Here is a 57671-nt window from a genome sequence, read left to right as displayed (position 1 = left end):
AATTATAGCACCTGTCCAGGGTCTCAAGACGCACGCTGATCCCTCAGGAGTCGGCCTTTCTCCGTTCCGGTACACTCTGATACTCTAAAAAATATTTATTGATAAGAACAGAAAAAAGCGTAAAGGACATTCCCCTTACGTTTTTTCTGTTCTGTCCTGACCTCTTTGTCTTCATATAGATTTCATTCATGTCGTCCGAAGTAAGAAAAGGGTTAACAAGTGTCGGAAAAGGTTATACTAATTTCTAATAGATATAGTAAATTAGCAGAAGATTTACAAGGTAGATTGCCTTTCGAGTATGCATACCAGTTCTCTTTTGCTACACTAGGCAAATCAATATATTTAGTGTGAAGGTGGATGTATATATGGAAGAAGCAGCACTAATTAGCATCGTGGCTATTTTGGCGCTCGGTATCTTCTCGCAGTGGCTAGCCTGGAAAATCCAATGGCCTTCAATTTTTATCATGTCGATTGCAGGTTTGTTGATTGGCCCGATTTTTGGCTGGGTGAATCCCGAAGTGGCGTTGGACGAGCTGTATAGTCCACTAATCTCACTGGCAGTTGCTATTATTTTATTTGAAGGAAGTTCCAACCTAGATTTTCGGGAGATAAAAGGCATTTCGAAGTCTGTTTTCCGAGTCGTTACATTGGGTGCGTTTTTAGCATGGATTTTAGGATCGATTACGGCACACTTCATTGCGGGGTTAACGTGGGAAGTGTCGTTTATCATTGGAGGTCTCTTCGTGGTGACGGGGCCGACGGTAATTATTCCATTGCTACGTAATGCAAAATTAAAAGCACGAACCGCCGCTGTCTTGAAATGGGAAGGAATTATCGTGGATCCTGCCGGTCCGTTACTTGCTTTATTTGCATATGAAGTGATTAAAGTAGTGACGAATGAACATTTATCGATAAATTATTTATTGAACTTCTTTGGCGGTGCAGCACTTGCTGCGCTACTCGGATTAGCTATGGGATTGTTGATTAGCGTGATGGCGAATAAAGGCCAGTTTCCTGAGTACTTGAAATCACCCGTCATTTTGGCCTTTGTACTGTTGTGCTTTACGATGGCGGAAATCATTATGCATGAAACAGGCATGCTTGCAGTGACTGTTATGGGACTAGTACTTGGCCGCACGAAGCGCTATGTTTCGTCCATCGGAAACGTCGGACATTTTGTTGAAAATGTGTCTGTCATGTTGACATCGACGGTCTTTATTTTATTGACAGCATCACTTGGGAGAGAAACTATCTCACAAATCTTTACATTGCCGATTATTGGATTTGTATTAGTTATGCTATTCGTTGTACGTCCACTGTCCATATGGATTTCGACGGTGGGTACTGAATTGGTCTGGAGAGAGAAGTTACTACTCGGCTGGATTGCGCCACGAGGTATTGTTGCATTAACCGTCGCAGGTTATTTTGCTGCGACGCTTGCAGAAGATGGGTACGAAGAGGCTACTTTGCTGACTGCACTGACCTTTGCTCTTGTCTTTATTACGGTAACTGCTCATGGATTTACACTTGGACCTCTAGCGAAAAAGCTGAACCTAGCGAGTAATGAACCACCGGGCGTATTAATTGTCGGAGCGAGCAGTTTTTCCATTGCGTTAGCTAGCCAATTAAAAGAAATGAAAATACCCGTACTGATCGTTGATCCTTCACAAGGACGTTTGCGCCCAGCGACTGAAGCAGGTATTGACACATTTACAGGGCAGATGTTATCAGAACGGTCACGTTTCTCTATCGATTTGGCACCGTATGATACAATTATATCGATGACTGGAGACGCGTCTTATAACGCATTGATCACACAATCATTTGCGCCTGAGTTTGGTTTTAGCAACACGTTCTCGTTGACGGCTGTATCTAACCATACGATGAGTAAGTCCGCGTTGCCGATTTCATTAAAAGCACATTTATTGTTCGAGGAGGAAGCTACGTTTCCTGAGTTAAACCGCAAGATCAATACGGATTATGAAATTGGTTTGTATGAGTGGGAAGGCACAGAGACGGATTTGGCGTTCAAGGAGATTATCCCGGAGACGGCGACTGCGTTGTTTGTGAAGAAGAAAAATGACACATTGGTATTTGCTACATTACAGAAGAAGATTTCGTTGGATGCCGGTGATCAGTTAGTCGTGATGAAATTGAAGCCTGGTGTTCCTGCAAATGTATAAATGAAAGAGGCTGTCAAAGTGTAGTACGAACTTTGACAGTCTTTTTTGAAGGGAGCGCGACTGATTGGTAGGGAATGCCTCCAACCATCCGACAAGTACTACACTACTAAATCAATTACTAACCACTACTTCCTGCCGCGACCTACACACCTGTTACAAAGTCTGAAATTCGAACTAGCCCCATTAGCTCTCACAAACTCTACCCTCAAGAACAGACCATCACGTTTTCGACTTCGTGTTCAACACTGTCAATTCCTCGCTATTCTTTAACAACTCAATAAATACTTGCAACGCCTTTGTTTGAAATGGCGAATTCGTCACGATCGAGAAGTGACGCTTGAATGGTGTGCCTTTGACCGACAGCGTTGTTAAATCACCATAACGTAGTTCCTTTTGGATGGCCCACTGTGACAATAGACTGACACCGAGTCCTGCTTCGACAGATTCTTTTATCGGCTGCGTACTGCTGAATTGCATGATGCGCTTTGGATAAAATCCAGACTGGGAGAAGAATAGTTCTGCTGCTTCGCGGGTGCCTGAACCCTCTTCGCGTAATAGCCAAATATCATTTTCTAATTCAGTAATGGATTGACGACCTTTTTTCTGTGAAAGCGGATGATCGATAGACGTTACGATGTACATTTCGTCTTCTGCAAAGTCTTCATTTTGAAGGGGAGCAGCTTCCTTGAAATGTCCTTCAATCAAACCGACGTCGAGCTGGTGAGTAATGACTAACTCCGCAATGTCTGCTGTATTGCCAATCGTTACTTGCGGTTCAATCGCTGGGTAGTCAGCAACGAGTTTAGACAGAACATGAGGTAAGACGTATTCACCGAATGTATAGCTAGCGCCAATAGTAAGAGAGCCACTAGCTTTATTGGCTAAGTCATCCACTAAGTTTTGCATTTTGGAGTACAGTCCGGCAATTTCTTTTGCGTGATGGTAGACGATTTCTCCAGCTTGATTTAGTCGTACGTATTTGTTGGTACGCTCAAGCAATCGTACCCCAATGGATTCTTCGAATGAACGAATGTATTGACTAACAGCGGGTTGTGTCATATGAAGTTCTTCCGCTGCTCTAGAGAAGTTCTTTTGCTCGGCTACTTCAATGAATACTTGTAGCTGCTGATCGATAGGGGACAACTCCTTTCCGTGTATACAGATTTACTTATCATACCTATTATAAATAGTTATTTCTCTTATAGCCATCTATTTTATATACTACTAGTAGGAGGTGTTGTTATCGTGGTTTCTTCCAATAGGTCTTCAGAACAGCATGGACCACAGCGCCCATCCAAATGGTTATCGTGGATCGGTGGAATAGCATTTACATTTTTTATTGCACTTTTAGGTTATGTATTAGCGAAAGTACCTGGATTCGATCATATCGGACAACTGGCTTGCGCAATCATTATCGCGGTGGCATACCGTCAATTCTTCGGCTATCCTGAAGTGATCCGAAGTGGAATTGCTTTCTCATCCAAGCGTTTACTGCGCGCAGCGATCATTTTATATGGTTTGAAATTAAATATAGACACAGTTTTGAGCGATGGGCTCGGCTTGCTTGCACGAGATGTAGGAGTCATCCTCTTTGCTATCTTCATGACGATCTGGCTTGCAAAAGTATTGAAGGCAGATAAAAATATTTCTATGCTTTTAGGGGTCGGAACAGGTGTCTGTGGTGCAGCAGCAATTGCGGCAGTAGCACCAATTATTAAAGCAAAGGATGAAGATACAGCAATAGGGGTAGGAATTATCGCGTTAATGGGGACAGTGTTTGCGATCGGTTACACGATTTTACGTCCGATTCTACCGCTCGATTCAATCGAGTATGGAATGTGGGCAGGTATCAGTTTACATGAAGTCGCGCACGTGGCGTTAGCTGGTGCACCGGCAGGAGAAGATGGTCTAGCGATTGCTTTACTCGCCAAACTCGGCCGTGTATTTCTATTAGTACCGCTCTGTTTCATTTTAATATTTATCATGAAACGTAAACATAAAGATACAGATGAAACAGGCGCTAAAATTGAATTTCCATGGTTCCTTGTAGGTTTTATCATCCTAAGTATTCTAGGAAGCTACGTATTCGGTCACTCCATTCCTGTTTCAGATCATGTAATGGAAGGCGTCTTCACACTGACTACATGGTTACTAACGGCAGCCATGGTCGGACTTGGACTCAACGTCAGCCTGCGAGACTTAAAAGACCGTGCCATGCGTCCACTAGCTGCGATGACTGTTACATCCGTACTATTATCGGTCATCGCGTACTTTATTATTTGATACCATTTAGCAATAAAAGCTGGCTTCAGAGAAATATCTCTAAAGCTAGCTTTTTTGTTTGACTTTATTTAGTCCACCCCCTAAACTATTAACTATTGGTTTAGGGGGTGGACTACTTTGAAAGATCAACTTCAAGAGGCAGTAGAACTATTTGAAGAAGTCATGATCTACGGCACGGAACACGTCGTGAAAAACTTGGACGTTCCTATCTGGAAAGACTACTCTCCAGAACAAATCCAAGTGCTGAAAATACTATCTGCCTATGGACACCTATCGAGCGGGCAACTAGCAGAGATGCAAGGCGTACATAAAAGTGCTATTTCGACACGCCTCAAGAAATTAGTCGAAAAAGATCTAGTACGGTCTGAAAGAGATTTGAATGATCAGCGGATCAATCGGATTTCATTGACTGTTAAAGGTCATGAAGTACTAGCTGTTTCAAATGCGGCTATAAATGAAAGTATTGAAAATCTATTCAAAGACCAAATCGATGAACAAGAGCTCGAGCAATTCATCAAGACATTCCGTAAACTTAAGTCGATATTAGTAATGAAGGAGAGATAATGCGTGAAAACGATATTGAAATTAAAATGGCCTATTGCAATTGGTATCGTAGTACTGACAGCCGTTTTATTTATGCTAGCACCTGATTTAGCGAAGCAGGCGGAAAAGGCAGGTTCCTTCCAATTGCTCGAATCAGCAGATTCACAAAAGGCGGCAAAGATGTTAGAGGATGCGGGAGAAGCAGATGAAACGATTTCGCTAGTCTACGATCTTAACGAACCAGCAGATCAAGCAAAGAAACAAGAAATCTCCAAGACTGCCAAAGAAATCAAGGGGGCCAGTAAGATTGTAACGGACGTTCTTGATCCATTTGAAAGTGCGGAAATGGAAGATCAGCTCGTTTCTGAAGATCAGAAAATTGTATTGCTTCCCATAACGGTAGACGGTACAGATGATCAAATCATTCAGTTGGCTGAAAAAATAGAAAAAGATATCGTATCTACAGAAGACAAAGTTTATATGACAGGCGAAGCCATCATCAATCATGATGTAAACGAAAGTGCGCAAGAAGGGTTGAAGAAAACAGAGATTATTACGGTTGTATTGATCTTTGCCTTATTACTTATTGTGTTCCGCTCGATCGTGACACCATTCGTTCCATTAGTTGCGGTAGGCATCACCTACTTGTTAAGTCAGTCATTCGTCGCATTCTTTATCGATTGGTTTGGGTTCCCAGTTTCGAACTATACTCAAATATTTTTAGTAGCGATTTTATTCGGTCTTGGAACAGATTACTGTATTCTGTTATTAAGTCGATATAAAGAAGAGTTACTAGCTGGACATGAAGTAGAAGAAGCCATTATCAACACGTATAAAACAGCAGGACGCACACTTTTCATCAGTGCACTTGCGGTATTTATCGGTTTCGCGGCAATCGGATTTGCGGATTTCCCTATATTTAAATCAGCAGTCGCAGTAGCGGTCGGAATTGCCGTGTTGATGCTCGTTCTATTCACTGTTGTTCCGTTGTTAATGTCTATTTTGAAAGACAAATTATTCTGGCCTGCAAAAAGCGCGGCTTCTCATAAGGATAGTAAATTGTGGATTGCATTCAGTAAATTATCTGTAATGCGCCCGTTACTTTCCATGTTAATCGTAGCGATCATCACCATCCCGCTACTACTGACGTATGACAATGATCTTTCATTCAATACAGTAGATGAAATTGATGGAAGTAAAGAGTCCGTAAAAGGATTAAATCTTATCTCTAAAGCTTTCGGTGAAGGAGATTCACTACCGGTACAAGTATTGTTAAAGAAAGATTCTCCAATTGTTAAAGAAGGAGATATCACTTATTTAGAAGCGATTTCACGAGACTTGGAGAAAGTAGAAGGAGTCAAGAGCGTTCGTACTGTTACACGACCAACGGGTGAATTGTTGGAAGATTTATATGTAGACCATCAGATCGGTTTGATGGCAGATGGTTTGAAGCAGGCGAATGACGGCATACATGAAATTCGCTTAGGATTAGCGACAGTACAATATAATTTACGCGATACAGCGAATCAATTGCCTTCAGGCGGTGCTGGCGGTGGTAGCGGATTAATTCAAGCCGCAAACGGTATTGAGCAAATCAATGGCCAGCTGGCACAGATTTCTGGTGGCCTACAACAAGGTCTTCCAGCCGCACAAGCAGCTGGAGGGTTGGATGCTCTAGGTAACGAATTAAGTAAGATTCGTGATGGCATTGCAGGGGCTGGATCTCAGATCAACCAAAGTGGTTCACAAATTGGCCAATTAAAAGGTGGTTTGAAGCAGCTAGGTAGTGGCGTTAAAGCCTCTAAGGACGGTTTAGCTGAAGTAACGACAGGACTTCAGGAAATTGCGGATATGCTCGATGATATGGCGGATACGAAAAGTGTGCGCGACACGGGTTTATTCATTCCAAAAGGAACGCTTGAAAATGAAGAGTTTACACCCGTTATCGATCGCTACACATTCGATGATGAAAAAGGGATTTTGATGGAAGTCATTTTGAAAGAGAACCCGTATTCACGTGAAGCGATTTCAACGGTACATGATATTAAAGATACGGTGAAGCGCGCGGTCATCGGTACGCCATTTGAAGATGCAGACTTAGCATTTAGTGGTATTTCGAGTATGAACTCGGACTTGAGTGATATTTCATCCGCGGACTTTACGCGTACTGTCACCATTATGTTAATAGGGTTATTCATTGTTCTTTTCGTCTTATTCCGTTCAGCGATCATGCCATTGTATATGATCGGTTCACTATTGCTGACATATTACACAGCGATATCTATTACGGAATTGATCTTCGTCAATGGTCTTGGGTATGACGGAGTCAGTTGGGCTGTTCCGTTCTTTGGATTTATTATGCTCATTGCACTTGGTGTAGATTACTCCATTTTCTTACTCGATCGTTTCCGCGAGGAGAGTATTAGGGGTATGAAGATCAAGGAAGCCTTGATGTATTCTATGGCGAAGATGGGTACGGTCATTATTACGGCAGCTATCATTTTGGCAGGGACATTCGGTGCGATGATGCCTTCAGGCGTCTTGAGCCTTATGCAAATTGCGACGATTGTTATTTCGGGATTACTACTCTATGGTTTAATTATTTTACCATTGTTAATTCCGGCTATTACGGTTTCATTTGGACGCGGAGTTTGGTGGCCGTTTAGAGGATAAAAGAGAAGGTGCTCAGCCATTGACTGAGCACCTTTTTTGTCTATGTTTATAGAGCTAAGTTTACAGGGTAAAGAAGTAAAAAGAATAGATAGGAGATCGCTCATGATGAAGTTACATACAGGGTCATTATATTGGGAGTCGACTTTTACAAAGGAAGGTTTTGCGAGAGTGCATCGTCAAGATGTATATGATGTCGCCATAGTAGGTGGCGGGATGTCGGGCGCATTGACTTCCTATGTATTAGCGAATGAAGGCTATTCGATCGCGTTGATTGAACAAGAAGAAGTAGGAGGGGGTAGTACCTCTGCAAATACGGGTCTACTGCAGTTCTCTAATGATATTATGCTACATGAATTGATCGAACAAATTGGTGAAAAGAAGGCAGTGGAATTTTATCAGTCATGTAAAGACGCAATGGAGAGTTTGCAAGACGTTGCGAAACATGCACCGTTCGATGTCCAATTTCATACACGCAAAAGTTTATATTATGCTAGCACAGAAGAAGATGTTGCCAGATTACGCAAGGAGTTTGAAGCACTACGAAAATACGGTTTTCCGGTAGCGTTTTGGGAATCTGAAGATATTGAAGCACATTTCCCGTTTTCACAACCTGCCGCCATCGTGACGGCGGGAGATGCAGAAGTGAATCCTTTACGTTTATGTATGGGTGCGATTCATCACGCATATGAGAAGGGTATGGACGTATTTGAACATACGGAAGTGCTTGAGATTCAAGATACAGAGGAACACGTTCTCATCAAAACGACGAATGGAGAATTTCAGGCAAAGTCGGTCGTTGTTACTACGGGTTATGCACCGACTCTTGATACGAAGATTCCTCAAAAAGATTTGAAAGTTACCTATGCAATCGCCACACAGCCAATAGACGATTTGTCATTCTGGCATGAACGGATGATGATCTGGGAAACAAAACGACCTTATTTATATATGCGGTTGACAGATGAAAATCGCATCGTGGCGGGTGGTTTGGATCAGGATATGGATACATTACCGAGATCACAAAAAGAATACGAAAAGAAATTCGATCAATTAAAGCAAGAGTTGCAAGAGCTGTTTCCTGATCAGAAGCTAGATTTTGAGTATGAGTGGACGGCACTATTTGGTGAATCGACAGATGAACTACCAGTCATCGGGCGCCATCCATTGGAACCACATATTTACTATCTAATTGGACTTGGCGGCAACGGAACGGTCTATAGTATGTTGGGTGCGTATTTACTACGTGATGAATTGGCGGGGAAGTCGAATCCTAATGAACCTATATTGGAAATAGATCGATAAAAAAAGCAACTGGAGAAAAAGTTCTTCAGTTGCTTTTATGCATGTATTTACATGGGAAATACTATGTCGCTAGATTAGTTAACTTAGAATGTGATAACACCCATAGCCATAGTAATTAGGAATAATACGATACTGAATCCCCACATAATAAGGAATGAGTAGCGGATATGTTTGCCCATTTCCAAACCTGCAAGCCCTAATGCAAGCCATAGTGCAGGGGAGAAGGGGCTGACGAATGTACCGATAACGTTCCCGACGATTAATGCATACGCGATGGAAACTGATGGAACACCGAAGCCAGAGACGACTTGTTCTACAATCGGCAGTAATGCGAAATAATACGCATCTGTACTGAGCAATAGATCAAACGGTACGCCGAAGAGGCCGATGATGATATGCAAATACGGCACAATGAGTGCCGGCAGTACTTTTACTAAATCTGTTGCTATAGAATCTAGCATGTTCGCACCGTTTAAAATACCTAGGAATGAACCGGCTGCTAGAATGATCGCTGCCATTAGTAAGGCATTCGGCGCATGCGCTTTAATACGATCCATTTGTTCATTCACGGAGCGATAGTTTAATGGAAGCGCGATACTGAATCCAACCATGAAGATAAAGCCTGCCGGTACTTTTCCCCAAACGAGTAATCCGACGACGCTGACGGCAATAATCACGTTGATCCAAAGCATTTTTGGACGAAGAAGGAGACTGCCATCAGAGTCTACTTTTTGCTCTACCTCTTCTATCTCATCCACGTCATCGTCAAAAGCTCCACTAGCCACTTTTTTAGCGATAATTCGCTTTTCGCGTAATCCGAGAATGAAAGCAAATGTAATTAAGAGTAGTATCCCGACGATTTGGATTTTGATAAGTGGCCGCCACAATTCCGTGACGTCGACACCAAGCACAGCTGCAGCTCGCCCAAGAGGTCCGCCCCATGGAACCATATTTACGATACTTGCTGAGATTCCGACAAGAAGTAGCAGTAAATAAGGATTCATTTTCAATCTTTTATAGAGTGGTAAAAGCGCAGGGATTGTAATTAGGAATGTGGACGCCCCTGAGCCATCTAACTGTGCAATAGCCGCGATTACTACTGTGGCCATGGCAACAGCTACTACATTTCCTCGTGAGATTTTAATCATTGTATTAATTAATGGGTTGAAGACCCCTGCATCTTGCATAACACCAAAGAACAGAATCGCAAAGATGAACATAATAACGACGCTAATAACAGATTCAATTCCACTGTTGAAGAACTCCCCAATCTCCTTAAAGTTGAAGCCGGCAAAAAATGCTCCGAAGATGGGAACGATGACCAAACCGACGATAGGTGTAATCCGGCCGCTGATCAGTAATGCCACGATAATGAAAATAGTCAATAATCCAATAATACTTAACATAGCGATTTCCCTCCAATGAATAAAATGGTGAAAGAGAGATGTAAGCGGATACAAATAGATGTAATCACGTAAATTCTCTTATGCTGTCCATAATGTATCATGTCGAAAAGTCGCGAAAAAGCTTGTGATCATAAGGCGGATAGAGTTTTTATTGTGCATTTTGTTCATATTATTCACGCGGAAGCATTTAGAGTTTGATATACGTGCGTTCAGGTCTCCCGACATCTCCATAGTGCAATTGGGCTTTTACTTTTTCTACTAATACAAGGTATTCCAAATAGCGTCGTGCGGTAGAGCGGCTGACGCCAGCTGCTTCACCGGCATGAGCGGCGGTTAATCCTCCCGTCGTACATTGTAAGATTACGTTTTCAATGCGTTCAAGAGTTAGACGATCTATACCTTTTGGCAAACCATCAGCTGAAAGGGAAAGGGCTGGTTGTATCTCTGTACCGAATAATATACGGTCAAGATCTTCTTGGGACAGTTCGGTTTTTGAAGAGAGCAATATTTTACTAGAACGGTACCGTCTGAATGCTTTCGCAAACCTCTCTGGTTCAACGGGTTTGATTAAATAATCCAACACGCCTCCCTGGAGTGCTTCTTCTACAGTTTCTGCCTCTTTCGCAGCTGTTAACAACATAATATCAATGGTGGGGAATTCCCTCCGCAGACCCCAAAATAAGTCGAGTCCCGAGCTGTCGGGTATGTAGACATCCAATAAAATGAGATTAGGCAGGACTTTTAACTGCCGCAAATAGGCAAGGGTTTCTGAAGCTGTCCTTTGTTCTGATACGACTTCATAGCCAGCAATCTGTTCAATTAGTTGGCGGTTAATCTTCGCCACTCGAAAGTCATCCTCAACAATGACTACTCGTATAGTACTGATCACGGGTAGAATTCCTCCTTTAATTATCTTTTGGCAATGAAACGACAAAGTATGTACCGCCCAGTTCACTCGGTTCAATGGACAGCTGGCCATTTGCAGTTTCAATTGCATTCTTTGTTAGGGCGAGACCGAAGCCTCTTTCGGTTCCAACTTTTGTCGAGAAACCACGGGTTACAAGTTTATCAATGGATGCATCATCGATACCCGGACCTGCGTCATCGATTTCAAACAGCAGATCTTGTCCGATATCAGTAAAAGAAATCGATATTTCTCGGGAAATGGCTCGTTCATCATGTACAGCATCAAATGCGTTATCAAGCAGATTTCCGATAGCCGTCAATAATGCTTGGCGGTTCACGTCGGATATTGGTGAATGGAATTGGCTATCGGGTTGGATGGACACATTGATTTGCAACTCGCTCGCTTGACTAAGTTTTCCGACAAGCAGACCACTAATGTATGGATCATTTATATTATCAAGTAGTGTGTTTGTCCAATGTTGCTGAATGCTAGTTTCGTGTCGAATAAAATCGAGCACTTCATCTTTTTTGTTCAGTTGCGTCAGTCCCATAATCGTATACAGTTTATTAGCGAATTCATGTGTTTGTGATCGCAGGGCATTAGCATATTGCTGAATGTGCGATAGTTTTTTCGTTAAATTCTCGATCTCGGTTTTATTCCTGAAAGTGGCAACTGCACCGAGCAATTCATGTTCGTAGAAGATCGGCACGCTGTTTACATACACGATGTGGTTGCTAAAAACTTTTTCCTGATCGAAGACGGATTCACCATGCTGCAGAACATAGGGCAGATCTGAATTAGGAAAGCTCTCTTGTATAGGTTTACCTATCCAGTCATCGGCTTGCTGTTCGCCGCCTGTCAACAGTTTCAACGCAGCGGAGTTGACCATCGTAATTCGGCCATCCTTATTAATAGCAATAATGCCTTCATGAATGGAATGCAAAATAGTTTCTTTTTGAAAGAGTAAATGCGAAATCTCTTCAGGCTCTAATCCAAATAACACTTTCTTTATATAGTTCGCAATCAGTATAGCTCCAATGATTGCGGCTGTGCAAATGCCTAGGAGAACAAGCCAGATTTCCTTGCTGTATCCCCAAATGATTGATTCAATGGAATCTACTAAGAACCCCACTGAGACAACCCCTACAATTTCGCCATTTAAATAGACGGGTGCTTTTGCACGGAGTGAGCTACCTAAAGATCCTGTTGATTTGGACGTATAAGATTCTCCGTTATTTAACGCACGTTCATTATCTTCACCAATCATTTTTTCGCCAATCCGATCGGGACTCGGGTGTGCATAACGGATTTCCTGTTGGTTACCAACAACGATAAACTCTGCGTCTGTCTGGTCTTGGATTTTTTGCACAATTGGCTGGATGATAGCAGAAGGATTATTCGATTCAAAGGCCTGAGAAATCTCAGGTATCACCGCCACACTTTTTGCAACACTCAGCGCTCTTTCCCCAATTTGAGTTTCTAATGTATCAGTGACGAAGAAACTCATGAATCCACCAATCAGCAATATGATCGTAATGGAGAGCGCGCCTATCAAGCTAATCATTTTCAGGTGGAGATTGAGAAAGGGTCTGTTTTTCGTTCTATGGATGGATAAATCTTCTTTTCGGATACGGATCATGTCGAACCCCCGGTAAACATGTTAGTAGATATAGAATACCATGCTATGCGAAATATGAAATGGTATTGTTCATTAAAAAGTGAAAGGGAGTGATCAACGTTGGAGGCATAGACAGTTAGCCATTATACGTATGGAAAAGAAGAGTTTCCTTACTAGCGATGTAGAAATAAATCCTTGAACATAGCATCATGATTCGTATTGTAGGAAACTCAGTGAGGAAGTACAGTAGTTTCACTTACGTAGCATGCAGGATAGTGCGATTTTGCAGTAGGACTTGAAATTTCCATATGAGATTGCGATCTAGCCAATTGAAAATCTATTTACTTAGAACGCGTTTACATGAATCATTCGTAAATGACCAGGTAGCACAGTAATTTGCTGCGCCGTTTCTTCATAGATTTCTCCGTCCATATCGACTTTATTTCCAATAGGTTGCATGATATCAAGAGCTGTGACTTGAATATATTCGAGTTCATATAATTGATCATTTACCACAGCAGGATTTTGTAGTGTAAATAATTCACGAAAAGCAGCAAAGTTGGAATCGCGCACAATTAGAACATCTAATTTACCATCAATAGGAGATAATGAAGCGATAGGAAGCTCGGTTGTGCCAATAAATCCTCCATTCAGAACGAATAGTAGAATAGCCTCTCCTTCTAACTCTGTATCCATAGATTGAATTTTGTATCGAAATGGTTGGGTCTGATTCAATGTTCGTAAGGTACTCAGCATATAGCTAATGGAACCAAAACGTTTCTTTTCAATGGACTTTATATTTTCGGATGTTTCAGTGACTAATCCGGTTCCCCAAAAATTCATAAAGTACTGCTCACCAACTTTACCAATATCGGTATTCCTAATCGATCCGTTGAGGAGAGAAATGGCTGCTTCATGTAAAGGTTGCGGAATCCCTAATGATCGACTAAAGTCGTTTGATGTACCACCAGGCAAAACTGCGATGACAGGACGTGTAGCAAGAGGTGCGATACTATTTATACAGGTGTGTACAGTCCCGTCACCACCTAGTATGATGAACAAATCGACTTGGTCGCTATATGTAACACAAGCTTGCCGGAGTTGTTCTTCGGAAGAAGTGTTCAATACAATGAGTTGATCTACCGCTTGTGCGAACACATGAAGTGTCTGGGAAAGTTTTAGCTGTGTATCATTCGCGCCCGCTGTCTGATTATAAATAAAAAGCGCGCTGTTGAAATGAAGCATGATATACACTTCCTTTTTTACTGTATTATTCCCGATTTCACGATGTAGAAACTATGTGTTGAACGTAAGCAACTGGTTTCTTATATGAATCTCAGGGAATGGTAACTATAAGAGGAGTGAGGATATATGGATATTTACACAGTTGGACATTCTACGCATACAAAAGAAGAATTTTTAAAGTTATTGGATGATGCAGGTATCGAGAAACTAGTCGATGTGCGTGCGTTTCCAGGTAGTCGCAAATTCCCGCATTTCCATGAGGATCGAATGAAAGAATGGCTACCGGCACATGATATCGACTATGCGCATTGTAGTAAGTTAGGTGGCCGTAGAAGAAAATCCAAAACGATTGACCATGAAGTAAACGATGGATGGAACAATCAGTCGTTCCATAACTACGCGGATTATACGTTGACAGAGGAATTTCAAGAAGGAGTCGACAACCTAATGAAGGATGCTGCCGAACAACGAATTGCTATCTGCTGTTCCGAACGGCATCCCGCAAGATGCCATCGCTTGTTGATTAGTAATTGGCTTGCTACACATGGTTGGACTGTGAAACACATTATAGATGGACCGAAAGAACAGACGTTGATAGAAGATCATGTCGTGGGAAAGTGGGGGGCAGAACCTACCATGACAAATGATGATGAAGTAATATATCCACCTGAAGAAGAGTAACAAGAAAGCCCTTTAGTTCAAAGGGCTTTCTTGTTACTCGTACAATGTTTTATCGTGTGATCCATCTGCATGGTAAACAGATAATATACCTTCGTGTTCCGTAACGTACTTTTTTGCTTTATCAAGTAAAGCGGATTTGGTATCTTCTTTAAACATGACATGATCGCTACCCGACTTTTGGAAGATCCATTCCTCTCCACGAGGTTTTACTTCGTAATGTGGACGTCCTTCACTTTTACCTTCCACGTATTCATGAGCTTGCGCTGTAGCTATGGATATAGCACGATCTTCTTCGTAATTCTCACGCAGCAGAGCATTGGCAATTTCAATCGCTTTATCACGTACTGCAGGATCCAGATTCTTCAATGAAGCAGGATAATCCTGTTTGCTCCAAGGCATTCGACATCACCTCCTGTTTCACAAATTCCCTTTTTTCATCCAGCGTAAACTACAGTATAAAAGAAATGTTAAACGTCTGCTACCTGAACCTTATTTGAATAATTCATAATGTAGAAGAAGCAATCAGCATTCATTTTTGAATAATTTGATTATTCTATCACTTAATGCTAGAGTATAGATATTCTTACGTACTTAGCGATCTAGCATTATTTTAACGATCGCCCATTTTGTTATGATCTCAATAGGATAACCCTATATAGATAAATAGTAACTGAAGGAGTGATGGTATTGTCTCTGTCTGTTAAGCAACTATTGGAGAGTAAAGGTATTCAGGCAAAACCCGAACATCTAGAAATCTTAGAAAGTCGCTGGAAGGGGATGCAAGGGTTAAGAGGAACATTAGAAGGTGTGAAAATCGAAGACGCAGATATCGGACTTCGAAATATCCCCGGAGGTGATCATATTGGCTAAAGAATTGACTCAGAAGTCGGTCGAGGAACTGGCACCACTTTTGGAAAACGGATCATTATCACCAGTCGAGTTAACCAATGCAGTGCTAGATCATGCAGAAGAGACGCAAGACACGATCAATGCTTACATGACAATCTACCGCGAAGAAGCGGAGCAATCAGCGCGTGAAGCAGAGAAAGAAATTAAAAATGGAAACTATCGAGGCATGTATCATGGAATTCCAATGGCCTTGAAAGATAATTTATATTTTAAAGGAAAAGTCACTACCATGTCTTCTAAAATTCATAAGGATTTTATTCCAGAAGATGATGCGACAGTAGTAAGCAAGTTAAGAGATGCTGGAGTCATTTTCACAGGAAAACTGAGTATGCATGAATATGCTTGGGGAATTACAAACAATAATCCCCACTATGGAGCAGTTAGAAACCCTTGGGATACAGACAGAATTCCTGGTGGTTCGAGTGGCGGCTCAGGAGCTGCCGTTTCAATTGGTTCAAGTGTCGCTTCTCTTGGAACAGATACAGCAGGCTCTATCCGAATTCCTTCATCCATCTGTGGGATTGTTGGATTAAAGCCAACACATGGGCGTGTTAGTAAATATGGATGTTATCCATTGGCTTGGACACTTGATCATATTGGTCCGATGACTAAAACAATCAAAGATGCAGCAGGGATGATGGATATTATTTCAGGGTTTGATGAGAAGGATCCCACATCGGTTAATACTCCAGTGAACCAGCATTTGAAGAAAATCAAAGGGGACGTATCCAATCTGGTCATTGGCGTGAATGAAGATTATTTCTTCAATAGAGTAGATGATGAAGTGGATCAAGTAGTACGTGGAAATATTAAAGCGCTTACAGACCAGGGGGCTAAAGTGGAAGTAGTGAAAATTCCAAGTTTAAAATATGCGGAATGGGCGGAACTGGTGACATCACTTTCAGAAGCGTCTGCTATTCATCATGAAGACATGTTGAAGCGCCCGCAAGATTTCGGTGATGATATCCGAATGTTGTTTGAGCTTGGTGAATTACCATCTGCTGTTGACTATCTTCAAGCCCAGCAAGTACGTCGTCAACTTAAGCAAGAATTCGAGGAAGTATTCAAAAAGGTCGACGTACTTATTGCTCCAACACTACCGGTAGTGGCGAGTACAATCGGTGCGGACAATGTGGAACTTAACGGGGAGCAAGTGGATCTAATCGATAACATTATTCGTTTTACAGGACCGGGTAATCTAACTGGCCTTCCTGCATTGTCAGTACCGGGTGGTTTCAAAGGAGACCTACCTGTCGGAGTGCAGATTATTGGACCTGCTTTCTCAGAAGCTTTATTGCTCGACGTCGGTTATGCGATTGAACAGACTAATCCGATGAAGAATAGGAAACCGCCTTTACTCACAAAAGCATAAAACCACAAAAAGCTCCGCGGTCAACCCATGGCCGCGGAGCTCTTCGTTATGTACTCGCTCTTCGACGAAGCGGTACAAATTATTCGACTTTACTTCTTCGCTATCACAAACCCAGCTGCACCAAACTTCAACCCAAATCCGTTTGTGCAATTGCTGTTATAAATAGTATAACCTATCAAAAACGGTATAAACGCAAATCATCAAACTGTGAAGAATGTCATACTTCTGTAGTGTTTGGCATCAAACTGAGATACATTACAGCAGCCTTACACTAACCTTTCATTACTATATAATATGCAGAATATTCCGGTTGTATACCTAAGTAGTCAGAATATTCAACTACATTAATTTTGAAATAAACATTGTAGCAATTCCGAAATAAATTAGTAATGACAGAATATCATTGATCGTCGTAATTAAAGGGCCGGAAGCTACAGCTGGGTCTACATTAAATTTATTGAGAATCAAAGGAATAACGGTTCCTGCAATCGTTCCGATAATCAGTGTAGCAACTAAAGATGAACCTACAACTAATCCTAGTGTGAAACTACCTTGCCATACATAGGCAATTACTGAGATCACGGCACCACAAACGACACCTAATATAATCCCAACAATTAACTCTCGAAATACTAGATGCAGTGACGTTTTCATATTTAAGTCTTCAGATACTAGACCACGCACCACGACAGCTAAAGATTGAGTACCGGTGTTACCGGTCATACCGGCAATCATCGGCATAAAAAAGGCGAGAGCGACAACCGCTTCTAACGTTTCTTCAAATTTGGAAATGATACTACCTGAAACAAGGCCGATAAATAACAATAGAATGAGCCAGGGGAGTCTACGGTAAGCGGCCACGAGAGGTTTTGTTTTGAAGTCAATAGATTTACCAGAAGCGAACAGCATTTCAATATCCTTGTTAGCTTCTCTGACAACTAAATCGAGTACTTCATCTGCCTGTATGATTCCCACTAATATATTCTCTTCATTGACAACAGGTAGTGATACGAAATCAAATTGTCCAATCATTTTGGCTACTTCGCCTTGATCAGTCGTATCCAGTACTTTGGCAAGACCGGTCTCCATAATTTCCGTTACCATACAATCTGACTTTGCGAGCAATAAATCACGGTAAGAAAGCACACCTATTAATTGTTTTTCATCATTAATGATATATACGTAATTTAAATAATGAGCAAATGATTTATAATGCATCAGCTTTTCAATCGTTTTTTCAACAGTGTATGACTGATGAACCCATACATAACGCGTCGTCATAATCCGACCAGCTGAATCTTTAGGATACTTTCGGCGCTGTAACACATTCTTTTTTTGTTCTTGGCGCAATTCAGCTATAAGTTTTTCCACTTGTTTATCCGACAGATCGGATAAAAGGTGGGATAAGTCATCACTTTTCATTTCTTCGAGCAGTTCTGTGGAACGAACCGGCCCCACTAAATCCAGTACGCGTAATTGTTCACTTTTCGATAAAAAGCCTAGCATATTCACCAGATGATCTTTATCCAGTATTTCTAAAAATATAGTATGTCGTTTTCGTGGTAATCGTTTATACTGAGTCGCTACCTCTCTAGGTTCTAATTCATTAATTGCTTTTTTTAAGGATTCCAAATTACCATCTTTAATTAATTGTATAATCGCGCGTGAAACATCATCTTGATCACGAGTCAGCGGCATGTAACGCACCTCTCTTATCCGTAAATAGTTATGTTCATTCATTCTTTCCCCTCTGTGATAGAAAAGAAACCAAGTGATGCAATGTAAAATAATGTTAGTCAATAAAAAAAGCCTCCGAAGAGACTTAGTTCAAACTTAAATGTGAGTATCTTTGTCAGCCGGTTTTGGATCAGTTAAGGGATCATAGCTATGATTTTTAGCTAATGGATTCGGGTCAATTAACGGGCTTGATTCGATATCATGACTAGCAGGGTGATCAATTGAACCTGTCGTATGGGAAGCGTGTGTATGTGTTACTGGATCATATAGATCTGAGTCGATTAATACTAAAATTTTCCCGTGCTCGAAATGATCATGATAGCGATGAGCTTCATCTTCAGGAATCCCCATTCCAATCAATGCACCTGCAAGGCCACCGACACCTGCTCCGGCTGCAGCTCCTGTAATGCCGGCTACTATTGGACCAGCTGCTATTATAGGACCTATCCCAGGGATAGCCAATGCACCGATGCCTGTAAGAATTCCTCCAAAACCACCGATCAAACCACCAGTTGCAGCTCCCGTCGCGGCCCCTTCGGCAGCATGTGTGTCCGTTTGTTCGACTACATAATCTGCTTCTTCACGATCTTTACTAATAATGGAAATATCATCGGCAGTGAATCCGAGATGCTTTAAATTTTCAATCGCGGCAATGGCTTCTCTATCTGTGTCATAAGTTCCGACTACATGTCTTTTCTTCATAAAATAGCTCCTCCTATAAATGTAGTAAATAGTAGTTTCACATTACTTATAAAACTACCCTTTACTATCCAAATAAAACCCAAAATCTATAGATATATCAAAATGTAAAGTTTGATACAGGTCTATATACCTTAGTTTTCACACAACTTGAAATAAAAGGAGCTATTTGTAACATAAATATAGGCGCTGTCATTGCATTGTTTCACGTTTGTAATCTAACTGTAATATAGACTTGGTAAGATAAGACTATCAAATCGTTAGGGGTGGCATATTGAAGAAGTTATTATTTGCATTGACAGTAGCCATGGGAATTACAGTATTTACAAGCGGGATGAACGAAACATCAGCCGCTGCATCCGTTCACACAGTTAAAAAAGGTGACACACTATATAGAATCTCTCTACAAAACAATGTGTCTGTCTCTAATATTCAGAAATGGAATAACTTAAAATCCACAGTGATTTATCCAAATCAAAAGTTGCGTTTAGTGAAGTCTTCTAAAGTGGCTGCTAACGCTCCGAAGAAACAAAGCACACCATCTCGTTCAAATGGAGACAGTGTTTCGAAAGAACTTATGGTAAGTGCAACAGCGTATACAGCACATTGTAATGGTTGTTCAGGTATTACAAGAACAGGATTGAACTTGCGTCAAAATCCGAACTTGAAAGTAATTGCAGTAGATCCACGAGTTATCAAATTAGGAACTAAAGTTCACGTGGAAGGGTACGGATATGCTATCGCTGGAGATACTGGTGGAGCAATTAAAGGTAATAAAATCGACGTATTCATTCCAAATAAATCACGTGCCTTCGAATGGGGCCGTAAAAACGTAAAAGTAAAAGTGCTTAACTAATATATTGATAGCTCACATAGCATAACTGCTATGTGAGTTTTTTTTGTTATCACATATGTTCCACCATCTATACTCTATTTTCGACAATAAAAAAACATGATCCCCAATTTGCAGGTATCATGTGTAGGTTATATAGAAGAAATAACTTGATTTTTACCATTCTTTTTTGCTTTGTAAAGAGCGAGATCCGCTAAATGAAATAATTCGTTGAAACTTTGTATAGTACGCCTTGTATTATCACTGATTCCTACACTGATCGTGATCGGAATAGGTAACACATCTGAAGTAGAAGATAAGGACTCAATTTGATCAGCGAGTAAAGTAGCTTTTCTTTTCGCGTCTGCTAAAGAAATATCTTGCATCACTAAAACAAATTCATCTCCACCAAAACGAGCCAACACATCTTCTTTTCTTATTTGATTAATAGAAGTGTGCGCAACAAATTTAATGGCTTCATCGCCAACTAGATGACCATATGTGTCATTGATTGCTTTTAAATTATCGATATCGAAAACAATACAAACTACGGGCTTTTTAGTTGTGGCTACTTCCGTCAGCCATAAATTAGTTGTTTCTTCTAAATACTTTCGATTGTAGACGCCTGTCAAATAGTCCAAGTTTTCGCTTGATACATTGGAAGAGTTCTGTAACCGTATTTGCAATTCAAGTGCTGCTTTTACTAGGCGACTGTCTTCGATTTCATGCAATAAATCAATATATTCCTTCTGAATGATTGCCAATTCATCAAAACTACAAAGGTTTTCTGCTAACACAACTCGTCTTTGCTGGATATCCTTTAGTGTAGAGTAATCTTTCAATCTTTCCTCGCGTTGTTTTGCTTTCGTGTAAAAGTGGAAAGCTTTTTCGGGCTCACCTATTAAATCATAGAATCTACCTTTTAAGATCTCGAGAAATGCTGTTTCGCGCCGATGAATGTCCGAATCTGGTAATTGATGTAAATAGTCAAGGCTTGTTTGAGCAAGATGAGGATTTTGAAGATTAATGGCGGATTCAATTACGTGAAGATGTGCTCGAATCAATAAAATTTCTCTGTTGACGTCCTTCATATTTGCAAAAGAAACGGCTAATTGTGCAGATTCTAACGCTTGATTATACTGCTCCTTTTTATTGTGAAGAAGGCTTAGTTTAGTGTAGGCCATGCTGACATAAGAATAATCTTTACTCTCCATTGCAATGGAAAGCATATCTTCCAATAATTTTTGCCCTCTGTCATAGTCTAATGCGAAAGAACTGACAAAGTATTGCAAGTAATACGACCGCATATAATCGGATTTCTTACCGTACATCACACATTGTGTGTGATGCTCTTCTATATGAAAGAGAACTTTTTCGAAATCACCAGTGTAATAATGGGAGATCGCAGAAATGTAATGCGCGGTTAACACAGCCTCATTATTTGAATATAAAAGACCTTTGTTTAATAGCTCACCTCCACGTTGAACGACTAACTCATAGCGTCCTTCGTTTCTTGCTTCATTAATTTTGCTATAAATTGCCGTTATCTCATTTTCCCTAGCCATAGCTGTTCTCCTCCGATATAGGAAGTATTAGTAATTTCTGTAGTTCTAATGTATGTTTTGTATTATTTATGAATGTAATGCTATCATATCATGTCGTGAATGAATGAACACATTTAAAAGTACTCATTTTACGAATGTTCTATTGAATACATTAAAGACTATAGTTTTATATACCCTGTAAATTAAAAGTATAAACGTCCTACTTAAGATTATGAAGTAGGACGTTGAATTATACATTATATATATCTTAGTTGGATTGGATTTGCTTGAATGCGGAAATAAAGTATTCAGGTTCTTCCTCAATTTCAAATGTAAAAACACCTTCATTTGTATGAAGATAAAATAATCCAGTGTGACCCGAGAAAGGGCGGTAGGATACATCAAAAACATGCTGTAGTGGGAAACTACGATCCGATGTTGTAATACGATCTTGAAACAAGCAAATTGTGTGATAAGACTTTTGGTGCGTTTGCTCTATGCGATCCACGACACGGTGAATGGAAATATAGCTAAGTGAAAGGATTAGCTGATCACTCGAGTTATTCATTAGACGACCTCCTATATCGTCATTATCATAACACAGAATGCTGTGCTCATAAAAACGTTAGAGATACTATAGACCTAAACGATACGATAGAACTAATCTTTACGTAAGTGACTGGTAAAACGAATTAACGCTAGCAGTAAAAGAAACGTTACAGCACCTGCTGTATCTAAATAAACATCTTGCATCGTCGCAGTGCGGCCTCCTGTAAAGTACTGGTGTAATTCATCAGCGCATGCTAAAACGAAGGTGAATAGAGCTGCTAATAATATACGAATCTTAGACTTAGGTAAGAGCCAATAAATAACTAAGGCCAAACATCCAAATGTGAAGAAATGTGCAGCTTTACGAATTAAGAATTCTACAAAATGATAATATCCCCGCTCTTCAATAGAAATAGTTCTATTCCAATAGGAGAATTCCCACTTCGATAAAGTAGTTTTACCAGGCTCGCTTGGTAGCCATTGCTGTAATGTGGAAACGAGCGATTGTTGTTCGTATGTCTGACTGGATGAGATCAACAGTCCGACTAAAATGCTGAGTAGTAAGAAAAGCGCCAGTAATTTTTTCATAATGGGATTGTATCATGAAAAGTATATTGTGATATAGGTGAACTAAAATTTAATTTGTTATTCCACAGTTACAAGGATGTAACCTGAATGTAATATGCAAAGTGTACACTTTCTAAGTGCGGGCGATTCCACAATATGTACAATGCATCCTTCATTTTTCATTACCAAACGTGGGAAAGTATGTTAATGTTTTATTTGAATGGCTAGTAATCACTCTTTCGTTTTATATACTTTATTCATTTAGTAGTCTTCAGGATTATTTAATATGAAAAAGGGTATGAGAGTAAGAGAGTGATTTTTATGCTGCTCTACAACCAACCAGCAATTACGCTCGTAATTAAACTAGAGGAGGAAATTATTTAATGAAATCACAATCAAAAAAGAAGTACAGTAAGTATCTAACAGGTGTAGCGTCAGCGGCATTGGTAGCATCAGCAGTGGCACCAGTTGTCAGTGCAGCAGACTTCAATGACGTAGTAGACACTAACTCACACAAGGAGGCAATTGACGCACTAGCAGCATCAGGTGTGATCAGCGGTTATCCGGATGGTTCGTTCAAGCCTAATAAGACTTTAACTCGTTCTGACGTAGTAAAGTTAATGGGAAAATGGCTTGTATCAAAAGGTTATACAATTCCGACAGACTATAAAACAAATCCACGCTTCACAGATTTAACTTCTAAGTCGAATGACGAATTGTTGCAATCAGCAGCAATCGTAAAAGATAACGATGTATTTAGAGGATATGAAGATGGATCATTAGGAGCAGCTGGATCTATTACCCGTGAAAATATGGCGGTTGTATTGGTTCGTGCATTTGATTCAGTAAATAAAACGAGCTTATTAACATATGTGCAAGAACAAGAATTTGATAGAGATGTAGTAGATTTGAATAAGGCAAAAGCTGAAGCGCGTACTGCAATCGATGTACTAGACTACTTCGACATTACAAACCCAATTGCACCAAACTTCAGACCAAAAGAAACGACAACACGTGCACAATTCGCTTCATTCCTATACAAAACTCTTCAAGTGGAAGTACCTGGAGAAGAACCAGAAGCTCCGGAAGTATCTGAAATTACATCAGTTACAGCAACTGATGAAAAGCAACTTGAGCTAACAGGTAAGAATTTGCACATGTTGAAAGCTGAGCAGTTGAAAATTGAAGGAAATGAACTAGCTTCATTCATAGCGAACGAAGACGGTACAAAAGCGACAATCGAACTAAAAAACGAACTTACGTCGGGTAAAGAAATGACTCTTGACTTGACGACTAAAGCCGAAGAAGAAGGCGAAGAAGATGTAGTGACTTCTTACAAGTTTATGTACGAGTTCACAGTAGAGAAAGTTACGGCTACTACGACTCAGGTGAATGCTGAAAAAGCTGGTCAGAAGTTGATGTTCAACGTTGATGGCAAACCTGCCGACATGAAAAAATTGACGGATGCTGGTTATACGGTTGCGTTTCAGTCTACTAATACCAATGTGTTCTCTGAGCGTGCGACGGGTACGTTGAAAGAGCTTGCTGCGGACACAAAATTCTCTTACAAAGTAATTGTTACAGATAAAGATGGGAAAACTGTTGAGTCAGAATTAGTAGATGTTAAAGTAGTAGACTTCGCTAATACAGTTTCTGAGATTAGTAAAGTTTCAGTTAAGCAAGATGGAGTAACGGTAGAAAGTGGAAAGATTTCACTTGAAGACGGTACAGTAGATGTAAAAGTCGAAGAAACTATTACTCTTAGCGGAGCAACAAAAACTGATTCGACTGCAACATTTACATCTTCTAATCCAAGCGTAGCTACAGTTACTTCAAATGGTACAGTTACTCCAATCAGTACTGGAGAAGTTACTATTGTAGCAAAAGTTGGCGATGTTACGAAGGACATAAAGCTTACAGTAAGTGCAGGCGAACGTGTAGCAAGCAATGCTACATTATCTTCAACAGAGTTGAAAGTAATTGAAGGCAAAACTCAAGCTTCTGATTTAGTAGTTAAAGACCAATATGGTGACTTATATGCTGGCAATGTAACTGTTGAGTCAAAAAACACTGAAATTGCTACAGTTTCGTCTGCTACTTTAGCAGTTGATAAAGGCAAGGCTACTGTAAATATTGAAGGCGTAAAAGCTGGTACTACAACTGTCCAAGTTAAATCTGGAGATACAGTACTAGGTAATATAGCAGTTGCTGTATCGGATGATATAACAGTAGCTACTAAAAAGCTAGAAACAGTATCTACTTCAGATGACTTGACAATTGATGCGATTAAAGGTTCAGAAGACGGTTCTGTAGTGTTAGCTTGGAAGCAGTACAACAAACAAGGGTTTTATGTAGGCGATGACAAAATTGGTGTTGGACACGAAGTCACCTCATCTAACCCAAGTGTTGCAACAGTTACAAAAGATGCTGCAACAGGGAAACTAACTGTTGTTGCTAAGCAAGCAGGAACTACGGATATCTTGATTAAAACAGGTGATATTACAAGAGCAACAGCTACGATTACTGTGGTAAATTCAACTCCGTCGATTTCCTCAGTAGAAATTAAGGAATTAAAAACTATTACCAAGGCCGGAAACTTAAATGAAAAGGTAGTATTGCCAGAGGGTATTAAATTAACATCTACTGAATTCACTCCAAAGATTGCTGATAACGGCGATATTTATATTGGAGAAGGTGAAAACGGAACTGTTCTTGGTACGATTGCGACAAGTTATTCTGGAAATACTACAGATATCGATGATTTAAATATAATTGGTGGTACTCTTACTGGTGATGTTCAGCCAGAAGCACAAGGAACAATCGTAGTAAGCGTGAAAAAAGCTGGACAATCTAGCGCGATTGCAACTAAGCAAATCGAAGTAAACGTTCCAAAATAATTTAAATATGCTATGTACAACAGCAAACTAGCAACATCCAGCCCTATTCCTTGACCAGATTCAAGGAATAGGGCTTTTTTACGTTTAGTTAGCTACTTATCGTGGGTACAGATAAAGTACAGACACACAGGGAGGAGTGAGGCTATGAATTGGTTAGAAGGTATTAATTTAACAACTTCATTAGTAGTGCTCATTATATTAGCTATTCCAGTCAGTATAGGGATTTTTCTATACTTTTTTGATCGAGGCCAGAAGCAGCACGCCATTTTACGTAACTATCCGATCTTAGGTAGAGTTCGCTACATATTTGAAAAGGCGGGTCCAGAGGTTAGGCAATACTTATTCAATGATGACAATAGCGGCAAGCCATTCAGCCGGGAAGAATACTTACACATGGTCATGCCGGGGAAGTACTTAAACAGTATCATTGGTTTTGGATCTAAACGAGACTACCAAGAACCTGGTCACTATATTCGTAACGCGATGTTCACGAAACAAAATGAGGAAATGCGTGTAGCTAATGATAATCTATTGAAAACTATGCGTTATGAAGTGGATACTGACAATTTATTCTCGCGCAAAGAGCATCGCGAAGAAGTGACAACATTGCCTTGGTTGTTACCTGAGGAAGATGCGATTGTATTAGGACCGGATTGTGAGCATCCATTTGTCGTACGTAGCTTATTGGGGCAGTCCGGGATGAGTTATGGCGCACTCGGAGACCATGCAATTACTGCGCTATCTAAAGGTATCGGTATGGCCCAAGGTGCATGGATGAACACAGGTGAGGGTGGTGTATCAGATCATCACTTAGTAGGTGGAGCAGATATTATTGCGCAGATTGGGTCGGGTTTATTCGGATTCCGTACAGAAGATGGTCAGTTTGATTTTGATAAAGTCAAAGAGAAAGCCCAAATACCACAAGTTAAGGCGTTTGAGATCAAGTTGGCTCAAGGTGCCAAAATGCGTGGAGGACACGTTGAAGGGGAGAAGGTCACAGAAGAAATTGCGGCTATACGAAATGTAGAACCTCATACTTCTATTAATAGCCCGAACCGTTTTAATCAGTTCCACGATTATCCAACACTGTTTTCATTCATTGAGGACATCCGGCATGTCGGCGGTATTCCTGTAGGCATCAAAATAGTCATTGGTGGAAAGCAAGATGCTGAAGAACTGGCATCGTATATGGCTGAGACTGGTATGGGTCCTGATTTTATCTCACTTGATGGAGCAGAAGGTGGATCAGGAGCTACGTATCAAGATTTAGCAGATAGTGTGGGGTTACCACTTCGTTCGTCTCTTATCTTACTAGATGATGCGTTGCGAAAGTTTGATGTACGTGATCGAGTAAAAATTATTGCATCAGGAAAAATTATTACACCTGATAAAGCAGCAATTGCATTGGCTTTAGGCGCAGATTTGATACAAGTTGCACGTGGTTTCATGATTTCGGTAGGCTGCATTATGGCAGAACGATGCCATACGAATACATGTCCAGCTGGTGTCGCAACGACAGATCAAAGTTTACAGCGAGCACTTGTTGTAGAAGAAAAGAAATTCCGTGTAACCAATTATATTTTGACGATGAGAGAAGGATTATTCCGTGTAGCTGCAGCTGCAGGCTTAGATTCTCCAACAAAGTTTGAAAGGCATCATGTAATCTATAAAGATGAGCAGGGGAAAATTCATTCCGTTGACTAAAAAAACGACCTGATGAATGTTCATCAGGTCGTTTAACGTATTATATTCTTCTGAAACTGTTGAATTTAGATTTCCAGTACGGATTATTCAGGCTGACAACTTCAGACTTCTTGCCACCAGCATGAACAAATTTATTGTTTCCGACATAGATTCCTACGTGAGAAATCCCTTTGCGGTATGTGTTATGGAAGAATACTAGATCTCCAGGTTTTGGCGATTTAATTTTTGATGATTGTTTGAATTGCCCGGTTGTTGTTCTAGCTATAGACTTACCGTTCTTCTTGTATGAATATTGGATAAATCCACTGCAATCGAATCCTTTAGTTGTAGTGCCACCGAAACGGTATGGAATTCCGCGTAACTTCATGGCTGTTTTCACAACACCGGATCCTCCGCCTTTAGTAGAGGCAGCTGCTGCTACTGCTTTACCTGTAGATCTCTTTAATAGAGAACTTGAAACATATCCTCTTTTACCATTAATCTTTACTTTATACCACAATTGTTTACCTGCATATTTTTGATGTGTTAGTTGAACACGTGTACCTTTTTTTAATGTAAAGACTCTTCTATGTTTTGTTCCAGCATCTGCACGAACGTTTGCATTATGTACTGTTATGTATGTACCGCTTTTAGCTGTCGCTTTACTTGCTGCATCTGCTGTTCCGCCAGTGAATCCGACGAACATGGCTGATGCTATTAAAATTGAAGATAAAAACTTTTTCATGAATGACTCTCCTCCGAAATAATAGATATCACTTTCTAGCTGCAAGTAATATCTTACACGACAGCTTAAGAGTGAAACATTACGTTCATATTAAGAAGAGATTACAAGAAACGTGTTTTGTAAACATAATGTAACAAAGTAAAAAGCCTTCCGTAGTAAAGAAAGGCTCAAGACAAATACAATTATCTTTTAGGGAGAGCAGAAGGATCTTCATCTTCAATTTGTTCAGATACTACAACATCCTCTTCTTCAGAGGTCAGGTCATTCGTTTGGATTGAATCGTCTCGATAGGCTGCTTCTGGTTGAGAAGGGTTTTGTGGAGGTTCATATCCGCCATAAGACGGTTCAGACGCGGTATCCTCAGTGATGGGTTCTGTCGTTTTAGTATGATCAACGACAGGTTTAGAAGCACTGGGCGATAATCCGTCTGTATAGAAAGGCTCATCTTTCGAATACACGCGGTAAGCCCACCCTTCATCTACATATAACATCATGCCACCGTGTTGAACTTCTTCGTAATAGCGATCTACTTGAATCGTATCCATTCCGATGCCATACATCATTTGTTTAATATGATTTTCTCCGGTTAAGAAGCTCATAAAGCGATCTGTCCATGTATCGTATGCGGAGTACACATCTGCGCCCGTTCGACTACGTAGCATCGATACATCAGTTTCATTTTTAGCGATTACATAAATATTATTGTCGATATAACCAATTTCTTTTAATTCTTCTATCTTACTTAGAAGGTCAGCATCTTTGTAATATACACCAATAAATGTCTTGCTTATAGGTTCATCCATTGTATAGCCTCCCTTTTATAGTGGGTTTATATAACATACCCACTTCGCATTCTTCAAAAACCTGGCGAACGTTGGGAAAGGAAGGGAATGTAGGTATATTGTCGATTAAAAAACGTTAGTAAAGAGTCAGGAATCTCTTTACTAACGTTCACTTATTATTGTTCAACTTGTACTTTTTGCTGTCCAATTTCTTTTCCCGAACTGTCGTATGCTATGAACGTCGCATTCGGATTCAGCAGGAAGTCTTGGATTTCGTAACGTTTTTTATTTAACATATAAATACCTTGTCTTCTATGTGTAAGCTCATAATCTACATTACCATCTTTTGATGAGAAGCGGACGATTACTTTGTCGATAGGCCCACAAGCTGTCAACAGTTCAGTATTCATTCGGATATCGCCATTCACTAGTCTTACGGATGGAGATTCGAAAATAGATGCGCTCAATGAACACGTTTCGACCGGTATTCCACAGTTGATTTCTTGCAAGATGGATTGATAGACGAGTGATAATTCAATGTTTTCTTTTATGTGGAAGTATTTTCCTCTGGTATCTCTAGCTATTGTTTCTAGTAGCTCGGTGTCTAAATTTTTTCCAAGTCCAATTGTATAGATTTTGATGCCCAATTCTTTTGCTTTTTTCACTTCTGTCAAAATAGGTGCTTTGGAAGACTTGCCATCAGTTAATAGAATCAGTGTTTTAGGCTGACTGGTCGAGAATTTACTGAAAGCCATTTTTAATCCATTCGCAATACTCGTTCCACCACTTTGTTTAACTCCTTTTAAAGAGTCCATAACAGGAGTAGGTGTTCCTTTCTTTAAAAACATACCACTAGTAGTGAAGTGAGTGGCAATATTTATATCCGCTTGTAGTGTCTCAATAAACTCTTTTGTTTTAGTCACGCGATATCGCTGAGGATCGTTACGTATCATACTGCCCGAAGAATCTATTAGAAAACCGATTTCAGGCTTTTGATTTGTACAGGTCCTATCTGTTGTTAGTGGCGGTGCATAAGAAACGGGTGCACTAAATCTTTTTTCTAGTATAGATTGCACGGCACTGTCAGTTACCGAAGAATTTGCTATCGCGGTAGCAATGATTTCATTCTTCACTAATGCAGTGGGAGTAATGAAAGAAGTCGTAGCCTGACCATTATGAAACCTTACGAAAGATGAATCAAAAGGAAGACTATATAAAGAATCTACTTTTAAATAGCCATTAAAATCCGTGATTACTGCACCACCCGGACGTGCTAGTGTAGCGGTAACGAAAGTTGTTCCTTTGTTACTGTTGACTCCATCAGTAATGTCTAACTGAATTTCCGCTCTGGGGACATACGTTATATTAGCAGTTGCAGTCGGAAGTGAGCAATTTCCTACTCTACTTACAAGTGTAATAGTGATCGTATCAACTTTTTCAGTTGGTGTACGAGGAGCAATCACTTTTACAGTTACTTCTGGGCCGTCAGAGAGTACATACTGATTCCAAGTCATTGCAGCGGCTGCCACAGAGGAAGCAGATTCAAGTGAAGCGATACTTTCCGCAAATTCGCGATCAGGATCATCTTCTGGCTCTTTAGGAAGACCGGGCTCTGGTTTAGGTTCGTTTTCAGGTTTTGGATCTGGCTTGTTTATAGGTGGAGTGTTCGGATTAACTAGCTCAGGTATAGGAGGGTTTACTTCAATCCTCGCTCCTTCCCTAGAAGTTACTTCGAATTCCAACTCTTGTTCATAAGGAATGAGCTCTCCGTTACAATCACGAAAAGTAAATGTAATGAACGTTTCATCAATCCCATTAGCAGTTAATGTTGGTTTTTCTATATCTATTTCGACTTTCTGTTCAGGTTTGATTTCTGGTAGGGAAGGTTGAACTGGACGCTCGAATTCTATTTCATCTTCCTCTACAAACTTTGGAGGTTTTGCATATTGTGCATGATCCTTACCGGTTGCACTAGATGACAAGCCTTGAATATGACGACCTATATTTTTAGACATTTGGTGCATGATATGAACTGCTTCAGCACGTGTAAGACTTCTATTTGGTGCAAAGTCCTGATAATCATTTTTACCTGTCAATCCATTGGCCAGATCATGCGTGTAAAGATAGTAGACCGCTTCCTGTGCATACAGATCTTTCCCATGATATGCAGCAAAAACCTTCGCTGCGTGCGCTCGTTGTACAGCCGAGTTTCTGGCAGAACCACTGTTGAGTCCGCGCAGCGGTAAGTGATGTTTAGCTAAATACCGGTAATTTCCCATCATTTTATATTCCCCTTTCTTTACAGGGAATGAGTTGGGGGAGTTGAGATCGAAGCGCACAAGCATCGTGACAAGTTGAGCTTCGGTAATCGGTTGTTCGGGCTTGAATGTTCCATTTGGATAACCGGATGTTATGCCGACGTCAGCTGCCCATTGAATCGCATCCTTAGCCCAGTAGCGATCATGCACGTCTGTAAAAGAAGTGTTAGCAGAAACTCGTAGTGGCGAAAGAGCGCATAATATAAATACTAAACACCAGACATACGTATTACGTGCAATCAATGAAGTGGACCTCCCTTCTTATTGGAAAAAGATATCGTCACGATAGTTTTGTTTTAAGTCATTTTCTAAAAAGTCAAGGAAGCGAGAAGTTAACAATGCTGCCTGGGCTCTGGTCAATGGTTGCTTCGGATTGAAATAATTTTGTTCATTTCCTTTTACCAATCCAAGTTCTGTTGCTACATAGACGCTATCTTTAGCCCATGCGGAGATCTTATAGTCATCCACGTAATGTGTTCTAAAGCCTGGACTTGGAGCACGTCCTTCCATTCCGAGTGCTCGAACGAGAATAGCGATGGCTTGTACACGTGTAATCGGGCTGTCTGGCTCAAATAAATCTGGTGTCACTCCATTAATAATTCCTTGCGCTACTGCACTTTCGATATACATATAGTCAGGATCTTTTACGGAAAGATCTGTAAATATAGGAACACGGGGCACTCTACTTTTCTTTGGTTCTTCTAGAACACGTAGGTCCACCGCCTTTAAAATGCCAATGGTATATTGATAGCGCTGCATAGGTGTGTTTGGAGAGAAGAATTGAGAATTCTCATCGAAAATACCAAGTGAATACAGTTTTTCAATAGAATCTTTTGCTTGATGCCGACCAAGATCACGAAACTTGGGTACGATCAAGCGCTCTACCAATGGTAAATTCTTTTTCTGCAATTCTAGTTTCCCTTTACCTGCGCCAAAAGGAATATTATACGTATATTCGCTTACCATATCAGAGGAGCTGATTACGGAATGACCACCTGCAAAGCTCGCTAAGGTAGGGTCGAATGGTTCGTATACCATGATTCGAGATTTGCTATCAGAAGCTTTACTTGTAATGAAAGCAGAACCTTTAGGTGTAACAATTTCAGAATCCATCAACTGCGTTTCAGTAGCACCCCAGAAATTTTTATAGCCCATATTACGTCCATTTAAATGAACGGTAATGATATCTTCTGCTTTTGTTGAACCATCAACATATTTATAGATTTTCCGGCCAACCATATTGCCTGAATAAAAAGTAGAAGCAGGTAGATTATCCGCGACCATTCCTTCCGAATACTGATAGTCAGCGAGTGTATACGTATCTTTACCGAATGTGACTTTCTCAGAATAGCTTTTGACCTCAAATTGAGAGGTAGTTTGGCCTTTACTTTCGTGCTCATTGATGTTGGCAACATAGTTTACGCTTCGTGTAAGTTTAGCATCTTTATACGTTGGATGATCTTGATCACCAGTCAACGTGAAGCGGTACGTTCGAGTAAGAGTATTTTTATTTTCTTTTTCTGTTGTGACTGCTTTTCCTGAAAATATAACAGGTTCACCTGTCAGAAAAAACACCTCGCTATACTCGTATTCATTCATCACACCGCCATTGACGTCAATTGGACTTGCCGAAGCAGGAGAGGTGTTCAGTGAAACTGTAAGTAGAATTATAGTGAATAGGATACTTGTACGTACTTTTGTGAAACACTTCATTTGTATGACTCCCTCTTTTAGGCAGTGAGAGGATTGTCTCACTGCCTGATTTTAATCAACTAAAATGATGGCTGCTTTTAGAATATTCTCAGCAACTATAAATAATCTATCGTTAATTTCTAAATCACTTGGTTGGATCACTGCACCGTCTTTAATGAAGGTAGCTTGTTGGATATCCATTTTATTTATATTACCTTGTGTATTCCAAGCACTTTTTGTCCATTTACTAACATTCCGTACATCGATACTAGTATGAATCGCCTTGTCGCTAGGGGTAGAATGTAGTTTAGATAGACGACCCACTAATGTAATATTGGCAGGTGCCTTACTACCTTGTATTACATGAATAGCAGAAACTTCTTTATCTGATACATAGAAGTATCCATAATCATCATTGTAGAAATGTAAATCCATTTGAGGAACAAAAGTAATGAGTTTCTTGGAAAGCTCTTGCACTGCATACGTTTCATTATGGAAATCCAGATCTTGTTCTGTAATAGAAGACCACACGTTATTCTTTAGTTCAGACGCATTTGACAGACGGAATGTATAGCCAAGCACCCCAGAGATTTTACCGAAGTAAATGGATTGATCAGATAAATTCGGACTGTCCAACCCATCGTTGCTAATATGTATAATATTTGCGTACTGTGTTTTGATCGGACCCGATGCTGCGACAAAGGCTGTGCCATAAGCGCCTAAAGATTCTGGTGAGACTAACCGGCCGTTACGGATCAGAATGGAACCACCGTGATAGCGGAACCGCTGTGAATCCATCAGACTAATTTCTTTTGTTTTTCCATTAAAGCTTTTCAGTGGTTCGTAAAAAGTACGTTCTGCATTTTTTTGTATAATGATGCGTTCTACTTGTTCTTTGCCATGTTTATTTACAGTTGCCAGATAGACTTTTAAGTTTGCGTACTTGCGCAACTGATTATGGGGAACTGGTTTATTCTCAAAGTAAATAGGTGTTTTAGCTGAGTAGTAATAGCTGGACGTGCTATTCGCATGGTTTTCATACCAGTGCCAGTTTAAGAATTTTGTCTCGTCACGCAAAATGATTTTGCGATTGATTGGATCGATTCGGTGAAGAGTTCCTTTATATACGCCAGCTACTTGAACACCGGGTTCTAAAATTTCTAACAGTGTAATGTAGTTGGAATTATAGACGGAGAACTTAATGTTGACACGATCTCCTTCATATAAAGAGCTACTAGTTGTACGTTTACCTTTTTTAAAAAATTGAGTATCTGAATTACTATAGACATTTTTTACACGTCCATCATCTAATGTAATGGTTAGACCTTTTCTATTTCGGTCCATATACGTGACCATCCCGCTATAGGCTTTACCGTTAGGCTCAATGACTGCTCCTGGCGTAGTTGTTTTACCGTGCAGTGTTTTAAAGTAGCGGTTTTGTACGTCGGCTTCTATTTTCATACCTAACTTAAACGCATCGATTTTAACGGCAATAGTGTCTACGGATAATCTTGTGTACCGGTCAATTGAATAAGTTGCAGTATGTCCTGCATCATTTTTGATTGTAATACTGCGTAATTCTTTCTTAGTAGTATCTTGCTCTACTACTTCATCATAGTTGGCCTTAACAAATGTGCCGGTAATCCGTGCGCTTGCTTCTGCTAAGTTTGCGGCACCCAAGAGACATCCGAGGATGATCACTATGCTCCATGTATAAATAGCAAACCATTTCTTATCCATTACTTGTTCCACCTCCGAGTAGTATTATACAAATTCTATATCGGTCAATTAAAATAGAAGTAAAGAAAAAGACTCACATTCGATTATAGTCCCTTTGTTATGTAACTGTTTGAAAGTACGTTGCCTATTATCGAATTCTTTGTCAAGGTTTTACAGATATGATAGGATACGAAATATAGTGAACAAAAGAAAGGGTCGGTTTATCATGAAAAAAAGACAGATACTAGCTCCGCTTATTCTATCACTTCTACTATTAGGAGCATGTAACGCAGATACTGAAAATGAAACAGATGTGGACAAAGAACAAACCGAACCCACTGAAAATGTTGTGAAAGAACCTGTAGATAAATCTGATACAACAACTTCTAATGATGAGTTAAAAGAAGAGTTTGAAAAGGAAGAAGGCGTATCGGAAGTAAGTTTGATCATTACTGAAGATGCAGGTGGTTTCGTCTTACTAGACTTTGAAGTGACAGAGGATATGAAAAAAGAAGAAGCTGAGAAAATTAGTAAAAGGTACTACGAACGTCTTGAAAAAGAGTATCCGAAACATAGTATTGATATCCAAGCACGTAAAAGTGGAGAAACATTCGTACAAGAAACAAAAGAAGTCAAATAATGAACGTAGAAATGCCGTCCTGTCGAAGGGCGGTATTTTTATCGTTACATCGTATAGTTTTGATGTGTACTTTGCATCAAATGATGGTAAATTTAAAATGTAGTGAGTAATTCAGGAAATAATCATTGTCATGATGGGTTGGACACGAATCATTGCGATATACGAATTAGAATCCATAGAGAGTGGGGAATTCATTGGGGAAAAAGACAGCGATAGTGCATTCAGCTATAGAAGTATTTCAAGAGCAAGGAATTGAGAAAACGAAAATCTCTGATATCGTCAAGCGTGCAGGAATCGCACAAGGGACGTTTTATTTATACTTTCCTTCAAAATTATCTCTTATGCCTGCAATTGCGGAAGTAATGGTCATGAAAACAATTGAAATCGTAAAACTGACAGTTGATGATGAAGCTGCGTATCCGAAACAGTTCGAACAAATGGTAGATGCAATCTTTAAAGTGAACAAAGAGTATTATGAAATATTAGCCGTCATCTATTCAGGGCTAGCTTCCACGGAACATATTCGCGAGTGGGAATCCGTATATGCACCATTTTATGAATGGATTAGCGAAAAACTTGAAGCTGCCAAAACAGCAGGGGCGGTTCGTCAATCGATCAAACCTGAACGGACAGCAAAAATCATTATTGGGCTCATTGAATCAGCGGCTGAGCAAGTATTCCTTTATGCTCAACATGATGAAAGTGAAGCAGATCGACAGAAAGAAGAAGTTTTGGATTTTATGTCTCATGCACTACAATTTCAAACAACGAAAGGTTAACATAGCAAATTGTTAACCTTTATGATAAAATGAATGATAGTCAGTCATAAGTGATGAGAAACAAAATTGGAGTGGATCGTATGAATAAAGCATGGCTATATGTCGCATTAACCAGTTTTTTTGAGTTAGTGTGGATTTTTGGATTTAACACAGCAACTCACTGGTGGCACTGGATATTTATCATAGGTTTTATATTTGTGGATTTTCATTACCTTACAAAAGCTTGCGAGAGTCTACCGACGGGAACGGTCTATGCAATATTTGCTGGAATCGGAACGGTAGGTACATCGTTAATGGATGTCATGTTCTTTGGTGAACATATTAGTATAGGCAAGATCTTTTTCATTTTCCTTCTAGTGATTGGAGTAGCAGGATTAAAGATTGCGGACGGGCAGGATGAAAAGAAAGCGCTGGAGGGAGTGAAGGACGATGGGTTGGATTCTAGTATTCTTGGCAGCTCTAAGTGAGTTTGCCGGTGTCATAGGGTTGAAGAAATTTAGTGAGAAAAAGACCTGGGTTAACGGTTTGCTATATTACGGAGGATTCGGTACCGCGTTCTTCTTTCTATATAACTCCTTTAAGTACTTGCAGGTGAGTACAGCGTATGCTGTATGGATTGGTATAGGTACGGCTGGGGCTGTACTGATCAATATGTTATTCTTCGGTGAATCGAAGAGTACAGGTAGAGTAGTGAGCCTTATACTCATCGTCATTGGTGTAGTTGGACTCAAAGCATTATCATAAAATGCAACTCCTTTAATTGATAGAGAAATACTATGGAATGAAAAACGGACATGCCTATGGAGAAAGGGCATGTCCGTTTTATTGTATCCGAAAGATCAGCTACTGAGTTTTATCGATTCCAAGGCACGTTTACGTATCTCGCGTTCTAACAGTTGAATGAACTCCAGACTTAGTTGATATTTTTGAGCCTGTTGATAGGAATAGAGCAACAATTGATCCGATAAATGTGGCACAGTAGAACCGCCTCCTTTAGGATGAATAGATTGTAATCAGTCTGCATGCTTCTCTCTAGATGTTATCTCTTACTTTACCAAAAGAATCTGAAAAGAACAAGCGTTCGAATTGTCCACAATGCTGGTGGGTAAGCTGTGGGTAATATGTGAATGATATACAGAAACTGCCAAGATATGCGGTGGATAATGTGTATAGAGTTATGAACAAAATATAAATGTCGAATACTGTCGAGCGAAACTTGTCATAGAATGACCCGTACTCTATATATTGACTGAATACATATCGTTTTTTTGAACAGGAGTGTTGGAGCAAGAGTTTTCATCTGCACTAATTGATATGTAAGTAGGGGAGAAAGTTGTAATAAATCAAAACGGAAAATCTAGTCCATTCATATAAAAAATGAATCTGGACAGAAGGTTTAATAAAGCTTCAATCTTCGCCTTCTATCTATGTAGTGAGGATATGATCTTTGTTTTTCATTACTTAATGAAAGAAATGGAGTCAAAAGCAAAAATAATTTTTATGTATTTCGATATGCAATATATCGCTGTATGTCGCGCGTGTAAGCGTATTCAGATGTTTTAAATTAGTCACAATTGGCGAAAAACTTTAAAAATACGGTTGACCTTTATTCGTTTACAAGATATGATTACAGCAATCTAGTTCATAGCGGTGAACAATTCACTAGCTGTTCAGAATATTCAACTGAATGCAATTAATGTAATTAGCAATTGATTCGTTCAATTAGTTTAGGAGAGATTGCAAATGAGAAGTGACATGATTAAAAAAGGAATCGATCGTGCACCACATCGTAGCTTACTATATGCAGCTGGTGTTAAAACGAAAGATATGAATAAACCATTTATTGGAGTGTGTAACTCCTATATAGATATCATCCCAGGACATATGCACTTGAACAAGTTCGCGGAAGTAGTTAAAGAAGCGATTTGGGAAGCGGGCGGCGTGCCGTTCGAATTTAACACTATTGGTGTAGATGACGGAATTGCAATGGGGCATATCGGTATGCGTTATTCATTGCCGAGTCGTGAGTTAATAGCAGACTCAGCAGAAACAGTTATTAATGCGCACTGGTTTGACGGAGTCTTCTATATACCAAACTGTGACAAAATCACACCAGGTATGCTGATGGCCGCTGTTCGAACAAACGTCCCTTCGGTATTCGTTTCCGGTGGGCCGATGGAAGCAGGCGTTTCCGCAACAGGCGATGTCCTTTCATTAACATCTGTGTTTGAAGGTGTGGGAGCTTACAAAAGCGGTAAGATGTCGGCTGAAACATTACTCGACATTGAACAGAATGCTTGTCCTTCATGCGGATCTTGTTCGGGAATGTTCACAGCGAACTCCATGAACTCATTAATGGAAATGCTCGGTATGGCTCTTCCAGGAAATGCGACAATTCTTGCTACATCCGATGATCGTCATCGACTCATCAAAGATGCAGCGAAACATTTAATGAATTGTATCGAAAAAGATATTAAACCGCGTGACATTATTACGAAAGAAACAATCGACGATGCATTTGCACTTGATATGGCAATGGGTGGTTCGACTAATACAGTCCTTCACACATTAGCGATCGCTCACGAAGCAGAAATTGATTACAATATTGAAGACGTTAACGAGGTAGCAAAACGAGTACCATACTTAGCTAAAATCATGCCAGCGTCTGATTATTCAATGGATGACATTGAAAAATCCGGCGGTGTGAGCGCAATTATCAATGAATTGTGTAAAATTGATGGTGCGATGCACAATGATCGAATGACCATCACAGGCAAGACGATTGCAGAAGATGTCGCAGGTCATGAGATTACAAATACAGATGTCATACGAACGAAAGATAATCCATATAGTCCAGTAGGTGGCTTGTCCATTCTGTTTGGTAATATCGCACCTGAAGGTTCTGTTATTAAAGTAGGTGCAGTTGATCCTTCTATCAAGGAGTTCAGAGGAGAAGCCATTGTCTTTAACTCACAGGAAGAAGCCCAAGAAAATATTGATAATGACACAGTAAAAGCAGGCCACGTCGTTGTCATTCGATATGAAGGACCTAAAGGTGGACCGGGAATGCCAGAAATGCTGGCACCGACCTCTGCAATTATGGGGAAAGGGCTTGGTAAGGAAGTTGCTTTAATTACTGACGGTCGTTTCTCTGGGGCATCACGAGGTATATCCATTGGCCATATCTCACCAGAAGCAGCATCCGGTGGACCTATTTCGCTTGTAGAGAATGGAGATATTATCGAAATTGATCTAACAAACCGTACGATCGAACTGATGGTATCCGATGAAGTTCTTGCAGAACGCCGTCATGCACTGGAACCATTCGAACCTAAAATTAAAAAAGGATATCTTGCTAGATATTCTCAACTAGTCACTTCAGCCAGTACTGGTGGAGTCATGAAAATTTAATATACAAAACGTTGATGAGGTTAAAGTAGATAGAGAATGTATTCACAGAGAGCCGGCGGTGCTGCGAGCCGGTAATACAGCTATTTGCGACATCCCCTCGGAGTGGATTGCTAAAAGGTATACCGACTAGGCAGTCTCGGGCTCGATATTCGGGCTCGTTAGCAATGAGAAAGTACGGCTTTGGCTTGCTTTTTCGTAAGGTGACAAACGTCACGAACTAGGGTGGTACCATGAAAGCTTTTTCATCCCTATGTAAAGAGAGTAGATTTCTTTGCGTGGGATGAGAAGGTTTTTTTTTAGGGGAAAACGTCATTGGCTACTATATATGGATGAAAATTGTAAGGAGGAGTTCAGTATGAGTGCTAAAGTACAAGAAAAACAGACTGTATCTATGCCAAAGGAGCAAGCTGTAAATAAACTTGCGGATGGTTCTGCAATCTTGATTCAATCGCTTAAAGAACAGAACGTTGAAATCATCTTTGGATATCCTGGAGGGGCAGTTCTTCCAATCTATGATGCGCTATATAACGACCCAATACCACATGTTTTAGCACGACATGAGCAAGGAGCAATCCACGCAGCAGAAGGATATGCGAGAGTGTCGGGGAAAACAGGAGTGGTCATCGCCACATCAGGTCCTGGTGCAACGAACTTAGTAACGGGAATTACAGACGCCATGATGGACTCACTTCCATTAGTCGTTATTACAGGCCAAGTAGCAAGTACCGTTATCGGATCGGATGCATTTCAGGAAGCGGATATCATTGGGATCACTCAACCTATTACAAAACATAACTATCAAGTACAAAATGTAGCGGACATTCCACGTATTTTGCGTGAAGCTTTCCATATTGCTTCTACCGGACGGCCAGGACCAGTTGTTGTCGACGTGCCTAAAAATGTCGCAACTGATATCTTCGTACCTGTCGAAAAGGAGAGTAAAGAAGTGAATTTGCCTGGTTATCAGCCAACTACTACACCCAATTATCTGCAAATTCAAAAAGCTTCGAAAGCGATCTCTGGAGCGAAAAAGCCTATGATTCTTGCAGGTGCGGGTGTACTTCATGCAAGTGGAACAGCCGAGCTGAAAGAGCTTGTCGAAACACATCGTATTCCAATCGTCAATACGTTACTTGGCTTGGGTTCGATCCACGGAGAACATGAATTATTCTACGGAATGGCTGGAATGCACGGTACGGCAACAGCTAACTATGCATTAAGCGAATGTGATTTACTGCTTAATGTGGGTGCCCGTTTTGATGACCGTCTAACAGGTAACTTGGATGCATTCTTGCCGAACGCACGTGTTATTCATATTGACATCGACCCGGCAGAGATTGGTAAAAACGTGGTTACTGAAATTCCGATTGTATCGGATGCAAAAGAAGCGTTAGCGGCATTGTTGAAGGCAGACTTTAAATCACCGGATACGACAGAATGGGTAGGCTATTTGAATGGCTTAGCAGAACAATATCCACTTTGGTATCAAAAGGATGAGGAAGCTTTATTGCCTCAACAAGCACTCGAGATCATACATCGGATTACAAACGGCGATGCGATCGTTACGACAGATGTTGGACAGCATCAAATGTGGACCGCTCAATATTACCGTTTCAATAATCCAGACAATTGGGTAACATCAGGCGGGTTAGGAACAATGGGCTTTGGTTTCCCAGCAGCAATCGGTGCACAACTAGCAAAACCGAAAGCGCGTGTAATTGCAGTTGTGGGAGACGCAGGTTTCCAAATGACAGCACAAGAGCTATCACTTCTTCAAGAAATGCGTATTCCTGTAAAAGTCATCATTTTAAATAACGGAGCACTAGGTATGGTACGTCAGTGGCAAGAGACCTTCTATGAAGAGCGTTATTCGCAGTCACTAGTTCCTGTACAGCCAGACTTTATTAAATTGGCGGAAGCATACGATCTAAAAGGATATCGTATCCACAATTTGGAAGAGGCTGAAAAGGTATTTGCAGAAGCGCTATTATCTGACGAGCCGGTCTTGATCGATTGCCGAGTGAAACAAAAAGAAAATGTCTATCCAATGGTTGCTCCAGGTAAAGGATTACAAGACATGATTGGAGTGAGTCCTCAGTGAAACGAATTATTACAGTAACAGTAATTAATCAGAGCGGGGTATTAAACCGTGTAACGGGACTGCTGATGAAGCGTCAATTCAATATTGAAAGTATTACCGTTGGTGCTACGGAACAGCCGAATAGATCCAAGATGACATTCCAAGTTCACGTAGAAGATGAAAACAAAATCGAACAACTTGTAAAACAGCTGCAGAAGCAGATTGATGTTATTACAGTGAAAGATATAACAGACAAAGCGATCGTGTTACGTGAGTTAGCTTTAGTAAAGGTCATCTCACCACCACAGATTCGCTCTGAAATGAATAGTATTGTGGAACCTTTCCGTCCAACTATAGTTGATTCCGGAAAGAATGTAGTAACTTACCAAGTAACGGGTGACCCAGATAAAATCGAAGCGTTTATCGATTTGCTGAAACCATATGGCATCAAAGAATTAACACGAACTGGCGCAACCGGCTTTGCCCGTGATATGCAAAAAGTTCAAGCACCACAGTTGTCTATTTTAAAGCAGTAACACACACACACTTAGGGGGAAATAAAAATGACAAAAATGTATTATAACCAGGATATCAATGAAGGACTACTAGAAGGTAAAACAATCGCAATTATCGGATACGGTTCACAAGGCCACGCACACGCGCGTAACTTGAAAGATTCTGGCTTTAACGTAGTAGTAGGAGTTCGTGCAGGTAAATCATTTGAACAAGCAAAAGCAGACGGCCTAGAAACGCTTTCAGTAAAAGAAGCTTCTGAAAAAGCAGATTTGATCATGATCTTACTTCCAGATGAAAACCAAAAAGCAATCTACAATTCAGAAATCGAACCAGCTCTTGCTAAAGGAAAATCTTTAGTATTCGCTCACGGTTTCAACGTACACTTCGGTGAAATCAAACCACCTGCTGACGTTGATGTATTCCTAGTAGCTCCAAAAGGACCAGGACACCTAGTACGTAGAACATTTGAAGCTGGCGGCGGAGTTCCTGCACTATTCGCAGTGTACCAAGACGTATCTGGCCAAGCAAAAGACGTAGCTCTTGCGTATGCAAAAGGTATCGGATCTGCTCGTGGTGGTGTTTTGGAAACAACTTTCGAAGAAGAGACAGTTACGGATCTATTCGGAGAGCAAGCAGTACTTTGTGGTGGATTGACTTCACTAGTTAAAGCTGGATTCGAAACACTAGTAGAAGCTGGATACCAGCCTGAGCTAGCTTACTTCGAAACATTGCACGAAACGAAGCTTATTGTTGACTTGATGTATGAAGGCGGAATGGCTGGAATGCGTTATTCAATCTCTGATACTGCGGAGTGGGGCGACTTCGTTTCTGGTCCACGCGTAATCGATGCAGATACAAAAGCACGTATGAAAGATATTCTTACTGACATCCAATCAGGTAAGTTTGCGAAAGAATGGATCGAAGAGAATGAAAACGGACGTCCTCAGTTCAATGCAATCGAAGAAGCAGAAGCTAAGCACCAAATTGAAGAAGTAGGACAGAAACTTCGTTCTATGATGCCATTCATCAACGAAGGAGCTAAATCAAAAGAGGAAGAAGTGGTAGCGAGTGAGAAAAATTGATCTATTCGATACAACTCTTCGCGACGGTGAGCAATCTGCAGGTATTAATCTAAATACAGTAGAAAAATTAGAAATCGCTCGTCAGCTAGAAAAACTTGGGGTAGCAGTCATTGAAGCAGGATTTCCTGCTTCATCCCCAGGTGATTTCGAAGCCGTTCAACGCATTGCCAACACAGTGAAAAACTCTACTGTGACTGGTCTTGCTAGAACAATCAAAAATGACATTGATATATCATGGGAAGCGTTACGTGGCGGAGAGCAGCCGCATATCCATGTATTTTTAGCAACATCACCGATTCATATGGAGTATAAATTAAAGAAATCTCCAGACGAAGTAGTAGAGATCGCAGTGGATGCAGTCAAGTACGCTAAAAAGTATTTCCCGCTCGTTCAGTGGTCGGCAGAAGATGCTTTCCGTTCTGATAAGGAATATCTGGTACGTATTATTAGTAAAGTAATTGAGGCAGGAGCGACAACGATTAATGTTCCCGATACCGTAGGCTATGCAACACCTGCAGAGTACGGTGCTCTATTCAAATATTTGAAAGAGAACGTAAAAGGAATAGATCATGTGAAGCTTTCAGCTCATTGTCATGATGACCTTGGAATGGCCGTTGCCAACTCCATTGCGGCAGTTGAGAATGGTGCAGATCAAGTAGAATGTACGATTAACGGGATTGGCGAGCGCGCAGGCAATGCAGCATTAGAAGAAATTGCTGTCGCGATGCACATCCGTAAAGACTTCTATAACATGGAAACTGGAATTAACTTGAAAGAAATCAAAAAAGTGAGTCAGCTTGTTAGTCGTTTGACGGGAGTAGTCATTCAGCCAAACAAAGCGGTTGTCGGAAAGAATGCATTCGCTCATGAATCGGGTATTCATCAGGATGGCATGCTGAAAAACCGTGAGACATACGAAATTATTACACCCGAATTAATTGGTGAAACGGATATTCCGTTGGCACTAGGTAAACACTCCGGACGTGCTGCGTTCAAAGATCGGGCCATTACAATGGGCTTTGAACTGACTGATCAGCAATTAAATGAAGCGTTTGACGATTTCAAAAAATTAGCAGATCGCAAAAAAGAAATTACGGAAGACGATTTATTTGTATTGTTTACAGGACAGCAATTAGCTGATACAGATACACCAATTTATGAATTGCATAATGTTCAAGTACAATACGGAACGAATAATATTCCGACGGCTACCGTCACGGCAACAGTGCCTAGCGGAGAAACAGTAACAGTGGCGACAACTGGTGCAGGTTCTGTTGAATCTATCTTTAACGCACTCGAATTGGCCATTAAAGGTGAAGTTCTCATTCTGGATTATCGTGTAACATCGATCGGAAAGGGCCGCGATGCACTGGGAGAGGCAGTAGTCAACTTAAGACATAACGGGCTCGAGCTTACAGGCCGTGACGTAGCGCAAGACGTATTAGAAGCGTCTGCAAAAGCTTATTTGAATGCTATAAACCGTCAACTAGTTCGCGAACAATTGCGGAAAGAAGAGTTAATAAAATAAGCAACCTATATCAACGAGATAGAGTATTCGATCGAGTGATACGAGATAGATCAAGGAGGAGAAGTTCTATGGAAAAGAAAGTAGCAGTATTACCCGGAGACGGCATAGGACCCGAGGTAGTAGCAGAGGCAGTTAGAGTATTGGAAGTGATCGGCAGACGTTTTAACCATACATTCCATACAGAATTTGGACTAATTGGTGGGGCGGCGATTGATGAAAAGAATGATCCACTTCCTAAAGAGACAATTGAGTTATGTGAGTCAAGTGACGCCATTCTTCTAGGAGCAGTGGGTGGCCCAAAATGGGATCAGAACCCTTCAGAATTGCGACCGGAAAAAGGGTTGCTTGCGATACGTAAACATTTTGATCTATTTGCCAACCTTCGTCCTGTTGCAGCTGTACCTTCTTTGATCCAAGCTTCTCCTTTAAAAGAAGAAATCGTCAAAGAAGTTGATATGATGATTGTTCGGGAATTAACTGGAGGTCTTTACTTTGGTAAACCGAGCCGTCACACAGATCAATCAGCTGTTGACACACTTGTATATACACGTGAAGAAATCGAACGTATTGTCGACAAAGGTTTCGAGTTAGCTCGCCTGCGTAAAGGCAAAGTAACTTCTGTGGACAAAGCGAATGTGCTCGAATCCAGTAAGTTATGGAGAAAGATCGTTGAAGAGAAAAAAGCGCAATATCCAGATGTAGAGGTAGAGCATCAGCTTGTGGATTCCGCGGCAATGAAATTAATTACAAATCCAGCACATTTTGATGTAATCGTTACGGAGAATATGTTTGGTGATATTTTGAGTGATGAAGCTTCGGTCATTACAGGATCACTTGGATTACTTCCTTCAGCGAGTGTCCGTTCAGACGGCTTAGGTCTATATGAGCCAGTACACGGTTCAGCGCCGGATGTAGCGGGGCAAGGGGTGGCAAACCCCGCGGCGACTATTCTTTCCGTCGCAATGATGCTGAAGTATTCATTTGGATTAGAAACTGAAGCAGCAGCGATTGAAAAAGCAGTCAATACAGTATTTGAAGAAGGTCACTTTACAGCAGATTTAGCTGGTAAAAATCAACGTTCATTAACGACAAAAGAATGGACAGATAAGATCGTAGACGAATTGGATCTTCAGTTCGTTTCCAATAGTATCATGTACTCGTATATTTAAAAAAATACCGCTGTCTACGTCTCGACATGCACAGGAGGGCATACCGAAACTGGTGCGCCCTTTGTGTATAACGAGATAGATGAACTGAATTATATGCCGAACGTAGAGGCATAGGCTGGGAAGGGGAAACAATTATGGCTAAGACAATTATTGAGAAAATATGGGATGAGCATATTGTATACGAAGAAAAAGGAAAGCCTGATCTATTGTACATTGATCTTCATTTAATTCATGAAGTAACATCACCACAGGCATTTGAAGGATTACGTCTGGCGAACCGTAAAGTGCGTCGTCCAGATCTATGCTTTGCAACTATGGATCATAATGTCCCGACAAAAAACTTACCGGTAATCAATGACCCGATTGCCAAAAAACAAATTACTACGCTTGAAAAAAATTGTAAAGAGTTTGGCGTTCAATTGGCAGATATGCAACATCCGGACCAGGGAATTGTACATATTATTGGTCCTGAGCTAGGGTTGACACAACCAGGTAAGACCATTGTTTGTGGAGACAGCCATACATCAACACACGGTGCTTTCGGAGCGATTGCGTTCGGTATCGGCACAAGTGAGGTAGAGCATGTATTATCTACACAAACATTGTGGCAAGGTAAACCGAAAACGATGGAAATCCGCGTGACAGGTAAAATAGGCTTTGGTGTAACGGCTAAAGATATCATTCTTGCGATTATTTCGAAGTTTGGAATTGGCGTCGGTACTGGACATATCGTTGAGTATACAGGAGAAGCAATTCGCGGACTCACAATGGAAGAACGTATGACAATTTGTAATATGTCCATTGAAGCGGGAGCAAAAGCAGGATTAATTGGTCCAGACGAAACTACAATCAATTATTTACGTGGACGTCGTTACGCACCACAAGGCGAAGAATTTGAGGCGGCAGCAGAGCGTTGGCTCGCACTGAATACGGACGAAGGTGCAACATATGATCAAGTGCTTGAAATTCATGCAGATGAAATCGAACCATTCGTAACGTGGGGAACGAACCCGTCTATGGGATCGGGAATTTCGTCTACTATTCCTACAGCTGCAGATTATGTATCCGAAACGGACAAGTCCGCACTTCGTTCCGCTATGGAATATATGGGACTTGAAGAAGGAATGGCATTAACAGATATTGAAATTCAACACGCATTTATCGGTTCGTGTACCAATGCGCGTCTTAGCGATTTGGAAGCAGCAGCGAATGTCGTAAAAGGTAAACACGTACATCCGACTGTGACTGCAATTGTCGTACCGGGTTCACGTACTGTAAAAAAACAAGCGGAAGATATCGGTCTTGATAAAATCTTTACAGATGCAGGTTTTGAGTGGAGAGAGTCGGGCTGTAGTATGTGTTTAGCTATGAATGATGATGTAGTTCCAGCGGGCGAGCGCTGTGCTTCTACATCCAATCGGAATTTTGAAGGACGCCAAGGTGCAGGCTCACGCACACATCTAGTCAGCCCATCCATGGCTGCAGCGGCTGCTATAGCGGGACATTTTGTAGATGTTCGAAAAATCGAAGCAGCTGTGCAAATTTGAGGAGGGTATTCAGATGGAACCGATTAATAAAATAGAGAGTGTACTCACTCCATTAGATAAAAATAACGTAGACACAGACCAAATTATTTCTAAAGAGTTCCTGAAACGAATTGAGCGTACTGGATTCGGAAAATATTTATTCTATCATTGGCGTTTTAATGCAGATGGTACGAAAAACGAAGAGTTCGTGCTGAATGATCCTCGTTTTGACGGTTCAACTATTTTGGTTGCACATGAAAACTTCGGTTGTGGATCTTCTCGTGAACACGCACCGTGGGCAATTTTAGACTACGGATTCCGTGTAGTCATTGCTCCAAGCTTTGCAGATATTTTCTACAGCAACTGCTTCAAGAATGGAATTTTGCCAATTACACTATCAGTCGCAGAAATTGATGAATTTCTACGAAAAGGCAAAGAAGCTCCATACACATTAACAGTGAGTCTTGAAGACCAAACTGTAGCTGGCGAAGACGGTTCGGTGTACGACTTCGATATCGATCCATATTATAAAAAGATGTTATTGAATGGCTGGGATGAAATTTCCCTGACATTCCAATATGAAGATAAGATTTCAGAGTACGAACAAAAGCATGCATAATTCAAAACAGTTCATCGCTTACTTAGCATGAACTGTTTTTTATGTATGAAAAGTAAAGTGTATTAATTTGAAACTATTTCTGTTATTCTGCGTCTGTACGGTACGGTTATGGAGAGTTGGAAGATGGTCTGAGAACAGATCATAGCTAGATACTATGGAAACTTCTACCTTTACAATGATAGTCCAAATGAAAAGTTAGGTATGCTATAATTGTCGAAGGAAACTACATACTATAACCAAGAAATTCAAAGACTGGGGTTGATTTTAAAGATGTTCAGCGCATCAAAGAAAAGTACATACGCTATTTTCAATTCATTGCTGATTGCGGTGTTAGTATACTTGATTGCCTTGCCAATCCAGGCGAAAGCAGAAACTGTGAACCAACGTTTCTCCGATGTCAGCAATGAATATTGGGCAAAAGATGAAGTAACACAGCTGGTGGAGGAGGGAATCATAAACGGTTATCAAGATTTACAATACCGTCCAGGCATCAGCATTAAACGTGGGCAGGCGGCCAACTTGCTAACTGCCGCATTGCAATTACCTGAAGCTCCCTATCAGCCAATATTCAAGGATGTCAGCGCAAAATCTTCCCACTTACGCGGTGCGATGTCCACGTATCAAGAAGGGATATTTAGAGGGAAGCCCGATGGCAACTTCGGTGTTAGTGATGAATTAACACGCGAACAAATGGCCAGTGTGTTAGTACATGCATTTAAATTAAAAGACACGGGTGAAGAAGTCCACTTTACTGATGAGAAAAGCATTAGTGAATCTCACAGGTATGGCGTAAAAGTACTGATGCAGCACGGTATTACTACTGGTAAAGAGGACGGATCTTTTGCTCCGAAACTATCCGTTAACCGTGGTTCGTTCGCTGTATTTCTACATAGAGCAATGATTCAAGCAGGACTGCTCGAAAAAAAGCAACCGGTTGTTTTCAATAAAACGCAAACGATGGGGAAATTTGAACCCATTCGCTTTAATCAATTTCTTACAGAAGTACCCTTGACACAAGAAGGGAAGACGTACTTGCGATCCAACCATTACATGTCTTTATCAGCTAAGCGAGTAAAAGCGCATGGGCATGCAACAGATCATATTTATGTCTACGGTGTGAGTGAAAGAAAAGGTACAAGAATTACTGTAACAAAACGCGAATTGCCAAATGGTGATTACTTTACATTCGTAGAGTTAAGAAATCCTGATCGTCTACCGATTCGTGTCGACTTGGTACGGATCGATGGAAATATTAAAACGAATACATTGGAGCGTTTTGACAAATTCCCAATGAAAAAAGATGTGGATGATACATTTGGATTCGATATTGCGACTTCGCCAGTGGGGGTTCTGGAAACAGTTTCTCAACAAGGTACTGGACAGCAAATGATTTCAAAAACATATCGTTCACGTGAGCTTGAGTTAAAGTATCGTAATGGTGCAGTCAGCCGAACACGAGAACTACAAGATGAGAAAGAAACTTATAGCAATATTCTAATGGGAGATAACCGCGTATCGGTATATGAGCTGAATTCTAGAGGATACGATGTGGTCGATCAATGGTATCTTGCGTCGAATAAGAAGTTATTCTCGTCACAGGAAAGATTGGATTCATGGCTTCGGGAATCCATTACCAACTATAAAAAGCGTAATAAATGGTATACAGCTGAAGGTCCATATAACAAGATGGCGACAACTATTGAACCAATGCCTGCTTCAGGTCGAGGATATGGTCGTAATTTACTTTTAGTAAAAGAAGACCGTGTCATGCTGTTATACAACCAGACGAAAGAACGCTATTATGAAGATATTTTGCATAACTCCTTTACAAATTTAGAAGTCTTCAGAGGTAGTAAACCTTACTGGGAAACTGAAGTGACGAGTACGTATTTGACGAATTTATATAACTTTACTGCACCATTCGTTGATACACGCTTCAATGAACAGATTGCTTTATTCCTTTATAATGGAGGAAAGGCATTCAATCATAAAGATTACAATGAAGGTTTGCGTAACTATGCGAACTTGCTTGTACAGCAACATAGAAAAGGGAATGTAAACTTCTTGTCTCCGACTGCATATTATATCCCGGATTACTTCCCGGCAAAATCGCAGGTGAAGACCCATACGTCAATGAACCATTTACTTGGCGGCATGAACATTCTCCTACTCGCATTCCAGGAGTTCAATGACCCGGTTTACTTGGAAAATGCTAGTGCTATTGAAAAAGCGATTCGCTTCGAAGAGAAGAAGTGGACTCGTTCAAATGGTGACATTTGGTACAAACGCGCTCCAAATGGTCAGTTTTCGGGAACAGATTATGTTCATCTGACATTGGAAGACTTAATTCACTCTTATGAAAAGTGGTCACAAATCGATCAGTCGAAAGCTAAAGTATTCGAGCGTATGATTAAGTCAAAGGCTGGTTATTTGAACAGTACGAAAAAAGGATATACGACCAAGATCAAAGAAGGTCTGAAACGAATCAACATGTCTAACTTATTGCCAGCAGGTAAAGAGTATACGGACGCGTTATAATGATCAAGACACCATCTCCGCTCGTTTAGGAGATGGTGTTTTGTTGTTTTGTTGAGAAATTAAAGGGGAGGGCAAGTTCTAGGCGGATCCGGGGTTATCTTTTCTGCGGCTTGATTGATTGATTGATTGATTGAGCGGTTACTATTGGACATTGAGCGCTTGCCGAGGTTCATAGAGCGTTTAATTAGTTAGATAGAGCGGTTGCGAGGGAATATAGAGCACTTCTAAAGGGATTATGAGCGGATATCGTGTGACTATGAGCGTTTCCTATAAAGAAATGCCACTCAGTTGATTGACGTTCCAGGCAGATCAGGGGTTATCTATCTGAGGATTGATTGAGCGGTTACTATCGGACATTGAGCGGTTACTATCGGACATTGAGCGGTTACTATCGGACATTGAGCGCTTGCCGAGGTTCATAGAGCGTTTAATTAGTTAGATAGAGCGGTTGCGAGGAAGTATAGAGCACTTCTAGAAGTATTATGAGCGGATATTGTGGGACTATGAGCGCTTCCTCTAAAGAAATGCCACTCAGTTGATTGACGTTCCAGGCAGATCAGGGGTTATCTTTCTGAGGCTTGATTGATTAATTGAGCGGTTACTATCGGACATTGAGCGCTTGCCGAGGTTCATAGAGCGTTTAATTAGTTTGATAGAGCGGTTGCGAGGGAATATAGAGCACTTGTAAAGGGGTTATGAGCGGATGTCGTGTGACTATGAGCGCTTCCTCTAAAGAAATGCCACTCAGTTGATTGACGTTCTAGGCAGATCAGGGGTTATCTATCTGAGGATTGATTGAGCGGTTACTATCGGACATTGAGCGCTTGCCGAGGTTCATAGAGCGTTTAATTAGTTAGATAGAGCGGTTGCGAGGAAGTATAGAGCACTTCTAGAGGGATTATGAGCGGATATCGTGAAACTATGAGCGCTGCCCCTTAAAGAAAATGACACTTAGTTGATTGGAAATTAAAAGCAGCGACTGCCGATCGATCAACATAGTTTCCTCTTCTAGATGAACTCTTCAAACTAAAAAACCACCACTCCAAAGCTACTGGAGATGGTGGTTTCATTGTCTATTTAATTGACGAGCGTGACGAGATCAGAACGGATCCAGCCATATGGTTCGTTGATTTGTGTCGTTCCTGGATTGATATCCATACGCACTTTGTACCAAACAAAACCATCTGCGCCTGTTGTACGATCTGTAACAATTAGCGGATAGCCGAATGCTGCTAGATTACCTGGATGTTTCGGTTTGTAGGAGAATAGAATATTATTCCTATTCACCGCTTCTGGGCTTGTCCGGATATTCACTGCCGTATTGCCTGTATATGAAATAACAGCTAGTTGCGCTTGGTTCGCATCTTTATTCCCGAGGAACTGATCGATACGCCACATATGGCCGGCGATCTTGCTTCCCCAGAATGGGTCGGATGCATATTTCATATTGAAACCGACAGCTTTATTTCCTGGAGCTGCACCATTGGCATACGCACCGAGTGGGTTCGCATAGTTTAAGTTAATGTAGCGAGTGATGAATGCGTCGACACTTCTCGTAGGATTACCATAGACTTCACCCTTCTCTGGTGAAGAGTCGAATACGCGAATACCGAATATGTTGTTTTTCTGTTGAGCATTGCCGCTCATTCCGTAATCACTCTCATGTATAGCTGTTGCTAGGATGAACATCGCATTCACGTTATGCTTTTTCTCCATTTGTTTCACATACGTACCCAGTCCGATTAATTTTGACTTGGAAGTAGCATTTTTATAGCGAGCAATGCCTGTTTTTTGTCTTGCTTGTAGTGCGTTGGAAATAAAACGATCCAGTTCCTGTCCCGTGTACGTAGAAGGTTGGCGCACGGATTGGAATTGGAAGTACGGATAAAACGTAATTGTAGTCGAACCGTTTAATTCCTTAAAGTGAACCCCGTCGTTACTAGTATAAGTCTGTCCTTTTTTCATTGCAGGAGAAGCAGGACCTACTGTATATTCTGCGTAACTACCTTTGTATTGTTTCGTTTTGGCATCGTATGTACGATAATAGGGTTGATGAACTAGTAAGCCATCATTTGTTACTTTATATTGGCTCGCGCCTTTAGATAACAGGGAAGGGACCAGGTCGATTTCTGCGTGTTTCGCATAATAAGTATAGCCACCTACGTCTACAACAACGCGTTCTGGACTACTGCCTACATAGTCCAATTCATACCCTTTTTGAACATATGTTACTTCGTTTTTTAATGCAGGATCGCTATACAGTGACGTATACTGCTTAGGGTTTTCTGAAGCAAATGCCTGACCTGATTTCATTTTGATAATTTTATTATTAACGGAAATCGTCTGAACAATGGAAGAGGCATTATATGCTGCCAATGCATCTTCAAACGTAATGTATGATTCGTCTGTTACATTCAGCTGACTGTTGGAAATCGAGCTGACTTTATGCACTTTAGGATTGTCCGTACCGCCTACATTCGTAGGAGGACGCGTATTCCCTTTTCCGTCAGCAACTGCAAACATACGGAATAAAAATGCAGAAGCATGAGCGATTGTTGCGTTACTTGTCGGTTTAAAATAGCCTTGATCTCCACGTATGATATTCAATGAAGAAGCCGCTGAAACAGCCGGTATGAAGTTCGGTGAGATTTTCTTGCTATCCTTAAACTGGACGGTCGTTGAATTGACAGGGATATTCAGGAAACGGAATGCTTTAAATATCATACCCGCCATTTGCTGTCGAGTAATCTGCTGATTTGCCTTGAATGAACCATCAGGATATCCTGCTAAAATTCCAGCACCTGCAGCGTTTTGGATTTCGATTGTGCGGGAATGATTTGTTGTTAAATCCTTAAAAGTATATCTTGTCGAAGCAGGTAATTCGAGTGATCGTGCCAAATACGAAGCAAATTCACCTCGTGTTACTGCACGATTCGGATAGACATTCCCTTTTGCATCCTTTTGGATCACCCCTTTATCGACCCAAAATGTCAGTTCTTGTTGCATTTGATGACTAGTGAAATCATTCGCACTCGCCACCGGTGTGAAGATAGGAGAAGCAACTAAAAGCAAAAGTGTCAGTAATGTAATCAAACGTTTCAAATGAAAACCTCCTATATAAATCTCCTACTATTGTAGCAGAAAGGACTAGTATTGGTAAGCACCTTTTGATATATTAATAGACTACCATTATAATAAATCCCTATATAATGAATAATACATATAGACCGATAGGGTGAAATTGCATACTAATTATGTAAAATATTGATCAAAGTTGAAATGCTACATAGGGCAATAAACGACAATCTACAATTATTCAAAAAGATGCAACGAATGGTTTCCCTATTCCGTCCTAGATAGTGATATAATGCAACAAGGAACTAGCAAGTGTAGAAAGGGTTTTATAGACTAATGAATATATGGAAACAACGATTAGAAAAACAATCTACAAGTACCATACTGGTTGCAGTAGCTGTGATGCTCATTGCATTATTGCTACCATCAAAAATAGCTTTGCTTGGAACGACCTTATTTTTTGTCCTATTTTCTATTATGAAACCGCAGCAAAGTATTCTATTTCTGGTAATCTACGTTAATATCCGACCATTTTTGCTCGAAGTGAATAGTGGAATGAAGTTAATAGGAGATTTAATTATTTTTGTCGTATTTGCATGGACGTTGTTCCATTACCGACATAATCTTCGTTCTTTATTTACATTTAAATGGTTTGAATGGTCTTACTTTGCCTTTATTTTATTTGGCTCGATCGTAGGAATCCTAAACCATGTCACGCCAACGTCTATCATATTCCAAATACGTACATTTATAATTATGTATTTGCTTTACTACATCATTTCGAGAATGACGTTGACTAACAAATGGCTACAACAACTTGCGTGGGCGACGGTATGGGTGAACGTTGTCATGTCGCTTCATGGCTTGGTGGAAAAATTATCATTGCGTCAGTGGCTGTTGCCTGAAGAATGGAAGTATAAAGTTTTATCTGCAACAAATGCTGTGCGTATTTACGGACTTGCTGGTAATCCAAACTCTTTGGCATTATCCTTATTTTTTGGGATTATCGGGATCATTTATTTGCAACATGCGTACCAGCAGAATAAATACAAATGGACATTCCGTGTATTGCTCGTATTATTCTTTGGTATACTAGTACTTACGTATTCAAGAGGAACGTGGATTTCAGCAGTAGTGTTCGGTATTGTTTTCATACTCATGACAAAAAAATGGTATCTTCTGAAACGGCTAGTGATTGCAGGTGTCGCTTCGATTATCCTAATTTATTATCCCGTTAACTTGGCTGTACAATATATACAAGAGTTAGGCGTAGAAGTAGAGCAGAAGCCTGACGGGGCTGGAAGTATTGGGGGACGATTCGGCGAAACATTCGATGAGAAAAACTTAGCTCTCATGACGGAAAGCGGACGATTCTTCTATATTAGTAAGGGGTTTGAGATCTTCGGTGATCATCCTATAACGGGTACAGGATTCGGTTCATTTGGAGGTTCAGCTACATTATCGTACGGGTCACCGATTTATGATCACTACGGTATCAGTTCGGATATTTATGGCGGGAAGTACTTCTATTCAGATAATCAATATATTCAAGTCATCGCAGAAACCGGTGTGATCGGAGTATTGATTTTCGCACTTTTCCTGTTAAGCATGCTACGGCTCTTCTGGAAATCACGTCATACGAACTTCGGCGTGTTTATGATTGCCCTATGGTTTTCAACTGGCGTTTCCGGAATGTATTATAATATCTGGGAACTCAAGATGTACACATTGTTTTACTTTATCTTGCTTGGCGCATTTGTGGCGTTTAGTAAGCCGCGAGACACATCGAAGCCTACGAATGGTTAATCCATTCGTAGGTTTTTTTGGCTTGCTTGCTCATTACTTTGTGTGAGTTAATCATAGAAGTGGCTTGTCCGCTCATAGTTCTTTTGTATCCGCTCAATGTTTTCTGGGATTCGCTCAATGTTAGTTGGAATTCGCTCATAGTGGCTCTGTATCCGCTCAATGTCGCGTGGTATCCGCTCAAACTGCCACCGCAGCCGCTCAATGTTGCTTGGTATCCGCTCAAACCGCCCCCGCAGCCGCTCAATATCGCTTGGTACCCGCTCATAGCAACTCAATGTCGCTTGGTATCCGCTCATACCACCTCAGCAACCGCTCAATACCGCCTGCAATCCGCTCAAACCGCCATCCCACCCGCTCAATACCACCCGCAATCCGCTCATAACAACACCCCAACCGCTCATAACCACCCACCATCCACGCAATTAAACCACCATAAATCCAACCCATCACTTCAACAAAACCAAATATCTATCTAAAACTTCAAATATCTTCTAATCTCTACTTTTTTCGTTCAAACGGTACATGAAACTATAGGGCTTATTTGATAGACTAGAGATTGATAAAGAGTAGAAAAGGTGGAGTTGTGTTATCGAACAAAATACTTTGCTGTCCCGTACAAAACGGAAAATAGCCGTTACCGTTATGTCGGCAGCTATGCTTATTTCATTGCCATTGTCAGCGGCAGCGAGCACAAAAGTTGTTTCCAGTTACCCCGTGTCTTCAGGAGTTACTTATTCTCACTATACATATTCAGCAAGTAGTCATATCAATCATATAGGCGTTGATCTCAGTGATCCATTCACGAAACTGAAAATGGGGCTTCCTGCGCCTATTTCGAAAACAGCCCCTACATTGACTTTGGCAAACCGCGATTCAAAGGAGGGCCATCGCGTTGTCGGTGCAGTCAATACTTCATTTTTCGATATGAAGACAGGAATGCCGATGTATCTATTATCTGAAGGCAATGAAATCGTTAATGGCGGTGTAATTTCGAGTGCGAACTCCTATTATGTTAGCCATCCAATTGCGTTTGGTGTGACAAGTAACGGTTTGGCTGAAATTGATTATTTTAACTTAGGAATTGAAGTCGAAGTCCATGGCAAGGTGTTTCAAATGACAGGTCTGAACCGTGAACGTCAGGCGGATGAGACGATCATCTTCACACCGCAACATGTGAAAAACACGACGGGTTCCAATGAATACGGTATTGAGCTAGTTGTTGAAACGAATGCGCCAATTACATCGACACATTACGGACAGCAAGTTCAAGGTAAAGTGGTCAACGTACGTGGTTATGGAGATAAACAAGCAGTCACGATACCGAAGAATGGTTTTGTTGTATCTATTCATGGAAAAAAAGGATTGGAACGGTTCAAATCAGTAGCTATTGGAGATTCACTTTCGTTGAATCTATCCATCGATGATAAATGGAAAGACTCTGAATTCATGATGGCGAGTGGTCCGATGCTAGTTAAAGATGGACAACGTCATATTACAATGGATACGAATAACTGGCGCGCGACAGCAAAGACGGCCAGAACGGCTATTGCGATTAGTAAAGATAAAAAGCAAGTGCATATGGTGACGGTTGATTCAAGAGCTGGATACAGTAATGGGATGACATTGACCCAATTTGCAAATTATCTTGTATCACAAGGATATGATCGCGCGTTGAATTTTGACGGTGGCGGGTCCACTACGATGGGTATTCGGAAATATGGTAGTAACCAAGTAGTTTTGGCTAATCGTACATCCAATTCTACACAACGAAATATTTCAGCTATTCTCGAAGCGGTAAGTACAGCTCCAACTGGACAACCTGCGTACGTGAGTGTTTCTCGTTCTCAAATAGGAGAAATGTTGGTCGGTGCAACTGCCGATCTGAAAATTAATCATGTATTGGATGCGCATTATAATCCGATTGTGCCGAACGCCTCTCAATTGAAAACCACATCTACAAAAGGAACGGTTGAAGGAACAGGTTTGACATACAAAGCGCTTCAGGCAGGAGAAGAT

46 protein-coding genes (1 of these 46 running past the window's edge) are annotated in these 57671 nt (G+C 40.7%); 26 read left to right on the top strand and 20 right to left on the bottom strand.

Features of this window, described 5'->3' with window-relative positions; all coding sequences use genetic code 11:
* Positions 1 to 365: 365 nt before the first annotated feature.
* Positions 366 to 2183, top strand: coding sequence for a cation:proton antiporter (locus CSV61_RS07235; RefSeq protein ID WP_099638652.1), 1818 nt, complete (start codon positions 366 to 368; stop codon positions 2181 to 2183).
* Positions 2184 to 2402: 219 nt separating this feature from the next.
* Here the strand turns inward: CSV61_RS07235 and CSV61_RS07230 are convergent, their stop codons facing one another.
* Entirely contained in the window at positions 2403 to 3317 is a 915-nt protein-coding gene (locus tag CSV61_RS07230) for a LysR family transcriptional regulator (protein ID WP_099638717.1), read from the bottom strand.
* Positions 3318 to 3494: 177 nt separating this feature from the next.
* Between CSV61_RS07230 and CSV61_RS07225 the strand changes: the two genes are divergently transcribed.
* From CSV61_RS07225 to CSV61_RS07210, 4 genes are all read left to right on the top strand, one after another.
* Entirely contained in the window at positions 3495 to 4466 is a 972-nt protein-coding gene (locus CSV61_RS07225; protein ID WP_233193546.1) for a YeiH family protein, read from the top strand.
* A 117-nt stretch (positions 4467 to 4583) separates the two neighbouring features.
* Entirely contained in the window at positions 4584 to 5030 is a 447-nt protein-coding gene (locus CSV61_RS07220) for a MarR family winged helix-turn-helix transcriptional regulator (RefSeq protein WP_099638651.1), read from the top strand.
* Between the two features lie 3 nt (positions 5031 to 5033).
* Positions 5034 to 7682: an MMPL family transporter gene (locus CSV61_RS07215; protein WP_099638650.1), complete on the top strand. Its 2649-nt coding sequence runs from the start codon at positions 5034 to 5036 to the stop codon at positions 7680 to 7682.
* A 105-nt stretch (positions 7683 to 7787) separates the two neighbouring features.
* Complete coding sequence (locus tag CSV61_RS07210; RefSeq protein ID WP_099638715.1) at positions 7788 to 8984, top strand: NAD(P)/FAD-dependent oxidoreductase; 1197 nt, start codon at positions 7788 to 7790, stop codon at positions 8982 to 8984.
* An 83-nt stretch (positions 8985 to 9067) separates the two neighbouring features.
* Here the strand turns inward: CSV61_RS07210 and CSV61_RS07205 are convergent, their stop codons facing one another.
* From CSV61_RS07205 to CSV61_RS07190, 4 genes are all read right to left on the bottom strand, one after another.
* Positions 9068 to 10390 carry a CitMHS family transporter gene (locus CSV61_RS07205; RefSeq protein ID WP_099638649.1) on the bottom strand — a complete coding sequence of 441 codons (1323 nt, stop codon included), beginning with the start codon at positions 10388 to 10390 and terminating at the stop codon, positions 9068 to 9070.
* Between the two features lie 187 nt (positions 10391 to 10577).
* Positions 10578 to 11279, bottom strand: a complete 702-nt coding sequence (locus CSV61_RS07200; RefSeq protein ID WP_099638648.1) for a response regulator — start codon at positions 11277 to 11279, stop codon at positions 10578 to 10580.
* Positions 11280 to 11295: 16 nt separating this feature from the next.
* Complete coding sequence (locus CSV61_RS07195; RefSeq protein WP_099638647.1) at positions 11296 to 12936, bottom strand: ATP-binding protein; 1641 nt, start codon at positions 12934 to 12936, stop codon at positions 11296 to 11298.
* A 324-nt stretch (positions 12937 to 13260) separates the two neighbouring features.
* Positions 13261 to 14160: a YegS/Rv2252/BmrU family lipid kinase gene (locus tag CSV61_RS07190; protein ID WP_083035111.1), complete on the bottom strand. Its 900-nt coding sequence runs from the start codon at positions 14158 to 14160 to the stop codon at positions 13261 to 13263.
* Between the two features lie 126 nt (positions 14161 to 14286).
* Between CSV61_RS07190 and CSV61_RS07185 the strand changes: the two genes are divergently transcribed.
* On the top strand, positions 14287 to 14841 hold the full coding sequence (locus CSV61_RS07185) for a DUF488 domain-containing protein (RefSeq protein WP_099638646.1): 555 nt from the start codon (positions 14287 to 14289) through the stop codon (positions 14839 to 14841).
* 33 nt (positions 14842 to 14874) lie between these two features.
* Here CSV61_RS07185 and CSV61_RS07180 read toward each other — a convergent pair whose 3' ends face one another.
* Positions 14875 to 15240 (bottom strand): DUF2188 domain-containing protein, encoded by a 366-nt coding sequence (locus CSV61_RS07180; RefSeq protein WP_099638645.1) that lies wholly within the window; start codon positions 15238 to 15240, stop codon positions 14875 to 14877.
* A 282-nt stretch (positions 15241 to 15522) separates the two neighbouring features.
* Here CSV61_RS07180 and CSV61_RS07175 point away from each other — a divergent pair, with 282 nt between their 5' ends.
* Positions 15523 to 15711, top strand: a complete 189-nt coding sequence (locus CSV61_RS07175) for a hypothetical protein (protein ID WP_233193540.1) — start codon at positions 15523 to 15525, stop codon at positions 15709 to 15711.
* Complete coding sequence (locus tag CSV61_RS07170) at positions 15704 to 17122, top strand: amidase (protein WP_099638644.1); 1419 nt, start codon at positions 15704 to 15706, stop codon at positions 17120 to 17122. The genes CSV61_RS07175 and CSV61_RS07170 overlap by 8 nt, the downstream gene beginning before the upstream one ends.
* A 339-nt stretch (positions 17123 to 17461) precedes the next feature.
* Here CSV61_RS07170 and mgtE read toward each other — a convergent pair whose 3' ends face one another.
* Together mgtE and CSV61_RS07160 are read right to left on the bottom strand one after the other, a co-directional pair.
* Positions 17462 to 18820, bottom strand: coding sequence for a magnesium transporter (mgtE, locus tag CSV61_RS07165; RefSeq protein WP_099638643.1), 1359 nt, complete (start codon positions 18818 to 18820; stop codon positions 17462 to 17464).
* A gap of 135 nt (positions 18821 to 18955) precedes the next feature.
* On the bottom strand, positions 18956 to 19561 hold the full coding sequence (locus tag CSV61_RS07160) for a general stress protein (RefSeq protein WP_099638642.1): 606 nt from the start codon (positions 19559 to 19561) through the stop codon (positions 18956 to 18958).
* Between the two features lie 271 nt (positions 19562 to 19832).
* Between CSV61_RS07160 and CSV61_RS07155 the strand changes: the two genes are divergently transcribed.
* Positions 19833 to 20414, top strand: coding sequence for a 3D domain-containing protein (locus CSV61_RS07155; protein ID WP_233193539.1), 582 nt, complete (start codon positions 19833 to 19835; stop codon positions 20412 to 20414).
* Positions 20415 to 20542: 128 nt separating this feature from the next.
* Here the strand turns inward: CSV61_RS07155 and CSV61_RS07150 are convergent, their stop codons facing one another.
* From CSV61_RS07150 to CSV61_RS07140, 3 genes are all read right to left on the bottom strand, one after another.
* Complete coding sequence (locus CSV61_RS07150; RefSeq protein WP_099638641.1) at positions 20543 to 21955, bottom strand: GGDEF domain-containing protein; 1413 nt, start codon at positions 21953 to 21955, stop codon at positions 20543 to 20545.
* A gap of 247 nt (positions 21956 to 22202) precedes the next feature.
* The gene (locus tag CSV61_RS07145) at positions 22203 to 22502 is read right to left on the bottom strand and encodes a hypothetical protein (protein WP_099638640.1); all 300 of its coding nucleotides are present in this window, start codon (positions 22500 to 22502) and stop codon (positions 22203 to 22205) included.
* 92 nt (positions 22503 to 22594) lie between these two features.
* Positions 22595 to 23071 carry a VanZ family protein gene (locus CSV61_RS07140; protein ID WP_099638639.1) on the bottom strand — a complete coding sequence of 159 codons (477 nt, stop codon included), beginning with the start codon at positions 23069 to 23071 and terminating at the stop codon, positions 22595 to 22597.
* Positions 23072 to 23433: 362 nt separating this feature from the next.
* On the opposite strand from CSV61_RS07140, the gene CSV61_RS07135 reads away from it, so the two are divergent.
* Together CSV61_RS07135 and CSV61_RS07130 are read left to right on the top strand one after the other, a co-directional pair.
* The gene (locus CSV61_RS07135; protein ID WP_099638638.1) at positions 23434 to 25947 is read left to right on the top strand and encodes an S-layer homology domain-containing protein; all 2514 of its coding nucleotides are present in this window, start codon (positions 23434 to 23436) and stop codon (positions 25945 to 25947) included.
* 144 nt (positions 25948 to 26091) lie between these two features.
* Positions 26092 to 27651 carry an FMN-binding glutamate synthase family protein gene (locus tag CSV61_RS07130; RefSeq protein ID WP_099638637.1) on the top strand — a complete coding sequence of 520 codons (1560 nt, stop codon included), beginning with the start codon at positions 26092 to 26094 and terminating at the stop codon, positions 27649 to 27651.
* A 40-nt stretch (positions 27652 to 27691) separates the two neighbouring features.
* Here CSV61_RS07130 and CSV61_RS07125 read toward each other — a convergent pair whose 3' ends face one another.
* The 5 genes from CSV61_RS07125 to CSV61_RS07105 all read right to left on the bottom strand — a co-directional run bounded on the left by CSV61_RS07125 (position 27692) and on the right by CSV61_RS07105 (position 34907).
* Entirely contained in the window at positions 27692 to 28375 is a 684-nt protein-coding gene (locus tag CSV61_RS07125; protein ID WP_099638636.1) for a C40 family peptidase, read from the bottom strand.
* Positions 28376 to 28557: 182 nt separating this feature from the next.
* Positions 28558 to 29178 carry a YflT domain-containing protein gene (locus tag CSV61_RS07120; RefSeq protein WP_099638635.1) on the bottom strand — a complete coding sequence of 207 codons (621 nt, stop codon included), beginning with the start codon at positions 29176 to 29178 and terminating at the stop codon, positions 28558 to 28560.
* A 155-nt stretch (positions 29179 to 29333) separates the two neighbouring features.
* The gene (locus tag CSV61_RS07115) at positions 29334 to 31718 is read right to left on the bottom strand and encodes an S-layer homology domain-containing protein (protein WP_099638634.1); all 2385 of its coding nucleotides are present in this window, start codon (positions 31716 to 31718) and stop codon (positions 29334 to 29336) included.
* Between the two features lie 18 nt (positions 31719 to 31736).
* The gene (locus tag CSV61_RS07110) at positions 31737 to 33188 is read right to left on the bottom strand and encodes an S-layer homology domain-containing protein (RefSeq protein WP_099638633.1); all 1452 of its coding nucleotides are present in this window, start codon (positions 33186 to 33188) and stop codon (positions 31737 to 31739) included.
* A 51-nt stretch (positions 33189 to 33239) separates the two neighbouring features.
* Positions 33240 to 34907, bottom strand: coding sequence for a hypothetical protein (locus CSV61_RS07105; protein WP_099638632.1), 1668 nt, complete (start codon positions 34905 to 34907; stop codon positions 33240 to 33242).
* 205 nt (positions 34908 to 35112) lie between these two features.
* On the opposite strand from CSV61_RS07105, the gene CSV61_RS07100 reads away from it, so the two are divergent.
* From CSV61_RS07100 to CSV61_RS07085, 4 genes are all read left to right on the top strand, one after another.
* Positions 35113 to 35526 (top strand): cation transporter dimerization domain-containing protein, encoded by a 414-nt coding sequence (locus CSV61_RS07100; RefSeq protein WP_099638631.1) that lies wholly within the window; start codon positions 35113 to 35115, stop codon positions 35524 to 35526.
* A 194-nt stretch (positions 35527 to 35720) separates the two neighbouring features.
* Positions 35721 to 36305: a TetR/AcrR family transcriptional regulator gene (locus CSV61_RS07095; RefSeq protein ID WP_099638630.1), complete on the top strand. Its 585-nt coding sequence runs from the start codon at positions 35721 to 35723 to the stop codon at positions 36303 to 36305.
* Positions 36306 to 36385: 80 nt separating this feature from the next.
* Positions 36386 to 36772 carry a DMT family transporter gene (locus tag CSV61_RS07090; RefSeq protein WP_099638629.1) on the top strand — a complete coding sequence of 129 codons (387 nt, stop codon included), beginning with the start codon at positions 36386 to 36388 and terminating at the stop codon, positions 36770 to 36772.
* On the top strand, positions 36735 to 37049 hold the full coding sequence (locus CSV61_RS07085) for a DMT family transporter (protein WP_083035132.1): 315 nt from the start codon (positions 36735 to 36737) through the stop codon (positions 37047 to 37049). The genes CSV61_RS07090 and CSV61_RS07085 overlap by 38 nt, the downstream gene beginning before the upstream one ends.
* 95 nt (positions 37050 to 37144) lie before the next feature.
* Here CSV61_RS07085 and sda read toward each other — a convergent pair whose 3' ends face one another.
* Positions 37145 to 37282, bottom strand: coding sequence for a sporulation histidine kinase inhibitor Sda (gene sda, locus CSV61_RS07080; RefSeq protein WP_099638628.1), 138 nt, complete (start codon positions 37280 to 37282; stop codon positions 37145 to 37147).
* 766 nt (positions 37283 to 38048) lie between these two features.
* Here sda and ilvD point away from each other — a divergent pair.
* The 9 genes from ilvD to CSV61_RS07035 all read left to right on the top strand — a co-directional run bounded on the left by ilvD (position 38049) and on the right by CSV61_RS07035 (position 50774).
* Entirely contained in the window at positions 38049 to 39716 is a 1668-nt protein-coding gene (gene ilvD, locus CSV61_RS07075) for a dihydroxy-acid dehydratase (protein WP_083035134.1), read from the top strand.
* Between the two features lie 355 nt (positions 39717 to 40071).
* The gene (gene ilvB, locus CSV61_RS07070; protein ID WP_099638627.1) at positions 40072 to 41817 is read left to right on the top strand and encodes a biosynthetic-type acetolactate synthase large subunit; all 1746 of its coding nucleotides are present in this window, start codon (positions 40072 to 40074) and stop codon (positions 41815 to 41817) included.
* Complete coding sequence (gene ilvN, locus CSV61_RS07065) at positions 41814 to 42332, top strand: acetolactate synthase small subunit (RefSeq protein WP_083035136.1); 519 nt, start codon at positions 41814 to 41816, stop codon at positions 42330 to 42332. The genes ilvB and ilvN overlap by 4 nt, the downstream gene beginning before the upstream one ends.
* Positions 42333 to 42359: 27 nt before the next feature.
* The gene (gene ilvC / locus CSV61_RS07060) at positions 42360 to 43394 is read left to right on the top strand and encodes a ketol-acid reductoisomerase (RefSeq protein ID WP_083035137.1); all 1035 of its coding nucleotides are present in this window, start codon (positions 42360 to 42362) and stop codon (positions 43392 to 43394) included.
* The gene (locus CSV61_RS07055; RefSeq protein ID WP_083035138.1) at positions 43381 to 44922 is read left to right on the top strand and encodes a 2-isopropylmalate synthase; all 1542 of its coding nucleotides are present in this window, start codon (positions 43381 to 43383) and stop codon (positions 44920 to 44922) included. The genes ilvC and CSV61_RS07055 overlap by 14 nt, the downstream gene beginning before the upstream one ends.
* A 68-nt stretch (positions 44923 to 44990) precedes the next feature.
* A complete protein-coding gene (gene leuB / locus CSV61_RS07050) occupies positions 44991 to 46091 on the top strand; it encodes a 3-isopropylmalate dehydrogenase (protein WP_099638626.1) in 1101 nt (366 codons plus the stop codon).
* Between the two features lie 134 nt (positions 46092 to 46225).
* Positions 46226 to 47638, top strand: a complete 1413-nt coding sequence (gene leuC, locus CSV61_RS07045) for a 3-isopropylmalate dehydratase large subunit (protein ID WP_083035140.1) — start codon at positions 46226 to 46228, stop codon at positions 47636 to 47638.
* A 13-nt stretch (positions 47639 to 47651) separates the two neighbouring features.
* Positions 47652 to 48236 carry a 3-isopropylmalate dehydratase small subunit gene (leuD, locus tag CSV61_RS07040; protein WP_083035141.1) on the top strand — a complete coding sequence of 195 codons (585 nt, stop codon included), beginning with the start codon at positions 47652 to 47654 and terminating at the stop codon, positions 48234 to 48236.
* A gap of 210 nt (positions 48237 to 48446) precedes the next feature.
* Positions 48447 to 50774 carry an S-layer homology domain-containing protein gene (locus tag CSV61_RS07035; RefSeq protein WP_233193538.1) on the top strand — a complete coding sequence of 776 codons (2328 nt, stop codon included), beginning with the start codon at positions 48447 to 48449 and terminating at the stop codon, positions 50772 to 50774.
* Positions 50775 to 51851: 1077 nt separating this feature from the next.
* Here the strand turns inward: CSV61_RS07035 and CSV61_RS07030 are convergent.
* Entirely contained in the window at positions 51852 to 53876 is a 2025-nt protein-coding gene (locus tag CSV61_RS07030; protein WP_099638624.1) for an S-layer homology domain-containing protein, read from the bottom strand.
* A 309-nt stretch (positions 53877 to 54185) separates the two neighbouring features.
* Between CSV61_RS07030 and CSV61_RS07025 the strand changes: the two genes are divergently transcribed.
* Positions 54186 to 55655, top strand: a complete 1470-nt coding sequence (locus CSV61_RS07025) for an O-antigen ligase family protein (protein ID WP_099638623.1) — start codon at positions 54186 to 54188, stop codon at positions 55653 to 55655.
* 47 nt (positions 55656 to 55702) lie between these two features.
* Here the strand turns inward: CSV61_RS07025 and CSV61_RS16560 are convergent, their stop codons facing one another.
* Together CSV61_RS16560 and CSV61_RS16555 are read right to left on the bottom strand one after the other, a co-directional pair.
* Positions 55703 to 55951 carry a hypothetical protein gene (locus CSV61_RS16560; RefSeq protein WP_143561065.1) on the bottom strand — a complete coding sequence of 83 codons (249 nt, stop codon included), beginning with the start codon at positions 55949 to 55951 and terminating at the stop codon, positions 55703 to 55705.
* Positions 55917 to 56102, bottom strand: a complete 186-nt coding sequence (locus CSV61_RS16555) for a hypothetical protein (RefSeq protein ID WP_143561064.1) — start codon at positions 56100 to 56102, stop codon at positions 55917 to 55919. The genes CSV61_RS16560 and CSV61_RS16555 overlap by 35 nt, the downstream gene beginning before the upstream one ends.
* A gap of 195 nt (positions 56103 to 56297) precedes the next feature.
* Here CSV61_RS16555 and CSV61_RS07020 point away from each other — a divergent pair, with 195 nt between their 5' ends.
* A protein-coding gene (locus CSV61_RS07020) for an S-layer homology domain-containing protein (protein WP_143561063.1) crosses the window boundary here: on the top strand, positions 56298 to 57671 show its 5' portion. Its footprint extends 903 nt past the window's final position; 1374 of the gene's 2277 nt are visible here — the first part of the coding sequence; the start codon lies at positions 56298 to 56300; its stop codon lies beyond the right edge, outside the window.

Origin of the sequence: Sporosarcina sp. P3 (assembly GCF_002743415.1) — a bacterium.
GTDB classification, from domain to species: domain Bacteria; phylum Bacillota; class Bacilli; order Bacillales_A; family Planococcaceae; genus Sporosarcina; species Sporosarcina ureae_A.
The sequence above is the reverse complement of the archived record's forward strand: the minus strand, read 5'-3'. Positions and strand labels throughout refer to the sequence as shown.

Coding starts and splice junctions, on each gene's coding strand:
- CSV61_RS07205 (WP_099638649.1), bottom strand. CDS start 10,390: ATGTTAAGTATTATTGGATTATTGACTATTTTCATTATCGTGGCATTA.
- CSV61_RS07150 (WP_099638641.1), bottom strand. CDS start 21,955: ATGGCTAGGGAAAATGAGATAACGGCAATTTATAGCAAAATTAATGAA.
- CSV61_RS07180 (WP_099638645.1), bottom strand. CDS start 15,240: ATGCCTTGGAGCAAACAGGATTATCCTGCTTCATTGAAGAATCTGGAT.
- CSV61_RS07145 (WP_099638640.1), bottom strand. CDS start 22,502: ATGAATAACTCGAGTGATCAGCTAATCCTTTCACTTAGCTATATTTCC.
- CSV61_RS07105 (WP_099638632.1), bottom strand. CDS start 34,907: ATGGATAAGAAATGGTTTGCTATTTATACATGGAGCATAGTGATCATC.
- CSV61_RS07100 (WP_099638631.1), top strand. CDS start 35,113: ATGAAAAAAAGACAGATACTAGCTCCGCTTATTCTATCACTTCTACTA.
- CSV61_RS07235 (WP_099638652.1), top strand. CDS start 366: ATGGAAGAAGCAGCACTAATTAGCATCGTGGCTATTTTGGCGCTCGGT.
- leuB (WP_099638626.1), top strand. CDS start 44,991: ATGGAAAAGAAAGTAGCAGTATTACCCGGAGACGGCATAGGACCCGAG.
- CSV61_RS16555 (WP_143561064.1), bottom strand. CDS start 56,102: ATGGGTTGGATTTATGGTGGTTTAATTGCGTGGATGGTGGGTGGTTAT.
- CSV61_RS07120 (WP_099638635.1), bottom strand. CDS start 29,178: ATGGATGAACCTATAAGCAAGACATTTATTGGTGTATATTACAAAGAT.
- CSV61_RS07185 (WP_099638646.1), top strand. CDS start 14,287: ATGGATATTTACACAGTTGGACATTCTACGCATACAAAAGAAGAATTT.
- CSV61_RS07175 (WP_233193540.1), top strand. CDS start 15,523: ATGGTATTGTCTCTGTCTGTTAAGCAACTATTGGAGAGTAAAGGTATT.
- CSV61_RS07195 (WP_099638647.1), bottom strand. CDS start 12,936: ATGATCCGTATCCGAAAAGAAGATTTATCCATCCATAGAACGAAAAAC.
- CSV61_RS07210 (WP_099638715.1), top strand. CDS start 7,788: ATGAAGTTACATACAGGGTCATTATATTGGGAGTCGACTTTTACAAAG.
- CSV61_RS07090 (WP_099638629.1), top strand. CDS start 36,386: ATGAATAAAGCATGGCTATATGTCGCATTAACCAGTTTTTTTGAGTTA.
- CSV61_RS07190 (WP_083035111.1), bottom strand. CDS start 14,160: ATGCTTCATTTCAACAGCGCGCTTTTTATTTATAATCAGACAGCGGGC.
- mgtE (WP_099638643.1), bottom strand. CDS start 18,820: ATGCCGCTGACTCGTGATCAAGATGATGTTTCACGCGCGATTATACAA.
- CSV61_RS07085 (WP_083035132.1), top strand. CDS start 36,735: ATGGGTTGGATTCTAGTATTCTTGGCAGCTCTAAGTGAGTTTGCCGGT.
- CSV61_RS07130 (WP_099638637.1), top strand. CDS start 26,092: ATGAATTGGTTAGAAGGTATTAATTTAACAACTTCATTAGTAGTGCTC.
- CSV61_RS07110 (WP_099638633.1), bottom strand. CDS start 33,188: ATGAAGTGTTTCACAAAAGTACGTACAAGTATCCTATTCACTATAATT.
- CSV61_RS07135 (WP_099638638.1), top strand. CDS start 23,434: ATGAAATCACAATCAAAAAAGAAGTACAGTAAGTATCTAACAGGTGTA.
- ilvC (WP_083035137.1), top strand. CDS start 42,360: ATGACAAAAATGTATTATAACCAGGATATCAATGAAGGACTACTAGAA.
- leuD (WP_083035141.1), top strand. CDS start 47,652: ATGGAACCGATTAATAAAATAGAGAGTGTACTCACTCCATTAGATAAA.
- CSV61_RS07025 (WP_099638623.1), top strand. CDS start 54,186: ATGAATATATGGAAACAACGATTAGAAAAACAATCTACAAGTACCATA.
- CSV61_RS07160 (WP_099638642.1), bottom strand. CDS start 19,561: ATGAAGAAAAGACATGTAGTCGGAACTTATGACACAGATAGAGAAGCC.
- ilvD (WP_083035134.1), top strand. CDS start 38,049: ATGAGAAGTGACATGATTAAAAAAGGAATCGATCGTGCACCACATCGT.
- CSV61_RS07125 (WP_099638636.1), bottom strand. CDS start 28,375: ATGAAAAAGTTTTTATCTTCAATTTTAATAGCATCAGCCATGTTCGTC.
- ilvB (WP_099638627.1), top strand. CDS start 40,072: ATGAGTGCTAAAGTACAAGAAAAACAGACTGTATCTATGCCAAAGGAG.
- CSV61_RS07140 (WP_099638639.1), bottom strand. CDS start 23,071: ATGAAAAAATTACTGGCGCTTTTCTTACTACTCAGCATTTTAGTCGGA.
- CSV61_RS16560 (WP_143561065.1), bottom strand. CDS start 55,951: ATGAGCGGATACCAAGCGACATTGAGTTGCTATGAGCGGGTACCAAGC.
- leuC (WP_083035140.1), top strand. CDS start 46,226: ATGGCTAAGACAATTATTGAGAAAATATGGGATGAGCATATTGTATAC.